46 protein-coding genes and 3 pseudogenes (2 of these 49 running past the window's edge) are annotated in these 57,671 nt (G+C 42.9%); 31 read left to right on the top strand and 18 right to left on the bottom strand.

What is annotated here, in order from left to right:
* A protein-coding gene (locus tag DP114_RS05245) for a transposase (protein ID WP_256379389.1) crosses the window boundary here: on the top strand, positions 1-646 show its 3' portion. 29 nt of this gene lie to the left of the window's left edge; 646 of the gene's 675 nt are visible here — the last part of the coding sequence; its start codon lies beyond the left edge, outside the window; it ends in the stop codon at positions 644-646.
* A 27-nt stretch (positions 647-673) separates the two neighbouring features.
* On the opposite strand, the gene DP114_RS05240 is transcribed toward DP114_RS05245, so the two are convergent.
* The 4 genes and pseudogenes from DP114_RS05240 to DP114_RS05225 all read right to left on the bottom strand — a co-directional run bounded on the left by DP114_RS05240 (position 674) and on the right by DP114_RS05225 (position 4,275).
* Positions 674-892: an MAPEG family protein gene (locus DP114_RS05240; protein ID WP_211178286.1), complete on the bottom strand. Its 219-nt coding sequence runs from the start codon at positions 890-892 to the stop codon at positions 674-676.
* A 737-nt stretch (positions 893-1,629) separates the two neighbouring features.
* Positions 1,630-2,046, bottom strand: coding sequence for a hypothetical protein (locus DP114_RS05235; RefSeq protein WP_171975627.1), 417 nt, complete (start codon positions 2,044-2,046; stop codon positions 1,630-1,632).
* 261 nt (positions 2,047-2,307) lie between these two features.
* Positions 2,308-2,905 (bottom strand): annotated as a pseudogene (locus DP114_RS05230) (IS630 family transposase); the annotation flags it as partial.
* Between the two features lie 225 nt (positions 2,906-3,130).
* Positions 3,131-4,275: pseudogene (locus tag DP114_RS05225) on the bottom strand (ISAzo13 family transposase).
* Between the two features lie 180 nt (positions 4,276-4,455).
* On the opposite strand from DP114_RS05225, the gene DP114_RS05220 reads away from it, so the two are divergent.
* The 4 genes from DP114_RS05220 (at position 4,456) to DP114_RS05205 (ending at position 14,077) form a co-directional block, all read left to right on the top strand.
* Positions 4,456-4,911, top strand: a complete 456-nt coding sequence (locus DP114_RS05220) for a CHAT domain-containing protein (RefSeq protein WP_246163063.1) — start codon at positions 4,456-4,458, stop codon at positions 4,909-4,911.
* Positions 4,912-5,132: 221 nt separating this feature from the next.
* Entirely contained in the window at positions 5,133-8,480 is a 3,348-nt protein-coding gene (locus DP114_RS05215; protein ID WP_171975626.1) for a two-partner secretion domain-containing protein, read from the top strand.
* A 56-nt stretch (positions 8,481-8,536) separates the two neighbouring features.
* Complete coding sequence (locus DP114_RS05210) at positions 8,537-11,155, top strand: CHAT domain-containing protein (RefSeq protein WP_171975625.1); 2,619 nt, start codon at positions 8,537-8,539, stop codon at positions 11,153-11,155.
* Between the two features lie 237 nt (positions 11,156-11,392).
* Complete coding sequence (locus DP114_RS05205) at positions 11,393-14,077, top strand: two-partner secretion domain-containing protein (RefSeq protein ID WP_171975624.1); 2,685 nt, start codon at positions 11,393-11,395, stop codon at positions 14,075-14,077.
* 3 nt (positions 14,078-14,080) lie between these two features.
* Here DP114_RS05205 and DP114_RS05200 read toward each other — a convergent pair whose 3' ends face one another.
* The 4 genes from DP114_RS05200 to DP114_RS05185 form a co-directional block, all read right to left on the bottom strand.
* Positions 14,081-14,878, bottom strand: a complete 798-nt coding sequence (locus DP114_RS05200) for a DUF928 domain-containing protein (protein ID WP_171975623.1) — start codon at positions 14,876-14,878, stop codon at positions 14,081-14,083.
* A 69-nt stretch (positions 14,879-14,947) separates the two neighbouring features.
* The gene (locus tag DP114_RS05195; protein ID WP_171975622.1) at positions 14,948-17,428 is read right to left on the bottom strand and encodes a CHASE2 domain-containing protein; all 2,481 of its coding nucleotides are present in this window, start codon (positions 17,426-17,428) and stop codon (positions 14,948-14,950) included.
* A gap of 20 nt (positions 17,429-17,448) precedes the next feature.
* Complete coding sequence (locus DP114_RS05190) at positions 17,449-18,678, bottom strand: DUF1822 family protein (protein WP_171975621.1); 1,230 nt, start codon at positions 18,676-18,678, stop codon at positions 17,449-17,451.
* A 19-nt stretch (positions 18,679-18,697) separates the two neighbouring features.
* Complete coding sequence (locus DP114_RS05185; protein WP_171975620.1) at positions 18,698-20,359, bottom strand: sigma-70 family RNA polymerase sigma factor; 1,662 nt, start codon at positions 20,357-20,359, stop codon at positions 18,698-18,700.
* A gap of 2,000 nt (positions 20,360-22,359) precedes the next feature.
* Between DP114_RS05185 and DP114_RS35685 the strand changes: the two genes are divergently transcribed.
* The 24 genes and pseudogenes from DP114_RS35685 to DP114_RS05065 all read left to right on the top strand — a co-directional run bounded on the left by DP114_RS35685 (position 22,360) and on the right by DP114_RS05065 (position 48,351).
* Positions 22,360-22,548: a coproporphyrinogen III oxidase gene (locus DP114_RS35685; protein WP_171975619.1), complete on the top strand. Its 189-nt coding sequence runs from the start codon at positions 22,360-22,362 to the stop codon at positions 22,546-22,548.
* Between the two features lie 418 nt (positions 22,549-22,966).
* Positions 22,967-23,740 (top strand): L-2-amino-thiazoline-4-carboxylic acid hydrolase, encoded by a 774-nt coding sequence (locus DP114_RS05175; protein ID WP_246163061.1) that lies wholly within the window; start codon positions 22,967-22,969, stop codon positions 23,738-23,740.
* Positions 23,741-23,816: 76 nt separating this feature from the next.
* Entirely contained in the window at positions 23,817-25,262 is a 1,446-nt protein-coding gene (locus tag DP114_RS05170) for an FAD-binding protein (RefSeq protein ID WP_171975618.1), read from the top strand.
* A gap of 108 nt (positions 25,263-25,370) precedes the next feature.
* A complete protein-coding gene (locus tag DP114_RS05165; protein WP_171975617.1) occupies positions 25,371-26,657 on the top strand; it encodes a glutamyl-tRNA reductase in 1,287 nt (428 codons plus the stop codon).
* A 616-nt stretch (positions 26,658-27,273) separates the two neighbouring features.
* Positions 27,274-28,536 (top strand): glycosyltransferase, encoded by a 1,263-nt coding sequence (locus DP114_RS05160; RefSeq protein WP_169267260.1) that lies wholly within the window; start codon positions 27,274-27,276, stop codon positions 28,534-28,536.
* Positions 28,533-29,921, top strand: coding sequence for a cytochrome P450 (locus DP114_RS05155; protein WP_169267259.1), 1,389 nt, complete (start codon positions 28,533-28,535; stop codon positions 29,919-29,921). The genes DP114_RS05160 and DP114_RS05155 overlap by 4 nt, the downstream gene beginning before the upstream one ends.
* Before the next feature lie 225 nt (positions 29,922-30,146).
* Entirely contained in the window at positions 30,147-31,148 is a 1,002-nt protein-coding gene (gene hemF, locus DP114_RS05150) for an oxygen-dependent coproporphyrinogen oxidase (protein ID WP_169267258.1), read from the top strand.
* Positions 31,149-31,330: 182 nt separating this feature from the next.
* A complete protein-coding gene (locus tag DP114_RS05145) occupies positions 31,331-32,215 on the top strand; it encodes an FkbM family methyltransferase (protein WP_169267257.1) in 885 nt (294 codons plus the stop codon).
* A gap of 56 nt (positions 32,216-32,271) precedes the next feature.
* Positions 32,272-32,448 carry a hypothetical protein gene (locus DP114_RS05140; protein WP_171975616.1) on the top strand — a complete coding sequence of 59 codons (177 nt, stop codon included), beginning with the start codon at positions 32,272-32,274 and terminating at the stop codon, positions 32,446-32,448.
* A 34-nt stretch (positions 32,449-32,482) separates the two neighbouring features.
* A complete protein-coding gene (locus DP114_RS05135; RefSeq protein ID WP_246163255.1) occupies positions 32,483-33,028 on the top strand; it encodes a sugar 3,4-ketoisomerase in 546 nt (181 codons plus the stop codon).
* Between the two features lie 2 nt (positions 33,029-33,030).
* On the top strand, positions 33,031-34,182 hold the full coding sequence (locus tag DP114_RS05130; protein ID WP_171975615.1) for a DegT/DnrJ/EryC1/StrS family aminotransferase: 1,152 nt from the start codon (positions 33,031-33,033) through the stop codon (positions 34,180-34,182).
* A 64-nt stretch (positions 34,183-34,246) separates the two neighbouring features.
* A complete protein-coding gene (gene rfbB / locus DP114_RS05125; RefSeq protein WP_169267263.1) occupies positions 34,247-35,338 on the top strand; it encodes a dTDP-glucose 4,6-dehydratase in 1,092 nt (363 codons plus the stop codon).
* A gap of 2 nt (positions 35,339-35,340) precedes the next feature.
* Entirely contained in the window at positions 35,341-36,285 is a 945-nt protein-coding gene (rfbA, locus tag DP114_RS05120; protein ID WP_169267254.1) for a glucose-1-phosphate thymidylyltransferase RfbA, read from the top strand.
* A 17-nt stretch (positions 36,286-36,302) separates the two neighbouring features.
* Positions 36,303-37,355, top strand: coding sequence for a uroporphyrinogen decarboxylase (gene hemE, locus DP114_RS05115; protein WP_246163060.1), 1,053 nt, complete (start codon positions 36,303-36,305; stop codon positions 37,353-37,355).
* 1 nt (position 37,356) lies between these two features.
* Positions 37,357-38,343, top strand: coding sequence for a hydroxymethylbilane synthase (gene hemC / locus DP114_RS05110; RefSeq protein ID WP_171975613.1), 987 nt, complete (start codon positions 37,357-37,359; stop codon positions 38,341-38,343).
* 98 nt (positions 38,344-38,441) lie between these two features.
* A complete protein-coding gene (gene hemB, locus DP114_RS05105) occupies positions 38,442-39,434 on the top strand; it encodes a porphobilinogen synthase (RefSeq protein ID WP_171975612.1) in 993 nt (330 codons plus the stop codon).
* Between the two features lie 87 nt (positions 39,435-39,521).
* Positions 39,522-40,559: an oxygen-dependent coproporphyrinogen oxidase gene (hemF, locus tag DP114_RS05100; RefSeq protein ID WP_171975611.1), complete on the top strand. Its 1,038-nt coding sequence runs from the start codon at positions 39,522-39,524 to the stop codon at positions 40,557-40,559.
* 33 nt (positions 40,560-40,592) lie between these two features.
* A complete protein-coding gene (locus tag DP114_RS05095) occupies positions 40,593-41,792 on the top strand; it encodes an HlyD family efflux transporter periplasmic adaptor subunit (RefSeq protein ID WP_171975610.1) in 1,200 nt (399 codons plus the stop codon).
* 22 nt (positions 41,793-41,814) lie between these two features.
* Complete coding sequence (devC, locus tag DP114_RS05090; RefSeq protein WP_171975609.1) at positions 41,815-42,984, top strand: ABC transporter permease DevC; 1,170 nt, start codon at positions 41,815-41,817, stop codon at positions 42,982-42,984.
* Positions 42,985-43,040: 56 nt separating this feature from the next.
* A complete protein-coding gene (locus tag DP114_RS05085) occupies positions 43,041-43,745 on the top strand; it encodes a DevA family ABC transporter ATP-binding protein (protein ID WP_171975608.1) in 705 nt (234 codons plus the stop codon).
* A 715-nt stretch (positions 43,746-44,460) separates the two neighbouring features.
* Positions 44,461-45,335, top strand: a pseudogene (locus tag DP114_RS05080) (IS630 family transposase).
* 274 nt (positions 45,336-45,609) lie between these two features.
* A complete protein-coding gene (gene modB, locus DP114_RS05075) occupies positions 45,610-47,415 on the top strand; it encodes a molybdate ABC transporter permease subunit (RefSeq protein WP_169267247.1) in 1,806 nt (601 codons plus the stop codon).
* Positions 47,416-47,598: 183 nt separating this feature from the next.
* Entirely contained in the window at positions 47,599-47,808 is a 210-nt protein-coding gene (locus DP114_RS05070) for a TOBE domain-containing protein (protein WP_169267246.1), read from the top strand.
* Positions 47,809-47,979: 171 nt separating this feature from the next.
* Entirely contained in the window at positions 47,980-48,351 is a 372-nt protein-coding gene (locus DP114_RS05065) for a hypothetical protein (protein ID WP_171975607.1), read from the top strand.
* A gap of 298 nt (positions 48,352-48,649) precedes the next feature.
* Here DP114_RS05065 and hemB (DP114_RS05060) read toward each other — a convergent pair whose 3' ends face one another.
* From hemB (DP114_RS05060) to DP114_RS34710, 6 genes are all read right to left on the bottom strand, one after another.
* Entirely contained in the window at positions 48,650-49,693 is a 1,044-nt protein-coding gene (hemB, locus tag DP114_RS05060) for a porphobilinogen synthase (protein ID WP_171975606.1), read from the bottom strand.
* A 166-nt stretch (positions 49,694-49,859) separates the two neighbouring features.
* On the bottom strand, positions 49,860-50,618 hold the full coding sequence (locus tag DP114_RS05055; RefSeq protein WP_169267243.1) for a metallophosphatase: 759 nt from the start codon (positions 50,616-50,618) through the stop codon (positions 49,860-49,862).
* A 97-nt stretch (positions 50,619-50,715) separates the two neighbouring features.
* Entirely contained in the window at positions 50,716-51,528 is an 813-nt protein-coding gene (locus DP114_RS05050; RefSeq protein ID WP_171975605.1) for a metallophosphoesterase family protein, read from the bottom strand.
* Positions 51,525-52,304, bottom strand: a complete 780-nt coding sequence (locus tag DP114_RS05045; protein ID WP_171975604.1) for a CobW C-terminal domain-containing protein — start codon at positions 52,302-52,304, stop codon at positions 51,525-51,527. Before DP114_RS05045 ends, DP114_RS05050 begins: the two co-directional genes overlap by 4 nt.
* Positions 52,305-52,496: 192 nt before the next feature.
* Positions 52,497-52,832, bottom strand: coding sequence for an effector-associated domain EAD1-containing protein (locus DP114_RS34715; RefSeq protein WP_171975603.1), 336 nt, complete (start codon positions 52,830-52,832; stop codon positions 52,497-52,499).
* Positions 52,833-52,862: 30 nt separating this feature from the next.
* Positions 52,863-53,243 carry a toll/interleukin-1 receptor domain-containing protein gene (locus DP114_RS34710; RefSeq protein ID WP_246163059.1) on the bottom strand — a complete coding sequence of 127 codons (381 nt, stop codon included), beginning with the start codon at positions 53,241-53,243 and terminating at the stop codon, positions 52,863-52,865.
* A gap of 129 nt (positions 53,244-53,372) precedes the next feature.
* Between DP114_RS34710 and DP114_RS05030 the strand changes: the two genes are divergently transcribed.
* Both DP114_RS05030 and DP114_RS05025 read left to right on the top strand, forming a co-directional pair.
* A complete protein-coding gene (locus DP114_RS05030; protein ID WP_169267240.1) occupies positions 53,373-53,594 on the top strand; it encodes a hypothetical protein in 222 nt (73 codons plus the stop codon).
* A complete protein-coding gene (locus DP114_RS05025; protein ID WP_169156749.1) occupies positions 53,591-53,875 on the top strand; it encodes a type II toxin-antitoxin system RelE/ParE family toxin in 285 nt (94 codons plus the stop codon). Before DP114_RS05030 ends, DP114_RS05025 begins: the two co-directional genes overlap by 4 nt.
* Before the next feature lie 305 nt (positions 53,876-54,180).
* Here the strand turns inward: DP114_RS05025 and DP114_RS05020 are convergent, their stop codons facing one another.
* The 4 genes from DP114_RS05020 to DP114_RS05005 form a co-directional block, all read right to left on the bottom strand.
* A complete protein-coding gene (locus DP114_RS05020; protein ID WP_246163058.1) occupies positions 54,181-55,359 on the bottom strand; it encodes a GUN4 domain-containing protein in 1,179 nt (392 codons plus the stop codon).
* Between the two features lie 88 nt (positions 55,360-55,447).
* Entirely contained in the window at positions 55,448-55,645 is a 198-nt protein-coding gene (locus tag DP114_RS05015) for a hypothetical protein (RefSeq protein ID WP_171975602.1), read from the bottom strand.
* 2 nt (positions 55,646-55,647) lie between these two features.
* Positions 55,648-57,531 carry a hypothetical protein gene (locus DP114_RS34275; protein WP_216669968.1) on the bottom strand — a complete coding sequence of 628 codons (1,884 nt, stop codon included), beginning with the start codon at positions 57,529-57,531 and terminating at the stop codon, positions 55,648-55,650.
* Positions 57,528-57,671: the 3' end of an AAA family ATPase gene (locus DP114_RS05005; protein WP_171975601.1), read on the bottom strand. It continues 858 nt past the right edge of the window; the window shows 144 of its 1,002 coding nt (coding positions 859-1,002); its start codon lies beyond the right edge, outside the window; it ends in the stop codon at positions 57,528-57,530. Before DP114_RS05005 ends, DP114_RS34275 begins: the two co-directional genes overlap by 4 nt.

Genomic DNA, 57,671 nt, shown 5'->3' with positions numbered 1-57,671 from the left:
ACGTTATCAAAACGCAGAGCGTACAATATCAATTGATGAAATGACGGGTATTCAAGCTACAGAGCGTCTAGAAAAAGATTTACCGATGCGACCTGGTAAAGTTGAAAGAAGGGAGTTTGAGTATATTCGTCACGGTACACAGAGTTTAATTGCTAATTTTGATGTCGCTACTGGTAAGATTATCGAGCCTACTTGTGGAGATTCTCGAACAGAAGTTGATTTTGTTCTCAATATTCGTCGAATCATTGAAAGTGAACCCAATGCTAAAAAATGGCATCTAATCATGGATTGTCTGAATACGCATCAGTCTGAATCGCTGGTTCGTTTGGTTGCAGAAAAAGAAGGTTTGAATATCGATCTGGGTATTAAAGGAAAAAGGGGAATACTCAAATCCATGAAATCCCGTGCTGCTTTTTTAAGTGACAAAACACATCGAATTGTTTTCCATTACACCCCTAAACACTCTTCTTGGCTCAACCAGATTGAAATTTGGTTCAGTATTTTGGTTCGTAAGTTACTTCAGCGTGCTAGCTTCAAGAGTCAGGATGACCTAAAAACCCGAATTCTTGAATTTATCGACTACTTTAATAAAACAATGGCTAAACCTTTTCAGTGGACATATAAGGGTAAAGTGTTAGCTGTCTAATACTTGGTTTATTTACGCCGTGCTGTACTAGTCTTCAACTTTATCAGGAATAATTTTTGTCGGTAACTTTTCGACTGTAGCTGCAACAACATTTGGATTTATCAGCGGATCGCGTTGTTTCGCCACATCTTCCTTTGACTCACCATGCCACAGCCTTGTTCTTGTTCGTTCCATCATCACAATGTAGGTGAGCAAAAGAGCAATCAAACCATTAAGCCCGATAAAAAGAGTTGAAATTGGAATCATATTTTCGTTATTTTTAAGTATTTAAAGTCACTTTTTCGTCTAAAGAAAGATACTATAGTATAATTTTCTCATCAAAATGTGACTCAAGTCATACTAAAATCATGACTTTTCTCTCTAGCTTCAATAAATTTGATTAGCTACTTTACAAATAGCTGTTTGTTATTTGTGTTGGTCTGATATCCGTATTTTAAAAATTTTTCAGAAATCATCCAATACGGTCATTTCATAGGATGATGTATGTTTAGCACGATCCATCTTAGGCGATGTTTCAGCTAATGTTACATTAGCTGAAACATCATTTTCCCGATATACACTCTTCTCTTCAAAGGGCATTCTTGATGTTTTCCAAAGCTTTGAACAAAAAATTTGTATATCTGACTACTATATCCATAACTATCGGCACAATTGTTGTTCTTTGTTATACTACAATTTTTTATGCAAGTTCAATGTGTGTCATTTCTAACACTGCATCTATGGATAAAGGAGTAGATACTTCTTTACGGGAAAATACAGGTAACTTTCTAGATGTGGCGATTGAGCAGAGTTTCCATTAAAGATGGGGTTGGTGAGGTTTACAAGTTGAGAGAAATTAAAATACCGACCAAGAATGATCAAGCTTTTGCACCCAATTCAAGATGATTCATTGCTTCAAATAATACTCAGTTGCGTTCTGTTGAACTCAACTCACCCATGCTCCAGAACTTGTAAAAAATCGCTACAAATTCTGTCCTGCAAGTCTAATCAAACACATACTTTTGGGCAACTTTCCAGTAGCGGGAGAAGCGCTTGAGGTCAATATAGCCGTCGTAATCAAAAAACGGTTCTACTTCAAAGACTTCTAGTTCCACAGAACGCTCAATTTCATCACAGATAGCATCAAACCGGGGACTAGGACTGTCTGCTGTCACGACTTTGTTGGCATTATGCTCTTTGGCAAAGGCTAAAACTTCTTTGGCGACATTGCCACGGCGAATAACAACGGGTAATTCTAGCAAGCATTCGTAGATAAAGGTGAGACGTTTCAAACTCAGTTGCCATTCTTCTATCAAAGCATCGTCCCAAACCCAGATGGCGGGTGCTTCGGGATATTCTTCGAGTGCGGGGTTTCGCGGACTTAGACAGTCTCCGTGTATCCAAATAATGGGTTGAGTCATTGGATTTAAAATTTATACGCGGGTTGCATTCATACGTGTTTACCTCACCCTGCCCTATCGGGCATCCCTCTCCTTATTGAAAGACCTCACCCTGCCCTATCGGGCATCCCTCTCCTTATTAAGGAGAGGGAAAGAAAGGAAAGAGAAAGATTTTAGCGTAGCAAAAAGCGAAGGTGAGGTTTTCAGGGAGATGTGTGTGCACGGTAGGGGCAAAGGTGAGGTGTTGAACGCAATTTGGTATTATAGCAAGCGCCAGGTTGGTTAGGACGCTAAGCTCAGAATATGCTCCATCGCTGCCCGCAAGGTAGGGAAGTCCTCTAGTTGCTTGCGGATGGGACTTTTGAGCCAAGACCAGCACGGTTCAATCTTGTTCAAGTCAGGAGAGTAAGGTGGCAAGTACGCGACTACGAACCAGCAGCCTGCACTAATTGCTCAATACGTCCACCCTTGTGAAAAGTGGGGTTGTCGATCACCAGCTTCTGCCCTGGTTTTAATGTTGGAATCAGGCATGTTTCTAACCAGGTTTCAAAAACCTGGCGGTTGCAAGCCCCCTCAATTGTGAATGGGGCAAGCAACTGCTTAGCACACAACGCCGCAATCATATTAACTCGCCCCGTTCTCCGACCCGATTTGAGATCATAGAACCGTTTTCCTTGGGGACTGTAGCCGTAACCATAGTCCTCCGGCTGATTCATGCCAGCTTCGTCGGCATACACAATTAACTCACGCTCAACTGCGGCTAGCTGTTTGAGGAACTTCCGCCGTTTGTCCTCATCCCGTTCACGGTAGCCATAAGTCTTTTTTTTCGCGTGAATCCGATTTTTTTCAACCCTCGTCAGATGGTGCGTTCGCTAATGTCTGGACTTTAGGGACTTCCAAAGAATAAAATATTCCAAAAAAAACAAAAGACAGCATTTTTATCATAATGATAATCATTATGAGGGAGGAGAAAGGGTTGCCGACGGCAACCCTTTCTCCCCCCTCAATTAGTCATGAAGAGTTAACACAAGAGTCCTTTGTGGAAAAGTGAAATAGTGATGATTGAATATGATTTAGAACTTGATAAATGCTTTTGCCAAACTAATTAAATTTTCCCAAAACAGATATCAATAAACCAATTCCCCAAATTAGGATAAAGTTCATGAGTAGAATTGGTTAAGCGTTCGATTTGTTTTTCAATTTGAGACATAGCTTTTTTTGTCAGCTTTACCCCAGTCTCATAGGTTTTATGAATTAGCTTAACCACTGGATTTTTACCTTTCCATTTCATAGTCTTAGCAAAGTTTAAAGCCGTCTCTACTTCATCTAAAATGCTGCCATTCCAATGATTTTCCAATACTGCCCATGTTCTCTCGATGGGGTTATATTTACTATGATATGGAGGATAATACGCTAAACGTATGTTTAGTGAGTACTTGTGGGCAAACTCTACTATAGGTTTCATAAACTGGGTGCGGCGAGAACTATTCTCGCCGCCATTATCTTGATTGAGAACTAGTGTTTCAACCTGAGAAAAACGATGTCTCTCTCCCAACCAAAAGTCCTCTCAAACATCAACTATAAAATCACTTGTGACTTTTGACTCTGTAAAGTATAAGAACAATTCGTCAAACTTTGGCATGAATATACCATAAGGAGTTACGGTAGTTTTCGGTTGAAAATCATGGTCAAAAGTTTCGGTTTTTACTCTGTTTCTACCGCCTAGGTCAAATGTACCAATGTTGACACGAGCCTTGGCATCTAGACTTAAGCGTAAAATACTTGGATCTGAGTCCGCATTTTGATTAACGATTGCTAATTCCTCAAAGATTGCTGAGGTTTGAGGAATTTTTTTTGAGGTAAAACTTTCTTCACTCGTCTGAGGTTGTAACCTAAATCATTTAATTTGACTCGAATCGTTTCTGATGTGGGTAAAAGTTCGTCACTATAACCGTACTTTTCTATTAGCTGCTTTCTCACTTGTGCAGCAGTCAATCGAGTATACAATCTTCTAGTTTTAAAACTCGGGTCAATTTGGCTTTCTTGATCCACTATATTTTTTATATCTTCTAAAAGAGTAATCAGATGTTCCTCTGCTTTCTTGCGTCCTTTACCGGAGTAATTATCAACACAAGTAATGCCAGTTGTTAGTTCTTTAATTCCTTTACGAATTGTGTCTCGATTCCATGCCAACTCTCGTTGTGCTAACCTTTGTCCCCCAAAACCTAATTTCACGACTGTTTGTGCCATAAATTTACGTTTAGCCGCACCATGAAGCTGAAATGCAGTTTCAATCAACAACTTTTTTAGAGAATCAGTTAAGACTATAGACACCGTTTGTCACACTCAAAAACCTAAGTCATTATTCAAATTACTACAAAAGGGGGTGAAGGGGCTGCCGACGGCAGCCACTTCACCTCCCCATAGGTAATGATTATCATTATTGATAATGGCATAATTTATTTTTTGGAAGTCCCTTACCTGAAAATTGCTGTAAAACAATTACGGGAAAATTTATCAAAGCCCCACACACTGCGACAGGTTCAGTCCTTGTCCCAAAAAGTCTACAGCTGGCTGATTAAACCTGCTGAAGCTGCCTTGGCTGACAGTAAAACCTCTACTTTGGTGTTTGTGCCGGATGGTTCCTTGCGGAATATCCCAATGGCGGCTCTCTACGATGGCAAACAGTATCTGATTGAGAAGTATAGCATTGCACTGACCCCTGGTTTGCAACTAATTGATCCCAAACCATTGCGCAAAGGATTAAAGACAATAGCCGCAGGATTGTCTGAACCACGTTCCGGATTTTCTGCACTACATAACGTGAAGCGTGAATTAAACGAAATCTGCTCTCAAGTACCTAGTAGTAATATTCTGTGTAGTTAAATAACCGTGATTGAAGCTGTGTGAGCACTAGTGCTAAATTTCGTGTCTGTTTAGCAAAAGATTGATGAATTTTTGTAAAGAAATAGCGGATTTTGTGTAAAATTTGTACGCTTGAACAGAAAATTAGGCAGAGGTGACTTTCACGACCAGTAGATGTGACTGATTTGATACTGGTGCAGCGTAACCGTTGAAGAGCAACTGCTGTTTTCTTGGGGGGTGCAATGTTGGAGATAAGTACTCGTTGGGGCGCTTTGTTAGGGATTGCGATAGGTGGTGTGTTTTCTTTGTTTGGAGATTGTGCAGTAGCTCAAGTTATTCCTGATGGCACTTTGCCTAATAACTCCAGTGTCCAAACAGAGAGAAGCAGCTTCAATATCACTGGAGGAACGCAAGCGGGAAGCAACTTGTTTCACAGCTTTAGGGAGTTTTCTGTCCCTACTAACAGCACGGCTTTGTTTAACAATACCGCAGATATTCAAAATATTATTAGTCGGGTAACGGGTAATTCTATTTCTAATATTGATGGGTTAATTCGTAGCTTAGGTACGGCAAATCTGTTTTTGATTAATCCTAACGGCATTATATTTGGTCAGAATGCTCGGTTAGATATTGGCGGTTCTTTTTTTGCCACATCTGCCAATAGTATGAAATTTGCGGATGGGTTTGAATTTAGTGCTACAGATCCCAAAGCTACACCACTGCTGACTATCAGTGTGCCGACTGGATTGCAATACGCAAATAATGCTAGCAGTGTCGAAGTACGAGAGTCTAGTTTACAGGTAACTCCTGGTAAGACTCTAGCACTTGTTGGTGGTAATGTGAGTATTGATGCTGGGCAGTTGCTAGTTCCGGGAGGACGTGTCGAGTTGGGAGGTGTAGCGGGAAATGGTAACATCGGACTAGCTGCTAATGATGGTCAACTACGCTTAACGTTTCCCCAAGAAGTATCGTTAACTGATGTATTGCTGACAAATGGTGCCCAAGTTAACGTCAGTGCTAGAGGTGACGGTAGCATTGCTGTCAATGCACAGAGATTAAATATTTCAGGATCTGGTACAAGAGTGCAGGCGGGGATAGATTCAGAACTGCTATCCACAGGAAGGCGTGGAAATATTGAATTTAATGCTAAAGAAGTCACAAATATTGATGGCGGCGTGATTTCCAATGTGGTATTGGAGAATGGCGTGGGTAACGCTGGAGACATTAACATTACAACTGGCTCACTGATTGTCTCGAATGGCGGAAAAATTGAAACCAGTACTTTTGGTCAGGGAAATGCTGGAAATTTGAGAATTAACGCCCGTGACACGATTGAATTCACAAATGGAGCTTTTGCTTTTAGCCAAGTTGAACGGGAAGGTGTGGGTGATGGTGGTGAGATCAGCATGGACACAGGTTCCCTTTCTGTTAGTAATGGCTCGCAACTGAGAACCTGGACTACTGGCAAGGGAAATGCTGGTAGTGTGAATATAATAGCCCGCGATGCTGTTTCTTTTCAAAATGGCGGTGCGGTCTTTAGTACTGTAGAACCAAACGCAATCGGGAATGGTAACAATATTCGGATTCAGGCAAAATCACTTTCTGTGGTGAATGGGTCTTTTCTGACAGCAAACACCTTGGGTCAGGGGAATGCAGGTAACGTAACTATTGATGCCAGGGATTCAGTGGTGTTCGAGCGAGGAACCGCTACTAGCAGCGTAGGCGTACCTGAATTTGGTGCAGGTTTTGGAAATGGGGGTGATGTTCGTATTAAGACAGGTTCGCTCCGCTTAAGCAATAATGCTCGATTGCTTGCTAGCAGCAGCAAAGGACGTGGAAATGCAGGCAATGTGAATGTAGAAGCTCGTGATACTGTCTCTTTGTCTGATGAAAGTTTTATATTCAGCCAATTAGAAGGGGGAAGCACGGGTAATGGGGGTAACATCAATATCTCCACAGGCTCCCTGTCGGTTGTGAGTGGCTCGATTCTCAGTAGCGACATCTTTGGAGTTGGGAATGGAGGCAATATCAGCATCAACGCACGGGATAATGTTTCCTTTTTAACAGAAGGAGGAGCCTACAGCCTGGTGAATAGTCAAGCTGTAGGTGATGGGGGCAATATTGACATCAACACTGGCTCTTTAGTTGTTGGTAATGGATCTTTCATGGCAGCAAGTATTCTGGGAAAGGGAAATGCGGGCACTATTACGATTAACGCTACAGATTCTATTTCCTTAGATGGACTGAATCGAAAAGGATTTCCGGGTGGAATTTACAGCGAAGTGGCTAGGGGGGGTGTGGGCAAAGGGGGCAACATTAATATTAATACGCGATCGCTTTCCGTTACTAATGGCGCTCAAATAGTTACCGATATTGATGGCAGAGGTAGTGCAGGTACTGTGAATATTAATGCCACTGATTTTATTTCTTTTGATGGTGTGGGCAAAAATGTTATCCAGGGATCGGGACAATCGAGTGGTGCATACAGTTCAGTGGGATTGCAGGAAGGGGTAGGCAATGGGGGTAATATCAATATCTTTACGCGATCGCTTTCTTTAACAAACGGTGCTGCGGTGATCACCAATACCCTTGGACAGGGAAATGCCGGAAACGTGAAGATTATTGCTACTGATAACATCTTAATTGATGGAGCGAGCAGTAATAGTTTGCCTAGTGCAGTCAAGAGCGTTGTGGAAACTGGATCTGTGGGTGATGGGGGCGAAATAGATATCACATCTAAGTTGCTCCAAGTCACTAACTTTGGTGAAATATCCAGCAGCAGTGAAGGAAATGGAACCGCAGGCAATATGACATTAAACGCTCGCTCCATCCGTTTAAATAATGATGCCTTACTCACCGCCAACACACGCAGCGCTAAAGTTGTCCCGAATAGGGAACAGGCGACAATTAACATTAACTCACAAGATTTGATAATGAGTCGCAATAGCAACATCTTCACTAATGCAACAGGTGAAAACGTCAACGGCGGCAACATCAATATTGACACTGATTTCCTTATTGGTTTTAAAAATAGTGACATCAGCGCCAATTCTGCTAACTTCCGTGGCGGAAATGTGCGAATCAATGCGACTGGTATTTTTGGTACACAATTCCGGAATGCATCTACCCCCAATAGTGATATCACTGCCACAGGGGGAAGTCCTGAGCTAAGTGGTACCGTGCAAATCAACACACCTGAGATTGACCTCAACAGTGGCTTAGTCAACTTACCATCAGTACCAGTTGACACCAAGATAGCCCAAACCTGCACTGAGGGCAACCCTATAGTTAAAAGCCAATTTATCATCACAGGACGTGGCGGCTTGCCCCCTAACCCAGGCGAAGTCCTCAACACTGATGCAGTGCAGGTAGATTTGGTCACTCTCAACCCAGAAGTTGATAAACGCTCTACTACAGTTTCGACAAATCCCACTAGCCGAACACCAGATCGCATAGTAGAAGCTACTGGTTGGCTGATTGATGCTGATGGCAACGTCGTACTGACAGCAAATCCAACCGCCATCACGCCCCACAGTTCCTGGCAGAAGATAGCTGATTGCCGTGCGTTTAATCAACAGCATAAGCATTGATGTAGCAACTTACACTGTATATTTTTAAAGGACGCGGTGCAAATGAGGGCTAGAACATGGTCACAAAAAAATCCAAATTTCGCAGAATTAAACACTTTTTAAGTGTACTGCTGCTATTGGCTATGTTTTTGGGCGCGGGATTATTGTCACCTACTTTCGCCCATATGACGGAGAAAAACTCCATCGTTCAAACCTTACCCAATGCCCAAAATTTGCTTGAACAAGGCAGAAAACTTTATGAAGCTGAACGGTTTGCTGAGGCTTCTGCAATATGGCAACAGGCTATCTCTGCATTCAAAGCTAATGGCGATGAACTCAGACTTGCCATGACACTAGGCAATCTATCATTAGCTTATCAGCAACTTGGACAATGGACTGATGCAGAAAGTGCAATTCGCCTTGCGATAGCTTCGCTTCACGCCCAAAGTCGAAATCTCTTAAAAACCTCATCAAATAGAAATACTTTAGAGCACTCCCAAATCCTAGCCCAAGTTCTAGATATCCAAGGTCGTCTGCAGTTGGCTCTTTCTAAAGCTGAAGATGCCCTAAATACTTGGCGACAATCAGTTGAGATTTATAAAAAAATAGGATATAATAGTGCAATTATTGGTAACCACATTAACCAAGCGCAAGCTTTGCAAGCTTTAGGGTTGTATCGTCAAGCAGAGAAGACGTTAAAAGAAAGTATTAAGACTCTGCAAAGCCAACCCAACTCGCCTCTTAAAGTCATAGGACTGCGTAGTCTCGGTAATGTCCTGCAAGTCACGGGAGATTTAGAAACATCCCGACAGATGTTGCAGCAAAGTTTAGAAGTGGCTGACTCGTTGCTAGATAAGCAAGCAGTAGGTGATATTCTACTGAGTCTAGGCAACACAGCTCGTGCCTTACAGCGTACCCAAGAAGCGATAGATTTTTATCAAAAAGCTGTAAAAACTGCCACCTCACCTACCACGCGCATCCAAGCTCAAGTCAATCAACTAAGACTACTGCTGGAAATCAAGCAATTCAAAACTTTCCCAGCGTTGTCATCCCAAATCCAAACTCAACTTGGCGACTTACCTCCCAGTCGCACAGCAATTTGTGCTCGCATCAATTTTGCTGAGAGTTTAACACGATTCAGACAAGATACCACCGCAGACACTCCCGAATGGTTGGATATTGCTCAACTCCTGTCAACCGCAATTGAGCAAGCGAGAAGCTTGCAAGACAAACGGACAGAATCTTATGCTCTTGGTGTTCTAGCAGGGGTGTACGAACAAACCCAACAGAAGTCTGATGCCCAAAATCTCACCCAGCAAGCCTTGCTGATTGCTCAAGCTATTGATGCTAAAGATATTGTCTATCAATGGCAATGGCAACTGGGACGTTTGCTGAAAGCCAAGGGAGATATGAAAGGGGCTACCGCCGCTTACACAGAAGCAGTTAACAACCTGCAAGACTTACGTAACGATTTAGTTGCTGTCAATCCTGAAGTGAAATTTTCCTTTCGGTATGAAGTTGAACCTGTATATCGAGAGTTAGTAGAATTACTTTTGCAACCTGAGGGAAATTCCCAACCAAGTCAAGAAAATATCAAAAAAGCCAGCGAAACAATAGAACAGGTGCAAGTTGCAGAACTTGACAACTTTTTTCGCAACACCTGTTTAAATGCTCGGATTCAAAGTAAAAAAGAAGACCAAACAACAACAGCAGCAGTTATCTATCCTTTCATTTTGCCAGACCGATTAGAGGTCATCCTCCAGTTACCGCAAAAATCCTTGCAGCACTACACCACTGCTGTAGATGAAAAGGAAGTACAAAGTACTTTAAAACAATTAGGGGAAAATTTATCAAAGCCCCACACACTGCGACAGGTTCAGTCCTTGTCCCAAAAAGTCTACACCTGGCTGATTAAACCTGCTGAAGCTGCCTTGGCTGAGAGTAAAACCTCTACTTTGGTGTTTGTGCCGGATGGTTCCTTGCGGAATATCCCAATGGCGGCTCTCTACGATGGCAAACAGTATCTGATTGAGAAGTATAGCATTGCACTGACCCCTGGTTTGCAACTAATTGATCCCAAACCATTGCGCAAAGGATTAAAGACAATAGCCGCAGGATTGTCTGAACCACGTTCCGGATTTTCTGCACTACATAACGTGAAGCGTGAATTAAACGAAATTCGCTCTCAAGTACCCAGCAGCATACTTCTTGATCAAGAATTTACCAGCAAAGCTTTGCAAAACAAACTTAATTCTCTACCTTTCCCAGTCGTTCATCTTGCAACTCATGGTCAATTTAGCTCACTAGCTGAGGAGACATTTATTGTCGCTTGGGATGAACGCATTTATGTTAAGGACTTGAATAAGTTAGTGCAAACTGTAGAGTTAAACAAACCAGAAGCTATTGAATTACTTATTCTGAGTGCTTGTCAAACAGCTACTGGGGATGAGCGGGCTGGATTAGGAATTGCTGGTGTCGCTTTTCAGGCAGGAGCACGTAGTACCATCGCTTCTCTGTGGAACTTGGATGATGAGTCTACTGCTGTGTTGATGAGTAAATTTTACCAAGAGTTAGCAAACAAGAAACTAACTAAAGCCGAGGTGCTTCGTCGCGCTCAGTTAGCTCTTTTACAGAATCCTAAGTATAGACGTCCTATGTATTGGGCACCTTACGTTCTGTTAGGTAATTGGATGTAATATTCTGTGTAGTTAAATAACCGTGATTGAAGCTGCGTGAGTACTAGTGCTAAATTTCGTGTTTGCATAGCAAAAGATTGATGAATTTTTGTAAAGAAATAGCCGATTTTGTGTAAAATTTGTACGCTTGAACAGAAAATTAGGCAGAGGTGACTTTCACGACCAGTAAATGTGACTGATTTGATACTGGTGCAGCGTAACCGTTGAAGAGCAACTGCTGTTTTCTTGGGGGGTGCAATGTTGGAGATAAGTACTCGTTGGGGCGCTTTGTTAGGGATTGCGATCGCCCAAGGGACACTGGCTTTGCCAATCGCTGGTGTGTTTTCTTTGTTTGGAGATTGTGCAGTAGCTCAAGTTATTCCTGATGGCACTTTACCTAATAACTCCAGTGTCCAAACAGAGGGAAGCAGATTCAATATCACTGGAGGAACGCAAGCGGGAAGCAACTTGTTTCACAGCTTTAGGGAGTTTTCTGTTCCTACTGGCGGTACTGCTTTTTTTAAGAATAGTACGGATATTCAGAATATCATTAGTCGGGTAACGGGTGGGGCGGTATCTAATATTGATGGGTTGATTCGTGCGTTGGGTACAGCTAATCTATTTCTGATTAATCAGTCGGGGATTATTTTTGGTCAGAATGCGCGGTTGGATATTGGCGGTTCGTTTGTGGCGACTACAGCTAGTGCAATTCAATTTGGCAATCAAGGTTTTTTCAGCGCAACGAATCCGAATACTCCTGAGCTGTTGACGATTAATCCTTCTGCGTTTCTATTTAACCAAATTCGTGCCGCATCTATCCAAAATAACTCAATAGCTGACTCCGGCTTCAATCCATCTTCTGAGTTTACAGCAACGGGTTTGCGCGTACCAGATGGCAAGAGTTTGCTGTTGGTAGGTGGTGATATCAATATGGATGGTGGAGGATTATTTGCTTTTGGTGGGCGAGTGGAGTTAGGTGGATTAGCAAATGCGGGAACAATTGGGTTGAATGGAAATGGTAATAATCTGAGTTTGAGTTTTCCCGATAATGTAGAAAGAAGCGATGTTTTTCTGAGCAATGGCGCTCTTGTAAATGTTCGTGCTGGCAATGGTGGAAGTATCGCAGTTAATGCCCGGAATTTAAAGATGACAGCCAAGAGTTCCCTCTTAGCAGGCATAGAGAGTAGACTGGGTTCTAATAATAGTAAGGCGGGAAATATTGAAGTTAATGCTACTGCAGCAATAAACCTTAACAATAAGAGTGAAATTTCTAATCAGGTGCTAGCACAAGCAAATGGACAGGGAGGCAATGTCAATATCAATGCTAGCACATTACAAGTTTCGGGTGGAGCACAAGTGGGTGTTGCGACATTTGGTGTGGGCAAAGGAGGAAATTTGAGGGTTGATGCCCAAGACGTGCAACTGATTGGTACAAGCTCTGATGGTTTTCTCAGTGGCTTGTTTGCTTCAGCAGAGCCAAACTCAACAGGGGATGCGGGAGACTTGACGATGAAAACTAATACCTTGCTAGTGCGAGATGGGGCAGTGGTTAATGGTGGTACATTTGGTTCAGGCAAGGGGGGAAATTTGACGGTCGATGCCTCTGATGTGCAACTGATTGGTGAAAGCGCTGATCGTCAGTTTTCCAGTGGCTTGTTTGCTTCAGCAAACCTAAACTCAACAGGGGATGCGGGAGACTTAACGATGAAAACTAATACCTTGCTAGTGCGAGATGGAGCACAGATGGGTGCTGGTACATTTGGTTCAGGCAAGGGGGGAAATTTGACGGTCGATGCCTCTAATGTGCAATTGATTGGTGAAAGCGCTGATAATCGGGTTTCCAGTAGCTTGTTTGCTTCAGCTGGACCAGACTCAACAGGGAATGCGGGAGATTTGACAATCAAAACTAATACCTTGCTAGTGCGAGATGAAGCACAAGTGACTGCGGGTACATTTGGTTCTGGAAAGGGGGGAAATTTGACGGTCGATGCTTTTGATGTGCAACTGATTGGTAGAAGCGCCGATGGTCAGTTTCGCAGTGGCTTGTTTGCTTCTGCACAGCCAAATTCAACAGGGGATGCGGGAGATTTGACAATCAAAACTAATACCTTGCTAGTGCTAGATGGAGCAGGAGTAAACGTGCAGAGTCTCGGGACAGGAACCGCAGGCAACATGACATTAAATGCTCGCTCTATCCGTTTAGACAAGAACGCCTTACTCACCGCCAACACACGCAGCGCTAAAATTGACCTCAATAGGGAACAGGCGACAATTAACATTAACTCACAATATTTAATAATGAGCCGCAATAGCAACATCAGAACCAACGCAACAGGTGAAAACGTCATCGGCGGCAACATTAATATTGACACTGATTTCCTCATTGGTTTTAAAAATAGTGACATCAGCGCCAACTCTGCTAACTTTCTTGGCGGAAATGTGCGAATCAATGCGACTGGTATCTTTGGTACACAATTTCGGGATGCACCTACTTCCAATAGTGACATCACCGCCACTGGGGGAAGTCCTGAGCTAAGTGGCACCGTGCAAATTAACACACCTAATATTGACCCCAACAGTGGCTTAGTCAACTTGCCATCAGTACCAGTTGACACCAAGGTAGCCCAAACCTGCACTGAGGGCAACCCTATAGTTAAGAGCCAATTTACTATCACCGGACGCGGTGGCTTGCCCCCCAACCCCGGCGAAGTCCTCAACACTGATGCAGTTCAAGTAGACTTAATTACTCTCAATACCAGTAGTGATAACCGCAAGAGTCCAACTGTTCCCAACAAAACAACAACCACCGTACCAAAACCCATTATAGAAGCTACTGGTTGGATAATAAACGAAAAAGGAGAAGTCGTCCTCATAGCAAATTCTCCCACCACTCCCCGTAGTCCTTGGTATAACCAGCCAGATTGCACAGCAAATCAGCACTGAACTTCACTGCTGATTTTCCAACTTACAGCAGTCCACTTTTGGTTCAGTTGTCATATCATTCAAACCAACAGCTTGCAACAACCTCGCCCAAGAACTCTCTTGCGGATTACTGCGACGCAGTTCACTAGCAGCACTCAGCGCCTCATACCAAATACCATTAGCAGCATAAAGGTTTACCCGTTGGCTTGGTGTTGCTTTTTCCAATTGAGTTTTTAAAGCAGCGTTCAGTTGCTCTCGTTTTACATATCCCTCAACATTCGCAATAATTTGATTATCCTTATTACAGTAAATGTTGAAATACCACCGATATCGTTTACCAATCTGCAGAGGTGCTGCTTTTGATGGCAAACTCAGGTTAATTACTCCTGGTGTCCCCATCAAAGAAGTCTTGTAAATAGTCTGATTTTGTGCTTCATCTTCTAGCACAAATTCTCCATAAGCAAAGGACGACGAATAAGGAACATAAAACCAGAAACTAGGATGCTCAGCAACTGTTGCTGCATAAACCAACTCTGATTTTGAATAAACGGGTACTAAAGCTGTGAGACGCTTTTGAGAAACAGAAGCCAGGGGCTTATTCATGTTCTCTCCACAGCCACGGCTACCAGCTTCTGTTCGCTTACCTGGTTCCCCGATATCTGGTGGTGGAGGCGGCGCAGCGAAAATCAATGATTGGTTGAATTGTCCTTTGGGTTTTAATGTTGGGCTTTGTCCAAGAAGGGAGTTAACAGGCTGTGCCCGCACTTGTATACAGCTAAGGAGTGTTAAACTGATGGCGAGGGAAAGTTGGATCTTTTGCATAAACAATTTTCTTATACTTATCAACTTGTAGAAAATTTTTCTACTTCAACTTGTAGAAATCGATTGTTGCTAACTTTGTGGTGAATTGAGGTAAATTACCACAATGCTGCTAGTCACTATTAAAACTAAGGCTGACGGGACCAGGGGAACCCAAACACTAGAGCAAAACAAAATTAAACAAAGAAAGTATAAGACGCCTATTGCGCCTCCACCCGCCAGAATGAGATGTCGTCCGGAGCGATCGCGCGAAGCGATCGCACCTCCAACAACCGACCAACCCCAAACCCATAACATTTCGCCCCAAAAAGGTAAAATGAATAACAAAGGTCGTCCATCTTTTACTGCGCTCACAATTTGACTCACCATCTGTGCTTGCAGAATGACCCCTGGTATTTCCTGATAAAAACCCTGCCCAGTCATGTAAGGGGTAGAAACATAATCACGGAAACTTTGGGCAGTGGTACCAATGAGGACAATTCGGTCTTTGACTTGTTCAGGGTTGACTTTACTCCTAAGAACATCTGTAAGCGTTACTGTGGGAGCAATTTCCAAAGGAGAACCTTGGTAAGAGCGGTAATTGAGCAATATTTGATAGCCCCCTGTATCCACTTGTTGATAGCCGCCCTTGTGTGCGTGCAACTGCTTGAAAACAACGTTACCTAATTGCAATTCCCCTGCTTTAGTATAGTTGGGATAAATACCCTGCTTCTCCAAGTAGTGGAATGCCAGTTGGGCATTAAGGGCGTAGCGTGCAGTACAAGGGGATGTTGGATCTGCTGGTTGCATTGCTAATAAATGGCGACGCACAATCTTGTCTGCGTCTTGCACAACATCACTAAATCCTTGGCGTTCTGGGGGAACCCCCTTTGGAGGTGAATTTCCCGAACGGTTTTTTGTCTTGTCGCTCACTTTGCAAATCGCAAAGAAGTTGTCATCTGTTTTTAATCGAGTCGCAAGAGTTGCTTGGTTGAGTTGTGATGGCTCATCACGATAGATATCCAAGCCAATGGCTTTTGGTTGGAGAGGTGCAAGTTTTTCCAAAAGTCGGGCTAGTGCGAGATCCGATAGAGATCCTCTTCTGTCCTTTTGCTCTGGTAGTTTCAAATCATCTTCAGTGACAGTGACTATCAACAGGCGCGAATCTTGTTTTTCCTGTCGACGCGATCGCATAAAATGGTCAAAAGCCTGTAACTCCCATGCTTGTAGTATCCCCAGCCAGCGCACTCCCATCAAGAAGCTTGTGACTATAAAACTCATTATCAAAACTGTTTTGAAATTGAGTTTGGATTGGCGATGCTGCTTTGGAGACGCACTCTCCGGGCGATAGCGTATCTCCTGCAAAGATGCTTTGCGTTGGCGCAGCCTGTGCTTTGCACTGAGCGTGCTTCTTTGGGGCGGCTCTTTTGTAGCATTGTCCTTAGTTTTTTGTCGCAACTCTTTCCAAGTTGGGGATGCAAGAGCAGGATTTTGAAAAATCACAGGTAACCAGCTAGCACCAGGAAATTCAGTTTCCAAACCCTGCAACTGTTCCCGTGCTTCCCGCACTGCTAAATAAAACGACTTACCATCAGCAAACCCCTTAAGAAAGCGCTTCAAAAACTCTTGCGCCACTTTATCTGGAACTGGTTCCCGCATGACAATCATTTGGGGAATATGCAAATCATCCAACTGCTGTGCTAACCCCAAGCCATCACAAGAGTTAAAAATTGCCAACTGCAATCCGCGTTCTATCGCTTTTTTCAGGGCATTTTTTAACTGCCCAATCGCTAAGCTTTCGGTAGGATTTATATGTATAAAACCTGTTTCACCATCAGTCTTACTAGAACTATGCCCAGCAAAAAATAAAATATCCCATCCTTGATTATCCCAAAGCTGTTCATCAATTTCTGAGCGTTTTGGCTCTACCAAAAATACCGTTGATGCATCTGATGACAACTTCTCCAAAAACTTTTTATCAGCATCAGTGTCAATTCCCGTGCTATTCCCCAGAATTGCCAAAATTCTCACTTTCAGTTCTGAACTGACTACCTGATTTTCTGACTCAAACTCAATAGGACTTAAAGCGACTTCTGCCAAACGATAATCTTCAAAAAAGCGCCAAATATGCCAGGGCAGTTTTCTTAAATAGGTGTCTTCGGTTTGAATAATAAATCGAATTTCGTCTGACTTGGATAATTTCGTTCTCAGTTGTAATTCTATCTGTCGAAAATCCGAAGAATCTAACCAATTATTAAGGCTTTTTTGTAAATTTTTACAGATTTCATCAAATTCAGCATCAGAAACGTGAGTGATGTCAGATTCATCAATTTTGATGTCTGAATCAATGAATTCTTCATGACGTAAACCTATATTTATAGAGCGAGCCGAATAGATTAAATCATAGAGCAATTGCCAACGACGATAGAGATCAATAAGATTTGGAGCCGCAGGTAAACTACCTTGAAATTGACTTGTTTTGGAATTGAACTCTGACTGTAACTGAACAGTCACAAAGTGAAAGCCCTCTTGTAGAGTACCCCTTCCCAAGTTTAAGATAACTAACTTACTCATTTTTATAATCGCGCAAGTTGTTAAACCACAAAATCTTCCGTAATGTTAAAATTATCGATAGCTACTTGGATTTTGAATGTTTTTCCTTTCGGGCATGTAAATCGTTTCAGTTGAATTAAGTTATCTTGAGTTCGTGATTGAAATTCCTGGAGAGTTGCTCCAGAGGAAGAAAGTAAAGCAAGTTTGATATTAGGTGGCAGGTAAGTCTGTCCATGAGATGGATGTAACTGAACGCGGATACCCACTTTTTGCTCATCCTCTTGTGTCAAACCAACCAACAGTGCAACAGAATGATTGCCTAATTGTATTCCCAAATCAATCAACTTGACTCCCTCAACAGACACACCTCCAACAGTAAGTTCACGTTGTCTAAAAGCAAAAGCTAAATTTTCTGATTCTGTATTTAGGATTGTATTAAGAGACTGCCAACCGGTTTCAAAAATATTTTGAAACCAATTGCTCAAATTGTTAACTGATGCCGTGTTTTTAGCAATAGCCAAGCCACCTATTCGCCGATGATACAACTGAGTACGCCATTCGTCATTATCCAGCAGTGCTGCCCATTGCTCAAACGGTACATCAACTCGTAAACGGGGAAAATAAATAGATGAATTACCTAACAGTTGCAACAATTTGTGTGCCTCAGCTTCAGATACAGTAAACAATTCTGGGATTTCCTCTTGTACAGGTAGTCCCAATGTCATCAGCATCACGGAGAGATTTTCTGTTAAATTTTTTGCGGCTAACACGTAGGTGCGCTCATTCGCGTTATATCTGCCAAAATTCTTAAGTAAGCGATGAGTGGTAAAACCGAGGACTCCCAAAAAACACTCATCCTCATTTGCCTCTAGATTAACTTGCACCGCTAAGTAATAATCACCTGCAAAAGAAGGAATGTCTACCCACTCTTGGGGTACGCACAACTCTTCTAAATCTATTGTTTCACTGGGAATTAGCACTATTCGCTTCTCACCCAGTGTAATTGCTGCAGCATTTACCACTTCCCAAATACTGGGTAAGCTATCCTCACTTGGGAAAATTGAGGGTTTAGCTACAGACTCTTCTGCCAACCACTCTGTAAGCCAGTTAAAGAAAATATACAATGAAAGATGATTAAGATAAGCGTTGTAGCGTGCAAGCGTATTAGAATGGCTCTGAGCTTGCTCCCAAGCTTTCTTTTTGTCTGTCGATGAAATATTTAACCATAATTGATTACTAGAAGCTATTTTTAACTCATTAAAAGAAAACATCACTACAACCTCATTACTCTCACGAATCCCAATTTTTTAATACTTCTTCTAATACCGTATTAATTGTTGGGATCTCTGTTATTTTATCTCGTATCATACCCAATTTTTCACAAGCTGATTGAAAAACGCTTTTAGTTCTCTTTGTCAACCAAACTTGCAAATATTTATTAATCATGGTATCAATACTATTGATTAAAGCCGCCTCTAATTTAGCTTTTGTTTTCCGCAGTATGTTCATAATTTCTGGTAGGGCTATGCCAAGCTGCGTAGCAATTTCTTGTTCATTCAGTTTTTGTCCATAGGTAAGTCGCAATAGCTCTTGCTCTTGTGGTTCAAGTTTCTTTATCGCCTCAACCAAAGCAACATGAATCAAATCTGAATAGATAGGGGCTTGGTAATTACGATTTAACCATACTGCAACATATTGAGAAACCCACTCAGGAGGTTTACTTAATCCATATAAAGTTTTCAGTAATTTGATTTCAATCGTCTTCAGGCGATGAGCAATTGCTCCCTGAGTGACTTTAAATCTATTTGCTATCTGTTTTTGATTTAGCCCAAAACCATAGTAAAGGAGTATGATTTCCTTTTGTTCTATTTTCAAATAAAGCAACTGCTCTTGTAAAGCTGGCTCAGTTCGCTTTTCTATTATTCCTTGATTTTCTCGTGAATCTTCGACTTCTTCTGAAGTCAGGAAATCTTGTTCGAAAATTTCTAGAGATTGATTAGATTCAACTTGACGACCAGTTTCTTTGAGTGCTTCCAAAGAAAAGCGTGGTGTGATTGATTTGGGGTAATTTTGTAATGCAGCAATGCAAATTTCCATACTTGTTTTAAGTTGTTCGCCTGTAATATTTCCACCTACAGCCACTTCATGAGATGCACAAGGGAGTAATATCTGTGCATTGTAGTAATTAGCTGATTCTGCAAAATCTACACTATCGGGTTCTTGCCACTTCTGTCCTGTTATTTTAGCAGGATTTTGAATTTTGTTCATCTGATAAATTTGTTTAAAATATTTCCGAGCTATGAGAAACCTAGAAATTTCCGGTTCATACCTTCCAGATCTAGCAAGTGCTTCTTTCAGTTCTTTATCGCTCTTTTTATGCAACAGCCGCCACTTAGAGAACTTAGCAACTGAATCTTTAATATTTTTTATCAAGACGCCTGTCACATAAGTATCGAGAGAAGAATCGTTTGAGTTATATTTAGCTAATATTTGTCTAAACTTGGTCGTTTCATAAATAAAACATCTAGAAAGAAATATATATTCTTCCCAAGATTTAGATGTGTCATCTTTCCATACCGTTACAGCAGCCCTGTAGCAACTTTCCTCACAGTAAGCTGTCAGGTATTCCCAAGCTTTTTGTACTCGTTTTTCTGGCTCCCAATCTTCCTTTTGTGGTCTGTCATTGAAAGCCATATCTATCCAGAACTGCACTAACCCCCTGCCGTTATCATCCTGGTTAACTAACGATGCAAACTTATAGTGTCTGCTTTTGTATAACTCAATATTGCAATGCATTTGAGGTTCTGTTTTCCATTTAATTGTTGAGTAACCCTTATTATTCTCCACAGTCATATACATAGAAAATTTCTCAATCGAATTTTGACGGCTGGGCAGTTTGGGTATGCTGGTAATAATTTTGGTAAACATTCTGACCTCTTCTTTAACAGCCAAAGGGGAGTATTTCTACAAAAGATATAAGTGTAAAAACTTCGTTTCCGTATAGTAGCGGTCAGGATGGATTTGTTCTAGAGCAAGAAATCGGGATAATTGTGTAATATTTCTGACAAAGTAGTCAAGTTCTTTCAGGGAGATATGTCTGGTCTGGCACTTAAGCGTAAATAAATGCCCAGCCGTCAAACCTAGATCCTGTGTTCCAACCCGTTAACTTAACACACCGCTGGGCATTTATTTTGATAGAGTCGATGCCCTTGTTACCAAGGGACACCTCTCCTTCAGAACCGGACGTACAGCTTTGACCGCATCCGGCTCCTAGCATTGTATGGAAAGGATTTTCACCTGATATCCACTCAAGCGAGTGTAGGGTTTACATCTTTTCAGAACTTGTTCATTACTGAACTTTTCTTACTTAGGTTACTTGTATCTAGGTTTTCTCTATCGTCATCAATAAGCGTGCCTTACTACCCGCCTTGGGCTTTCTTAACCGTTCGACGCTTTCCAATCGCCTTTACCACCGGGGAGTTATCGGAAACGCAGGCTTTCACCTGCTTTGGTCGGTTTTACTTGCCTGTACGCAGTTAATGGTATCTTCGCTACTCAATAAGAGTGCGTCTAAGCATCATCTTGTCGATGTACAATGATTCTGCGATGCTGTGGGCAGTTTCATTCCCACATCCTACCCGTACCTTTGTGTTAAACGGTTAATCATGCCGCTCCACTAGCTCTCTTGGGAACCCTCCCATCTCAATCTTCACTCAGGTGGACTGAGTAGGCTAGAAGTTAGATACGTTTTTCCTCGTTCCGATTGATAGATTGTTGAGCCACTGCGTTGGGCGGGTTTCCAGACTTGTAGCATCTGGCGTTGTGCCGATTTAGGTTTCTCCAATTCGCCCACTAGCTTCTCAGGACAGCATCTTTTTCCATAAGAAAGAATGCGAGAATATTGCTAGTGTACAGGGTAGGCTGTAGCTTGTGCTAACATGGGTTTCCCTGATAGGGAGTAGGACGCTTTTTTCGGAGATTTGCGTAAGCTAACCATGTCGGCTCCCTATTAGCGCAAAGCTCGCCGGGGGGATACTCCCCCCGGCAGACTTTGCGCCAGTGTGACCTCAACCGAGGAAGTCTCTGATTGCGCCCTGTTACCAGCTTCGCTTTGGTGATTAACCTCTACGTGGTCAGATAAGGAGTCACGTTGTCCTTCACGGATGGGATTTTCACCCATATCCATCAATCAGTTATGAGATTTTCAAGGTTCTAACTTGATATTCTCACCTAGAGCTATGTATTTACTCTAGAACGAGTCGCACTATGGATCTCCCTCTGGGGGTATGACTTTGTAAAGACGAACATTAGTGATATTGCTATTGGGTTAGGGATGGCATGTAACTTGTTGGGCATAGTGACCATGAAGTAGTTTGTATCAAGTGTGCTACTTAATTATTGGTATTGCTTGAGGCGTTTTATGAGGGGTTATCTGTAGCGACCCACTTGCCAGAAACGCCCTGAAGAGCGAACAAGCTAATTTTTGACCCCAATTAAGGGTCTTGTCAACTTTTGATCATATCCCTCTTGTGTCACTCTCCGAAAAGTTTTATCATTTCTGAATGATAGAGTTCTTATACAGTAGGCGATAGCAGATTTTTTTAGGAATAGAAATATTTGAAAGCATGGAACTTGCCAAAATTAGATGAGTAAATGCTGTATTGCCTGGTATACCTTGTGTTCATAAAGTATTAATAATAAAAAAAACCGGAAAGTGACAGAAGAGGGATATCATTCAGGCAGGGGTCTTTCTGCCTGTTTCAGCCGAAAGCAAAAAATTTTTCAAAAAAAATACAGACACCCTCATATTTCCTCAAAGCTGTTCCCAATATAATTAACAGCAAAGAAATTTTTTGAATACTATGAGGAAATTCTGCTGACATTATAAGACCATCTGCCCTGATGGTACAGACATTATTAGCAACTCATATGCTCTGCTAATGAGCAATTAGATGGCAAGAAGTTTATCGAACAGACCTAGACTCATGGGCATTCGCTTCGGATTGGCAAGCGGCATCGTGAACACGCAAAGTGTGCTCAATTGTATGCCTGAAGAAGCTTTTTGGAACTATAAAGACCAACCCGCCGCTGATAGCCAAGAGGCATTGCTTCTAGACGTGCTGAGAAATTTTTGGGAGTAAGTGTAAAGATGTTCAAGAGTTTATTTGACAAACAACTGACGGCCAAAATCTCTCAAAACTCAATAGCTAATCAAAAGGGTGAAATACCTGTTGAAAAATTGCTAACAGGTTATCTGCTGAATATTCGCAAAGGATACCGCAGGAATAAACACTCTAAAGTTTCCAAGTTCAGAAAAGAAAGCACAAAATTGTTTAAGTTCACTCGTGTGAATTATTTCTGTATAAGTCTGCAGCAGGAAATTGATACTGTATTAACGTGCTCTTTGGCTAGCAAATATATTGCTCTGGCAATCATTTTGCTATACTTATTTGCTGATTGATAAATTTAAGGGTGACATTTTATAATTTTATGGAGAGCATAACAAATCAACAAAGTTAGTTGCAATTAAACTAGAAGCGGAGAATACACTATAACTTAATGAATGTACTCTCCGCCTTGCAAATAATCAAATTACAATGTTTTTTTAGAAAAACGTTGGGAAAATCAACAGACAGAGCCGTCTCAAGTGCTATAAGCTATCTCGACTTTTCAGGTCATTTTAATTCATTGCAATACAGAGGATTAAACATGGACAATATCGTAGGTATTGGAGACATTCAAATGGCTGACGTGATGAAAATGGATTCATCGAAAGCCTTAAGTATGTTTAGAAATCGATTTGCAGCCTTCAAAAAGCTGGCTGATGAAATTGGAGAGGATGCAGCTTATCAAAAGATGATGGAAGCCTATCCCAAACAGCAGAAGGCGTTTATGGGGGCTTTTATTGATAACACCACCTTAGCTAAAGGCTTCACCGACGCAATTCCTATCTTTCGGTTGATGGGCTTCACGATGGAAGTAGTAGATATTTCCCAAAATGGGAAAGATGCTGTATTGGAAATTCAACGGGTTTGTCCAGTTCTCTCCCTAGCCAAAGAGTATGGTCTTGAGAGCCCTTGCCGTGTAATCTGCGAGATGGAGCAAGATGCCACAGTAAAAGCATTTCCCGGCACTAAAGCTGCAATTATTAGCAGACAATCCCAAGGCGACTGTGTCTGTCTGTTTAAGTATGAAAGACCAGCTAAGATGGCTACGCTTGAAAGGCAAAAAACGCAAAGCCTAATTTCTCGCACGTTCGATCTGATTCGACTGGCTCCAAAAATTATCCTGATTGGTATTAACTTACTTAAAAGCCGCCTTTCCAAACCCTAGTAAAGTTAGATTTCCCAACTTTAATAGCCAAGATAGTGAGTGGCAAGGTTTATAAAACTAGAGGAAAAATTTTTCCATGAATAGCATTATTTCAGATATCAAATGTATAGTCGAAGGTGAAGTTACCAACACGCCAGAAATCTTAGGTGACGTTTCTCAAGATTTTGGTCGCATCATTCAAAAACAGCCTCAGCTTGTTGTCCGCCCTCAAAATTCCGCTGATGTTGTTCAGGTTGTTAAGTATGCTCTAGAACAAGGGTTAACGATTTCTCCAAGAGCTGGGGGCAACTCATTGGGTGGTCAATGTTTGAACCAAGACGGAATTGTTTTGGACATGAGGAACTTCAATCAAATTCATGAAATTCAGAAGGAAATGCTGTGGTTCCAAGCTGATACAGGTGTAACCTGGAGGGAGGTAATTGTTAGCTCATTACCTCATGGTTTAATCCCTCCATCTCTTACCAACTACATTGACGCGACACTAGGAGGAACTCATTCAGCTGGCGGTTTAGGTAATTCATCCTTTCGTTACGGAACTCAAGCTGACAATTGTCTGGGTTTAGAAGTTGTTACAGGAACAGGTGAACTTGTCTGGTGTACACCAGAAGAGAATAGCGAACTCTTTTATCATGTCCTTTGTGGTTATGGTCAGTTCGGAATTATCACTCAGGTGCGTCATCGTCTCAGACGTTACCGTCCTTCCACACGCACTTATTTTCTTCTCTACGATAACTTAGATGCTTTCTTGAATGATAAGCAGGTTCTCACACAACAAGGACGTATTGATTATCTTTTATCTGTTCCCAACTCCTGCTTGGAATTATTCTCTAAAGCCGTGCGGAAACCTCTTATGCAATGGTTCTACCTGTTGCAGGTAACGGTAGAGGCGGATTCTACAAACAGCATCAATGACGAAGAAGTTCTTTCTGGATTGAATTTTTATCGTCATATCCATACACAAGACCTTAATTTCGATGAGTTTGTCATCCCCGCACTAAAAGTAGGTGCTCCTTCAAATACTGTCCACCCCTGGATAGATTTACTCATTCCAGGCTCTAAAGCAAAAACTTACATTCAGACGGTTCTAGAGCGCTTGCCTTCTATTTTGGACTGTGGAAATACGCTTATAGGCTCCTTTTGTCTGTTCCAGCATACGACCAATATGCCCATGTTCCGGGTTCCTGATGAAGACTTCATCGTCGGCCTGGGAATTTATCCAATCATTCCAAAGTCCCAGCTTCAACCTGTCTTGGCAGAGTTAGAGTCGCTTACTGAGTTAGGTTTAAAAATGGGTGCAAAACGATACTTGACTGGTTGGGTGAAATTTGATCTCCAACAATGGCGGGTCCAGTTTGGCGATTACTGGTCTACTGTCAATGAAATTAAAAGGAAATACGACCCTCAAGGGATACTCAACCCTGGCTTTTTCCAGTACGAACGGGTTGCACATCCACATGAAATATATAAACAGCAAACCCATCTCACCGAAGACGCGATCGCTAAATCTCGGAGCGTAGCATAAGTAACTTCTCAATGATGCTCGTTTAAGACAAGTTCTCAACCACCGCAAACATCAACCAAATTAGTATTACGTCTAACTCACAAGAGGACAAACTTCTAGGGAGGATACATGAATATTGCAGTCGTAGGTCTTAGCCACAAGACTGCTCCAGTCGAAATTCGTGAAAAACTGAGCATTCCAGAGGCTCAAATTGAAAAAGCGATCATGCACTTGTGTAGCTATGCCCACATTGAAGAAGCTGTTATTCTTAGCACCTGCAACCGTTTAGAGATTTATGTTGTCGTCAAAGCGGCAGAGCAGGCAACTCAAGAGGTAACTCAGTTTCTCTGTGAACACAGTAATTTGCCTTTCCACGACCTATATCAGCACCTATTTATTCTGCTGCAGCAAGATGCTGTTCGGCATCTGATGCAGGTTGCTTGTGGTCTAAATAGCTTAGTGATAGGGGAAGGACAGATTCTGGCTCAGGTTAAACACGCCCACAAATTAGGTCTACCTCATAATGGTATCAGACGTATCCTTAGTCAGTTGTTCAAGCAAGCCATTACGGCTGCAAAGCGGGTGAGAACCCAGACTGCAATTGGTACAGGTGCTGTCTCGATTAGCTCTGCAGCTGTCGAGCTAGCCCAAGTCAAGGTACAGAATTTATCGAACTGCCGAGTCACAATCGTGGGCGCTGGCAACATGGCCCGACGGTTGGTGCAACATCTATTGGCGAAAAGAGTAACCCGGATTTCAATTGTAAATCGTTCTGTTGAGCGAGCTAAGGAATTGGCAAGTGAGTTCAGTAATACTCAAATAGAATGTTATCCACTTGCTGAAATGATGCCAATAGTTGCAGCTTCGGACTTAATCTTTACTAGTACTGCCTCTACAGTTCCCCTGCTGGATCGAAGCAATTTGGAAGCTGTTTTAGAACAGCATCAACGACTGATTCTGTTTGATATATCAGTTCCTCGTAACGTTGATGCAGATGTCAATGAGCTAGCTCACGTTCAAGTATTCAATGTGGATGATTTAAAGACAGTCGTTGCTCAAAACCAAGAAAGTCGTCGGCAAATATCAATAGAGGCGCAAGCACTGATAGAAGAAGAGTTAAAAACATTTTGTGTCTGGCACCGCTCACAAGAAACCGTTTCCACTATTAGCTGTTTACGGGAAAAAGTGGAAAAAATTCGCGAGCAAGAGTTAGAAAAAACTCTGTCTCGTCTAGGGTCTGACTTTGGCAAAAAACATCAAGAAGCTATCGAAGCCCTAACTCGAGGGATTGTCAACAAAATTCTCCACGAACCAATGGTGCAACTGCGAACGCAGCAAGATATAGAAGCCCAACGTCTTGTTGTCCAGACTCTTCAAATGTTGTTTAATCTCACATCTTGCACCAATAAATATTGATGTTGTTTTGACACACAGTAAAAACCCTAAAATCCTTATTTTACCTATAAAAGTCAAGAAAAAGACTGTAGCTTTATTGCACTGTTTTTGACTAAACCCAGGGTTATACGGAAAGGTGCAAGATCTGAGCCTCTGACTAGCGGCAACGATGCCAGCAAAATATGAAAGAAACACCTTTTTCACGCCCTTCGGGTTCGCCAGTCGCCTACGGAGGGAAACCCTCCTGCAGCGCTGGTCTCACCAGATACCTCTGTCGGGAGACCCTCATCAAGTACTGGCTCCCTTACACCCCTACACCCCTGTGTTTCTTAGGAGTAATTTAGATCTCAAAGAGCAATACAACTGTGTTGTGAAAACAACCTCTCAAACTTGAATCGCTGGGGCAATGGTGTTTCCTGGTGGCACTGAATACTCGTGACTTTCTCACTTACTGGAGTTTAGACTAAATTCTATTTCTTAGGCTACAACCCTTATATAGCAAGCATTTTAGATTTCGGAATCCTAAATCGATTATAAATTGGGAAAGCGAGTCTGGATAAGGCTTTGGCGCTTTGAGAGCCAAAATTAGTCTAAACTCCAATCACTTACAGCAATTAGTTTTTCTATTAGGAGACATATGAAGACCGTGTTGATAACCACGCCACCCGTTGCTGGTACTATCTTACCTATGCTGTCTTTAGCCGAAGCTTTAGTTAAGCGGGGTTACCGTGTTCTAGTACATACTGGACAGCGTGAATATACCAAGGTACAGGCGGCTGGTGCTGAGCTTGTCCCAATGTCCGAACGTTGTAACGTTATATCTCGGTTAAAAAATTCTTCAGTGCGGCTGCCTTCTTGGGTTCCTACATTTGTTCGTCAATTTTGGTGCTTTCGCAACGAAATGCTGGCAACGATCCCAGATATGGTAGCGGAACTGGAGACTATCATTAGACGGGAGCAAGTAGACTGCTTAGTTAGCGAGAGCATTTGTTTCGGTGCATCCTATGCAGCAGAAAGACTTGGCATTCCCTTCGTGACATTTTCTTCATCGTGGTCGTTAGCACTCAATGCTGATGCTCTGCCTGTGGGCTTTCCCATACCGCTACCGCCTCCCATTGTCCATGCGACGATTGATTTCATCTTCCCGCTACGTCGCGTTCGCGAACAGATAGGTCTACCTCAGCGTTCCAAAAACGCACCATCTGAGTTTTTTTCTGTGGTGGTTTCTCAACTGCTGAATTTAGTTGTAATTCATCAGGAGTTTATACCCTCCGAGCGGCTTCAAGAAAACCAAGTGTTCATCGGTCCGACTGTTTTTCAAATACCTCGTACAACTAGTAATCCACCTTTGGGAGCTAGTCTAGAGCCTGGCACCGTGTTGGTTAGCACCACTACCTCAACCAACATGGATAAAGGTCAACTGCGTCGCGTACTGGAATCAGTTGCTCAGATGGGAATTCCCGTACTCGCGACCTCTGGTAGTGCCACTGATGTTCCATCAGGACTTGGGGAAAACGTGCGTATAGAAACTTTTGTGCCTTTCGATGAAGTTTTACCTTATGTCAAAGCTATAGTTACACATGGTGGTTTTGGAACGGTGGGAAGGGCTTTTAGGCAAGGCATTCCTATGCTAATTATTTCTGACTTTGGGGACACAATACAAACAGGTCGCCGAGCAGCAGAACTTGGCTTAGCATATCACCTACCTAAGAACAAAGCCACTCCCAAAGCAATTCAATCCAAACTCAAAGCTTTGCTACAAGACTATGCACTACACGATCGAGTCAAAGATTTGTCTGAAAAGCTACGTTCAATGGACTCTCCAGAATTAGCTGCGAATGCAATTGAGGGAATATTGCAGAGTGAAGAAATTACTGTGGGAGGTTATAGAAGCAAATGAAATTACCTAATTGTCCCCGCACCCCATGGTTTGTACAAGTATACCAATGGGGCACCCATCCAACACATTTTTTAGATAGCTGTACTCAACGCTACGGGGATATCTTCATGGTTCGGTGGCCTGCTTCTGCTCCAATCGTATTTGTCAGTAATCCCAAAGCCATTGAGCAGATTTATACAGCTCCGAAGGAGCTATTTAACATTGCGGAAACTTACGAAATTTTGCGCCCGTTAGTGGGAGATCAGTCTTTAATGGTCTTGGATGGTAAACTCCATGAGCGCCAGCGCTCGTTGGTCATGCCCTCCTTGCATGGCGGAAGCCTACGATCCTACGGCAAACTCATCTGTAAGTTGACGGAGCAGATGATGCAGCAGTGGAAGCTTGGAGAAGTGATTAACCTGAGTTCGTGGGCGGATAATATCTCTATGAACGTGATGTTCCAAGTTGTTTTTGGCTTGGACGAAGGAGAGCATTTAGTAAAACTGCGGCAAAAAATCTCGTCCATTCTTGATTATTTCAGCTCTCCAATTATTGTATTGCACCTTCTTACGCGGTCTTTGCAAAAAGATTTGGGAGCTTGGAGTCCTTGGGGGCGCTTCGTTCGCTTACTCAACGAAGTAGACCAGCTTCTTTATGCCGAAATTGCACAACGACGCCAACAACCTCAACCAGACCGCACAGATGTTCTTTCGTTGTTGATGTCAGCTCGTGATGAACAAGGCGAGGCAATGAGCGATCGGGAACTGCGTGATGAAGTGATGACAGTGCTGAGCGGTAAAGGGGTAGCCGCCACAGCCATAATATTCGGCTTATACTGTCTTCAAAAACACCCAGAAGTATACCAACGACTACAGTCCGAGTTGGATAGCATTAGCAACCCTTTAGATACCAACGCTATAGCTAAACTTCCCTATCTAACGGCAATTTCTCAAGAGACACTGCGCTTATACTCTCTGTCTGTGGTTGCTATGCGGGTAGCTACAACCTCATTCGAGCTAATGGGTTATAAGTTTTCAGCAGGTACACACGTATATGCTAATATCCATTCGCTTCATCACCGTCAGGATTTATTTCCAAATCCCGAACAGTTCAAGCCAGAACGTTTTTTGGAAAGACAGTTTACTTCTCATGAGTATTCACCCTTTGGAGGTGGTCATCGACGCTGTATTGGTTATGCCTTTGCCCCGTTTCAGATGAAGTTAGTATTAGCAACAATTGTGTCACGTTATCAATTGAAACTGGTTGATGACCGTCCATTTAATCTTGTGCGTCATGCTGCAGGAGTAGCACCAAATAAAGATATCAAGATGATAGTGACTGGTTTCCATGATCAAAAGCCAAAGCCAAAATCCACAAGTCTATTAACACCAATCAATGCTGTTTAGTATTGAAGACCCACGTAGTTAATTTTTTCTACTGAATTTTTGATAGCGATTAATCTAAGCTATCACCCTCCATATTTACTCCATCAATCATTCTAAACATGAGGAATAGTGAGGTCGCTCACAAATTTTTCTAACAAAAACTAGAGAAGGTTTGTTGGCATACTAACCAAATTTTCTCCAGGAAAACTGTCAATTATCTCAACAATTACTCTTTTCGAGGTCATTATGGTTCAACTTCTTGAAAATACCACAGCAAAACAACCGAGCATTAGTGCGAGAACTGAAAAAGCCTTGCTAGATATGTTCAATAACGTTTGCCAAGCAGTCGAAGAGATAGACGGCAATAAGTTACACGAACAACATTGGACAAAAGACGAAAAAGGTCAATGGATAAAAGGTGAAGATGATAACGGGATCGTGTACATCGATAAAGCATTACGAAACAGTAATGTTTTTGAGAAAGTTGGTATCAATTACGTATCAATGCGGGGTGAGTTGCCCCCTGGTATGACCTTCCAAGGGGCAGATATAGTGGCTGACTCAGGAAACGAAAACCCTAGTGGAAAAAGCACTCCTTTTTTTGCAACGAGTACCAGCGTTATCATCAATGCTTTGAATCCGATGATACCGACAGCACACGTCAACTACCGTTATTTCCAATTAGGAGATGGTACACAACCTGGTTCCTGGTGGTTTGGTGGCGGAGGAGATTTAACACCCATTTATCTGTTTGAAGAAGATGCGGTTCATTTCCACCAAGTGCATAAAGACGCTTGTGACAAGCACAACCCAGAATTCTACCCGCGCTTTAAGAAGTGGTGCGATCAGTACTTCTATCTCCCCCATCGCGGTGAATGTCGCGGTGTCGGTGGAATTTTCTTTGACAATTTACAAGATTACGATGCCGAAACCTTATTTTCCTTTGTCAAAACTTGTTCTGAAGCTTTCATCCCTGCTTACATTCCAATTGTTGAAAAACGCAAGGATATGGAATTTACACAACAGAACAAATATTGGCAACACCTCAGACGGGGACGTTATGCTGAATTCATCCTCTTGCATGATAGAGGCGTTCGCTTCGGCTTGGCAAGCGGCATCGTGAGTACGCAAAGTGTTCTCAATTGTATGCCAGCAGAAGCTTTCTGGAACTATAACGATGAGCCCACCACTGATAGCCAAGAAGCAACGCTTCTAGAGGTACTGAGAAATCCTCACAAGTGGGTGTAAGGATGTTCAAACGTTTATTTGATAGACAGCCCTCCGCAGAAAACTAACATTGTATCCTTTTGTTTTTTCGCTAACAGTTACATTGCGTTGGTAGTCGTTTTCCTGTAGTTACAAAGTTCGTTTCAGCTTGAGCAGCTTCTAATTACTGGTTGCAATCCATAACAATTTAAGGAACTAATCATATGTCGTCAACTTCAACTCCCGAAACTGTCGTTTTCAATGAGATGCAAATATTTTGCATGCAAAAGTTTGAAGTGGATATTCTTGAGAAAGAAATCCCAGAATATATCAAAAATGGAATCGAGTTGTACGAAAACGACACCGTTTTTGATGTAGGAGCCAATATTGGTTTATTCACACTTTGGGTATATCAGCAGTGTAATAAAAACGTGAAAGTTTTTGCCTTCGAGCCTGCCCCGGCGACTTTTGAAGTGCTACAGCGCAATGCCCAACGCTTCGATCCAAAAAAACTCAAAGTCTTTCCTTGTGGACTTTCACGCGAGTCTAAAACCGTAAAGTTTGCTTACCATCCCCGCTTTACAGCGATGTCTCATGCCTACCCAAACAATGTAAAAGAGTTACAAAATGAAGTCAAGGAAACTTTTATTTCCTCCGGCCTCAAAATAGGACCTTGGTTCCTGCGTTGGATTAGTTGGCTTCCTCGAGTTATTCAGTCGTTTATTGTTGATAAGCTACTAGAAAAATCGTTTCAGATGGAGCAAATTACTTGTCAGATGAGAACAGTATCAGATATCATAAAAGATCATGATATTCAACAAATTGACTTGCTCAAATTGGATGTTGAGAAAAGTGAGTTAGATGTCCTTTTGGGTATCGAAGATTCCGATTGGGGAAAGATAAAGCAAGTAGTTGCTGAAGTTCATGATTTCGATGGTCGAGTTGAAAAGATTGTAGCTTTACTAAAAACTCAAGGTTTGAGCGAGATTGTGGTGGAACAGCAACTCCTTTTTAAGGGTACCAAGCTTTTCCTTGTGTATGCACGGCGACAGAATTCTCAGCAGAAATCCTTTGGAGTTATACCTGATGGTGTGACACAGATGTGCTGAATTTAGTTACGATGCATCGTCTGTTTATACCTGCTTTTCGGCTTCCAAAAAGTTAAATGTTCATCGGTTCAAGTGCTTTTGTGACACCAGGCACAACCGATGACAAACCCTTTGAAGCAAGCCTAGCGCCTAGTACAGTATTTGTTAGCAGCACTACCTCACCCAAGTCGGAGGATGGTCTATTCCGTCGTTTAACAGATGACGAGGAAAGAAGCGATCAAAGCAACGGATAAAGTTGCCTTCAACTAAAGGAGAATTATTGTGACAATGTATGTAGCAAAAAAACTAACTAAACAATACCAAATTATTGAACAACTTCCCAAGATTACCGACCAAAGTGGTAAGATGCGTGTTGAAAAATCTCAAATAATTGAACTTCCTAAGATTGTTGATCGTTGTGGTAAGATGAGCGTTGAACAATGTCAAATAATTGAACTTCCTAAGATTAATGACCACCGAGGAAATTTAACATTTATTGAGAACAACAAACACATCCCTTTTGAACTCAAACGAGTTTACTATCTTTATGATGTACCAGGCGGTGCAGAACGAGCGGGTCATGCTCATAAAGCACTACACCAAGTTCTAGTTGCTATGTCTGGTAGTTTTGATGTGGTGATAGACAATGGTTATGAAAGGACAAAATATCATTTAAATCGTGCTTATTATGGTCTTTACATATCCCCTATGGTATGGCGTGAAATTGAGAATTTTTCCTCGGGTTCGGTGTGCATGGCTCTGGCATCACATTTTTACGATGAGTCTGACTATTATCGCAACTATGAAGATTTCATCAAAGCCATTGGAGAGTAAAGATGCAAGTGCCGTTTTTGAATTTAAAAGCACCTTACCTTGAACTTCAGCAGGAGCTAGATGCAGCTTACAGACGAGTTATGGAGTCTGGTTGGTATATTCTTGGGCAAGAAGTGGAGGCGTTTGAAACAGAATTTGCTACATACTGTGGAACTCAGTATTGTGTCGGAGTTGGTAACGGGCTAGAAGCCCTGCATCTAATTCTGCGCGCTATGGAGATTGGTTCGGGGGATGAAGTTATTGTGCCAGCTAATACTTATATTGCTACTTGGCTAGCAGTTACTTATGCGGGAGCTATACCCGTTCCGGTTGAGCCAGATGAGAAAACGTATAACATAAATCCGGAGCAAATCGAAGCAGCAATTACACCAAATACAAAGGCGATTCTAGCAGTTCATCTCTACGGTCAGCCAGCTAACATAGATCTGATTAACAAGATTGCAAAACATCATAAGCTAAAGGTGATTGAAGATGCTGCTCAGGCTCACGGAGCACGCTATAAAGGGCGACGTGTGGGTGGTTTAGGAGATGCAGCTGGGTTCAGCTTTTACCCAGGTAAGAATTTGGGAGCATTAGGTGACGCTGGGGCAGTCACGACTAATGATTGTGACTTGGCAAATAAAATTCGTTTGCTCAGAAACTATGGTTCTCGTGTTAAATACTTCAATGAAATTAAAGGCTTTAATAGCCGACTGGATGAACTACAGGCAGCCTTCTTAAGGGTGAAGCTAACTAAGCTTGATGAGTGGAATGCTCGCCGCGATCGCGTAGCTAAGCAGTATCTTGAAAAACTCTCCTGCTTAACAGATTTAACCCTACCTTTTGTTCCTACCTGGGTAGAGCCAGTATGGCACTTGTTTGTAGTGCGTCATCCAAAACGTTATGCTTTAGAAAAGCACTTGAAAGATTTGGGAATTGGCACTTCAATTCATTATCCTGTGCCACCCCACTTATCTGATGCATACGTAGATCAACCACATTTAGGTAGTTTTTCTATTACAGAGCAAATAGCTAAAGATGTTCTGAGCCTACCAATAAGCCCCCATATGACCGATGAAGATGTCATGAGAGCGATCAAAGTTTTACAGGAAGAAGTAACTATTCATCACAACAAAGTCGATTTCTTGACGGAAGAAAAAATGGTCGCATCATAAATATAAGCTTTTGAATACAATTTGTAATTTGCAGAAATTTCCTAGTCAATTAGAATGGAGCACGATGCAGACATTTTTAGTAACTGGTGGAGTTGGTTTTATCGGTTCTAACTTCATTTTGAAGGCGACAAAAGAAGGGTGGGCTAACATTATTAATCTGGACAAGCTAACTTATGCCAGCAATCCTCAAACTTTAGCTCAATTGCAGGATGATCCACGATATCATTTTGTCTGTGGAGACATTGGTAATGTCGAGCTATTGCGTAATTTGCTAGAGCAGTACCAACCAAAGGCAATTATTAACTTTACAGCCCACACCCATGTTGATCGCTCAATCCTTAGTCCTGAAGATTTTATTCAAACAAACATAGTAGGAACATTCCAACTTTTAGAAGCAAGCAAAATCTACTGGGAAAAATTATCTCCGCAAAAGCGAGAGCAATTCCGTTTCTTACACGTATCTACTGATGAAGTGTATGGTTCACTAAGTCCTACAGATCCAGCCTTTCGCGAAGATACTCCCTATGCTCCTAACAGTCCCTATGCTGCATCAAAAGCAGGGTCTGACCATCTTGTACGAGCTTACTTTCACACCTACGGTCTTCCCACTTTAATAACCAACTGCTCAAATAACTACGGTCCACGCCAGTTCCCCGAAAAACTGATTCCCCTGATGATTCTCAATGCTCTGCATGGTAAACCTCTACCAATCTACGGTGATGGAAAGAATATTCGAGACTGGTTATATGTAGCGGATCACTGCGAAGCTCTTTATCTAATTTTACAATCCAGTCGGATTGGAGAAACTTATAATATTGGTGGCAACAACGAGCAGACAAACCTGACAGTTGTTGAGAAAATTTGTGCAATTCTCGATGAGTTAGCGCCCAAACCCAACTTCCGCCACTCCTCTCTAATGACTTTTGTCAAAGACCGCCCAGGTCATGACCGACGCTATGCAATTGATTGCAGCAAAATCAGTAGAGATTTCGGCTGGCAGCCAAAAGAGGACTTTGATAGTGGTTTATTGAAAACAATTCAGTGGTATCTAAGTAATCCAACTTGGGTAGAACAAGTTCAATCAGACGCATACGCACGCTGGATTCAGCAGAATTATGGAGATAGAATAACAGCGCGATCGCCAAGGAAGAATTAACTATGAAGGGCATAATTCTAGCTGGTGGTTCCGGTACACGATTGTACCCTCTCACGCAAGTAGTCAGCAAACAGATGATGCCTGTCTACGATAAACCAATGATCTACTATCCCCTATCCACTCTCATGCTGGCTGGAATTCGTGATATCCTAATTATCTCTACGCCTGCACATTTACCACTGTTCCGGCAACTTCTACACGATGGTAGCCAGTGGGGTCTTAAGTTTAGCTATCTAGAACAACCGAGACCTGAAGGCGTAGCACAGGTATTCATTTTAGGTCAAGATTTTATCGGTAGCGATCCAGTATGCCTAATTTTGGGCGATAACCTTTTCTACGGTAATGGTCTAATTGAGGTACTGACTCGTGCGGCTCAGTTGCGTGAGGGTGCATTAATTTTCGGTTATCGGGTAGCTGAACCTCAAAACTACGGAATCGTTGAATTTGACGTCACAGGGGAGGTGGTGTGTTTAGAGGAAAAGCCGAGCATTCCTAAGTCTAACTATGCTGTGCCTGGTATTTATTTCTACGATTCTCAAGTTTGTGAAATTGCCATTGGACTAAGACCTTCAAATCGTAATGAACTAGAAATTACCGATTTAAACCAAATTTATCTCCGTAGAGGACAATTAAAAGCTGAGCTTTTGGGTCGAGGCTACGCTTGGTTAGATACAGGTACTCATGAATCTCTTCATCAAGCTTCTAGCTTTATTCAAACCTTAGAACAACGACAGGGCTTCAAAATTGCTTGTATCGAAGAAATTGCTTACCGCCAGGGATATATTGATGCAGAACAACTCTATCGACTTGCTAAACCATTGTCTAAAAGCAGTTATGGGCGTTATTTAATCGACCTTATCCACAGTGAAATCTCTACTGCTCAACTTCAGCAGAGTAATCGGGTTATACCATTTCACGAAATATCTGATACAAGTAAAGCCTCTTAAATATCATGGAGAAATGTATGAAGAATTACAGGTTACTACAAGCAGCTCGAGGTGAAGTACTGGAGCGCCCTCCAGTATGGATGATGCGCCAAGCTGGTCGCTACATGAAAGTCTATCGAGATTTGCGCCAGAAGTATCCCTCTTTTCGGGAGCGCTCTGAGAACCCTGACTTAGCCGTGGAAATTTCTTTGCAACCTTTCCACGCCTTCAAACCCGACGGTGTGATTATGTTCTCAGATATTCTCACCCCGTTACCTGGTATTGGTATTCCGTTTGATATTATCGAAAGTAAAGGTCCGATATTTGAGAACCCAATCCGAACTCAGGCGCAAATTGATGCTCTCACTCCCCTCGATCCTGAAGCCTCTTTGTCATTTGTTCGTCAAATCCTGACGACGCTACGTAAAGAAGTTGACGATCAAGCTACTGTTTTGGGTTTTGTCGGCGCTCCTTGGACACTAGCTGCCTATGCCATCGAAGGTAAAAGCTCGAAAGACTATGCCATCATTAAAAGTATGGCTTTCTCACAGCCAGCGATGCTACATCAATTTTTAGGGAAACTAGCAGATGCGATCGCCATCTACGTCCGCTACCAAATTGATTCCGGCGCGCAAATTGTACAACTATTTGATTCTTGGGCAGGGCAACTTACTCCCGAAGATTTCAAAATTTTTGCTTTGCCCTACCAGCAAAGGGTCGTAGAACAGGTCAAAGCAACGCATCCAAACACGCCTTTAATCCTGTACATTAACGGCAGTGCAGGGATACTAGAGCTAATGGCACAATCTGGCGTAGATATCGTTAGCGTGGACTGGACTGTTGATATGGCAGTGGCACGGCAGCGACTCGGAGCCAGTATAGGAGTACAAGGAAATTTAGACCCGTGTGCGTTATTTGGTTCCCAAGAGTTTATCCGCTCGCGGATCCTTGACACTGTTCGCAAAGCCGGAAACCAAGGACATATCTTCAATCTAGGTCACGGAGTTTTACAGAACACTCCAGAAGAAAATGTTGCTTTCTTTTTTGAAACTGTAAAACAGTCTAACTACTTGTTAAATAACTGTAAATAAAATGACCCAATCTCACCTTGCTTCACCCACAATTAAGAGTCCGAACCGCACTATTCGCATTGGTTCTCGTAAAAGTCAACTCGCTCTAATTCAGACTTACTGGGTACAAGAACAACTCCAGAAACGCTTTCCCAATCTCACTTTTGAAGTCCACACCATGTCCACCCAAGGCGACAAAATTCTGGATGTGGCATTAGCCAAAATTGGTGATAAGGGACTATTCACCAAAGAACTCGAATTGGGAATGCTATCCCAAGAAATTGACTTTGCCGTTCACTCCCTCAAGGATCTACCAACTCGCTTGCCAGAGGGCTTAGTGTTGGCAGCAGTCACAGAACGGGAGAACCCAGCAGATGCTCTGGTGGTACATAAAAAACACCTCGATAAGCAAATTGATACGCTGCCAGAAGGTGCAGTCATCGGGACATCTTCCCTGCGACGACTTGCCCAGTTGCGGCATCACTTCCCCCACTTCACTTTTAAAGATGTGCGCGGAAACTTGAACACCCGCATGGCAAGGCTAGATGATGGAGAGTACGATGCTTTAATTCTAGCAGTAGCAGGGTTAGAGCGATTGGGAATGGGGGCGCGCATTCATCAAGTCCTGCCTACTGAACTTTCCCTTTATGCTGTAGGACAAGGAGCCTTGGGGATAGAATGTCGTGCTGATGACTTAGAAGTACTGTCACTACTCAAAGCGATCGAACACGTACCAACTCGCGATCGCGCTCTTGCCGAGCGTGCCTTCTTACGAGAACTAGAAGGCGGTTGCCAAGTACCAATTGGTGTCACCACTCACTTGGACGGAAATACGCTCATGTTGACGGGAATAGTAGCCAGTGTTGATGGTCAACGTATGGTGAAAGATACTGTCAAGGGTGCTACAGTAAGAGCAGAACAACTAGGTATCCAACTGGCTCAGAAATTACGGCAACAGGGAGCCCAAGAAATTTTGTCAGAAATTTTTCAGACAGTCCAACGAAACTAAAACATTTCATTCCGGTTTTTCAACGAAAATTCAAATAAATTCTGTGCTTAATAGCACAGGCATCCCTCTTTAATGGTTTTTTCCCTTTAATCAATACTATGTTTCCACTTCATCGCCCTCGTCGTCTTAGAAGCCATCCGCAACTGCGTCGAATGGTAAGTGAAACTGTTTTATCAACCAGTGATTTAATTTACCCCCTCTTTGCTGTACCTGGTAAGGCAATTGCCAACGAAGTGAAATCTATGCCTGGAGTCTACCAGTTGTCGGTAGACAAAATCGTGGAAGAAGCTAAGGAAGTCTACGACCTCGGTATTCCTGCTATTATCCTGTTTGGCATTCCTGAAGATAAAGATTTAGAAGCAACCAGTGCATGGCACGACTGCGGTATTGTGCAGAAAGCTGCTACTGCAGTGAAGCAGGCAGTACCAGATTTAATTGTCATAGCTGATACATGTCTGTGTGAATACACCAGTCACGGACACTGCGGCTATTTGGAATTGGGTGACTTGACCGGGCGCGTCTTGAATGACCCAACGTTGGAGTTACTCAAGAAAACAGCGGTTTCTCAAGCCAAAGCCGGTGCAGATATCATTGCTCCTTCAGGAATGATGGATGGGTTTGTCCAGGCGATTCGGATGGGGTTGGATGAAGCTGGCTACCAAGATATACCAATTCTGTCGTATGCTGCTAAGTATGCTTCGTCTTACTATGGTCCTTTTCGTGATGCTGCTGAATCGACACCGCAGTTTGGCGATCGCCGCACTTACCAAATGGACCCAGGTAATGCCCGTGAAGCCATTAAAGAAATTCAACTTGATGCTGCTGAAGGAGCAGATATGTTAATGGTCAAGCCAGCCCTGGCTTATATGGATGTTATCTTGCGTGTCAAACAAGCAACCAACCTACCAGTTGCTGCCTACAACGTCTCTGGCGAATATTCCATGATTAAAGCTGCGGCACTTAATGGTTGGATTGACGAACAGCAAGTGGTGATGGAAACATTGACTGGTTTGAAACGGGCTGGCGCTGACTTGATTCTCACGTATCATGCCAAAGATGCTGCCCGTTGGATAGCTAAGCTTGGCGGTTGAGCTTTGCAATGCCTGAAATTTTTGTGGCATAAGCGTCTCGCCCGTCCTATTTCTCAGATATTCACCTTTTTTGGAGATTAAGTTGAGATGATAACGACTGCTTCGACTCCTCAAGCAACTCAATCCAAATTACCCCCAATTGATGCAAAGGTTAGAGTTAGCCAGTTCATGCGACAGTTACAAGACGAAATCTGTGAAGGATTGCAACAAATAGATGCAGTAGGCACATTTGTGGAAGATGCATGGGAACGTGCTGAAGGGGGTGGAGGGCGATCGCGCGTCATGCGTGACGGTGCCATATTTGAACAAGCTGGGGTCAACTTTTCCGAAGTTTGGGGTTCTCATCTGCCCCCCTCAATTCTGGCACAACGCCCAGAAGCATCTGGACATAAATTTTACGCCACAGGCACTTCAATGGTGTTGCATCCTCGCAATCCTTACGTGCCAACTGTCCATCTCAATTACCGCTACTTTGAAGCGGGACCGGTTTGGTGGTTTGGCGGCGGTATAGATTTAACACCTTACTATCCTTTTGCCTGTGATGTCGTTCATTTCCATTCCACACTTAAGCGAGCTTGTGACGCTCACTCTACAGAGTATTACTCTGTGTTTAAGCCTTGGTGCGACGAGTATTTTTATCTCAAACACCGCCAGGAAATGCGTGGAGTAGGTGGTATTTTTTTTGACTATCAAGGTGGTCAAGGTCAGCTGTATCGGGGTCCGCATCCAGAAGGTGCAGCTGCTGTCTATAGTAACCTGGTGGGTACTCTAGCGCCGCGTAGTTGGTCTGAAGTATTCGCTTTTGTGAGCGATTGTGGACGAGCATTTTTGCCGGCATACGTGCCGATTGTAGAGCAACGAAAGTTGATGGAGTATGGCGATCGCGAACGGAACTTTCAGTTGTATCGCCGAGGGCGTTACGTTGAATTCAACCTGGTTTATGACCGTGGCACAATCTTCGGTCTTCAAACCAATGGACGCACAGAGTCAATTTTAATGTCGCTACCACCTCTAGTGCGTTGGGAATACGGCTATAAACCTGAACCTAACACGCCGGAAGCTGATTTGTATGAAACTTTCTTAAAGCCTCAAGATTGGGCTAGCTGGATATCTGCGGTCATGTAGAATAGCTATCAATCGTTGCACACAGGACTCAAGATGAAGCTTCAAGCATTATCAAAGCGTTCAGGTCAATGGACGCTTGCCCTGATTATAGCTGCCACTGCCATCACAGGCACAATTGTTTTCTACGGTATTTCCCAATCAAGACAAACTAGCACACCAGAACCAGTCGCAAAAGCTACTCCGCCAGAGAGGAAAATTACTGCTCTAGGACGACTCGAACCAGAAAAGGAAGTTATTAAAGTATCTGTACCTGCTACTTTAAGCAATGACAGCGTTACCAAACTACTGGTGCAACGAGGCGATCGCGTTAAAGCAGGTCAGGTGATTGCGATTATGGATGCACAAAATCGTTTGCAAAATGCCTTGCTTCAAGCGCAAGCACAGGTTAAAATATCACAAATAGATCTGGCTAAGGTGAAAGCTGGTGCAAAATCTGGAGAGATTGCAGCTCAGAAAGCTGAAATTGTTCGCCTTCAGGAGCAGTTAAAAGGCGAAATTGCAACTCAACAATCCACCATTGCTCGTTGGCAAGCTGAGGTTAGAAATGCAAATTCTAACTACAATCGCTATTTGTCGCTTTACAAACAAGGAGCCACCGCTGCTTTAGATCGAGATCAAAAACAGCTTGCAAGAGAAACAGCGCTCTCACAGCTTAACGAAGCTAAAGCTAAGCAAAACCAGAGTGTAGAAACAATAAAGCAGCAGATTAGACAAGCTAAAGACACTTTAAACAAGATTGCTGAGGTGCGTCCGGTTGATGTACTTTCAGCCCAAGCAGAGGTAGATAAGGACAAAGCATCTGTCAACAAGGCTAAAGCTGACTTGGCCCAGGCGTACATTCGCGCACCGATGGCAGGTCGCATTCTCGACATTTACGCCAAACCAGGAGAAGTCGTTGGCGTAAAAGGCATTGCTGATTTGGGACAAACTGACGATATGCAGGTAGTGACAGAAGTCTATCAGACTGACATTAGTAAAATTCGTTTAGGTCAACAAGCCGTTATCACGAGCGAATCATTTCCCGGTCAGGTACATGGAACTGTTCGCTTAATTGGGCTACAAGTGATTCAACAGGAAGTCACTAGCGGTAAAGCTGGAGAAAATCTTGATCGCAGGGTGATTCAAGTGAGGATTCAACTCAATCGAGAAAATAGCCAACGGGTTGCTCATTTAACTAACTTGCAAGTGCAGGTCGCCATTCAACCGACTGCGCCATCGACCAATAGTCAATAGAGACTCCAAAATCGAGGAATTCATGTTTCGTAAATTATTCCGCAAAACGCCGTTAGCCTGGTTGCAAATCAGTCGCCAAAAGGCGCGTCTGCTAGTCGCCATAGCAGGAATTAGCTTTGCTGATTTTCTGATGTTTTTCCAACTTGGAGTGAGGGATGCACTGTTTGATTCACAAGTTAGTCCTTATAGCACACTTCAAGGGGATTTGTTTTTAGTCAATAAACTGTCTGACAACCTGCAATCGGTCAAAAGTTTCTCAAGAGACAATCTTTATCAGGCAGCAGGCATCGACGGTGTAGCGTCCGTTAGCTCGCTGTATATTGGTCAGGCAACATGGCGAAATCCTGAAAACCAAACCAGTCGCCAAATCTTCGTCTACGGGATTAATCCAAATCGCCCAGCATTCGACTTGCCGGAAGTGAATCAACACTTGGATCAACTTAAGTTACTAAATCGAGCTTTGTTTGACCGAGCCTCCGCACTTCCTCTAATTGGGGATGTTCCTACCTTGCTGAAAAAACAGAATCCGCTTTCGGTTCAGGCAAATGATTATGAAATTAAAATTGTTGGATTATTTACGCTCGGTATCTCTTTTTCTGCTGAGGCCAATCTCATCACCAGTGATTCTACCTTTTTGCGGCTCTTTAGCCAGCGTCAAGCTCATGAAATTGATGTAGGTATCGTTAAAGTAGAATCAAAAGCATCGGTTGAGCGAGTACAAGCTTCTTTGCAAGCAATCCTGCCGGATAATTTGCTGGTGCTAACCCTTGATGAATTCACCGCTCGTGAGCTTGCATATTGGAATACAGGTTCTGCCATCGGTCCTACCTTTAACCTTGGCGTAGCAATTGGGTTCTTGGTCGGAGCGGTAGTTGTCTATCAAATTCTCTACACCGATGTTTCCGATCATTTGTCAGAATATGCAACGTTGAAGGCAATGGGCTATAGTGATGCGTATTTCATCGGAGTTATCATTCAAGAGGCTCTTGTGTTAGCAGCTTTGGGCTTTGTGCCAGGGTTTTTGCTCTCTAATGGACTTTACGCCCTTTTTAAGTCCGCAACGCTTTTACCGATCGCGATGAAACTAAGTCGCGCAACAACGGTGTTGATGTTAACCATCGTCATGTGTATTGGAGCAGGAGCGATCGCCATGCGGAAGTTACAGCAAGCCGATCCAGCGGACATTTTCTGACATATTTGACCTCACAAACTGCAATGTCTCAATCGACTTTCAATCAAGCTCCAACCATGAAACCTGTAATTTCAGTTTGCCATCTCAATCACTACTTTGGTCGAGAAGAACTCCGTAAGCAGGTATTATTCGATATCAATCTCGACATTTATTCTGGGGAGATTGTGATTATGACTGGACCATCTGGTTCTGGTAAAACCACCTTACTGGCACTAGTAGGTGGATTGAGGTCTGCTCAGTTCGGCAGTATAACAATTCTGGGAAACCAGATGTGTGGTGCTAGTAAGCAGCATGTAATGCAAGTGCGGCGGCAGATTGGCTACATTTTCCAGGCGCACAACTTGCTGACCTTCCTAACAGCGAAACAAAATGTACGAATGTCTTTGGAACTGCATGATAAGTACCTAGAGCAGGATATGGATGAGCTGGCAGCCGACATTCTCAACGCCGTTGGTTTGGGCGATCGCATCCATTATTATGCAGACAATCTCTCTGGAGGACAAAAACAACGGGTTGCGATCGCTCGTGCCTTAGCTAGTCATCCCAAAATCGTCCTCGCAGATGAACCGACTGCGTCCCTTGATAAAAAATCTGGTCAGGATGTCGTAAAAATAATGCAGCGTTTAGCTAAGGAGCAGGGATGTACCATTTTGCTTGTCACCCACGATAACCGGATTCTTAATATTGCTGACCGCATCATCCACATGGAAGATGGCCGATTGATAAAAGAAGCGGATGAGCACAAGGTATTGTCAGGTTAGAAGTAGGCAAACAGAATGTGCAGAAAATAGTGTGACTTGAACCATATTTTGTCCAAACGGTCACTCTAGTGCTTCAAAATCACTTAAGACAACATATAGTTCAAAATTATAAGTTGAGTTAAAAAACATCAAAAATCAAGTACGGCAAGCAACAAGGCTTTTATAGTTCATTTGTATGCAGGCGGCGAACAGAGCTTTTAAAACTGAGTAGAGATGCGATTGCCTGCGGCAGAGCTACGCTTAAGGCTTGATCACTCAATTTTTGGCGAAACATATTTTTGAACCATATTGTGGACGTTTTGAATCATATTTTGACTGAAAGTTGAAAATTTTCGATTGATTTTAGTGTGTCTTGCTCTGCATTTTTTACCAAATCCAAAAATAAAACTTTTAGTCGCATTATGGTTCACATTTAAAACACGCGGACATAATTTGATTCATAATCTTAGGTTGTTGATTGGCTCAAAAGCTTGAAATTACGTTAACTTTTAGTCACGCTATGGTTCAAAATTTGGTCATGCGGGGGGTAAAATCACAAATAGAAAACAAACACTTAACCAAATTTTCCCAAATTTGGATCATAGATAGCTCAACATTAGAGGCATTGTTTTGTAAGCTCAAAAGTTTAGAAGATGTTCCTACTGGACAATTATAGCAGTCGCCACCTCAGTCAGGACGTAGGATAGATAAAGAAGTGATTAGTTTGGGCATTCCTATGGCAAACCCTTACAGTTATGACCTGCGACGAAAAGTGATCGAGGCGATTGAACTAAATGGAATGAAGCGCTCTTGAGCGAGTGAATTCTTCAACATCAGTGGCAATACCATCAATACATGGTTCCAACGTCGTCAGGAAACGGGTGAGTTTAATGCCAAAGTCAGAGTGCATAAGGGTAGTGGTCACAAAATCACCGACTCGGAGAAGTTTGGAGTCTTCGTGGAAACCCACGCAGACAAAACTCAGGCGCAAATGGCTCAACTGTGGGAGAAGGACATTAGCGAACGCACCATCTGACGAGGGTTGAAAAAAATCGGATTCACGCGAAAAAAAAGACTTATGGCTACCGTGAACGGGATGAGGACAAACGGCGGAAGTTCCTCAAACAGCTAGCCGCAGTTGAGCCTGAGTTAATTGTGTATGCCGACGAAGCTGGCATGGATCAGCCGGAGGACTATGGTTACGGCTACAGTCCCCAAGGAAAACGGTTCTATGATCTCAAATCGGGTCGGAGAACGGGGCGAGTTAATATGATTGCGGCGTTGTGTGCTAAGCAGTTGCTTGCCCCATTCACAATTGAGGGGGCTTGCAACCGCCAGGTTTTTGAAACCTGGTTAGAAACATGCCTGATTCCAACATTCAAACCAGGGCAGAAGCTGGTGATCGACAACGCCACTTTTCACAAGGGTGGACGTATTGAGCAATTAGTGCAGACTGCTGGTTCTGAGGTTTGGTACTTGCCACCTTACTCTCCTGACTTGAACAAGATTGAACGGTGCTGGTCTTGGCTCAAAAGTCCCATCCGCAAGCAACTAGAGGACTTCCTTACCTTGGGGGCAGCGATGGAGCATATTCTGAGCTTAGCGTCCTAACCAACCTGGCGCTTGCTATAATATCAGTTTCAGAAAGCTTTTTAACAATCAATAGTTGACGTGTTTGCTTTTAGGGTGTCCCTTAAAACTATTTTGTTGTACATATTGTTCAATACCAACTTTTTCTATTAAGTTGGTATTAGAGAATGACAAAAAATAAAGGATAAAAAAATTTATACTTCTAACTTCGCCAAAAATAAGCAAGCAGATGTGTCCGAGAGAACCAGATTTTATCCTTTAAATTTCTTTCACACTTGTTGACTCCAGGTGACTTATGCCCTTTGACCTTTCTCCGTTGTGGATATCCCTAAAAACTTCTTTACTTGCGACATTTATTACCTTCTTTCTTGGGATTGCTGCTGCTTACTGGATGCTGGGATATCGAGGGAAAGGCAAAGCTTTGATTGAGGGTATCTTTGTTGCTCCTTTGATTTTACCTCCTACGGTTGTTGGCTTTTTGTTACTGCTGCTATTTGGTAAAAATGGTCCAGTGGGCAAACTTATGGAGCCTTTGGGCTTTAGTATTGTTTTTACTTGGTATGGTGCGGCGATCGCCGCCACCATAGTCGCCTTCCCATTAATGTATAAAACCGCCTTGGGAGCTTTTGAGCAAATCGACAGCAATCTTCTGCGAGTTGCAAGAACCCTGGGCGCAAAGGAATCTACAATATTTTGGCGAATAAGTTTACCTCTAGCAGTACCAGGGATTTTAGCCGCGACAACCTTGGCTTTTGCTCGGGCTTTGGGTGAATTTGGTGCAACTTTGATGTTAGCAGGGAATATCCCAGGGCAAACTCAGACAATCCCAATGGCAATTTATTTTGCTGTGGAAGGGGGCGCAATAAACGAAGCTTGGTTTTGGGCTTTAGCTATCATGGGTATTTCTCTGTCTGGGATTATAGCTGTTAACTATTGGCAGGAAACTCGGGGAAAGAGGAGAGGACAAATCAATTCAAAATCACTATCTCCCTCACTCCCTCACTCCCTCACTCTCTCATCCCCCTCCTTTTCTTCTGGGCTATTTGTTGATATCGAAAAACAGCTTTCTGGTTTCAGCTTGAAAGTCTGTTTCAGTGGAGATAAGCAACCCTTGGGATTATTGGGAGGATCTGGGGCTGGTAAGAGCATGATTTTGCGTTGCATCGCTGGGATAGAAACACCAAGTTCTGGTCGAATTGTGCTTAATGGGCGGGTGTTGTTTGACTCGCAACGGGGAATAAATTTGCCACCGCGTGATCGCCGTATTGGTTTTTTAGTCCAAAATTACGCTCTCTTCCCACACATGACTGTAGGACAGAATATTGTCTTTGGCTTACCCAAAGGACTTTCTGCCACAGCTATTCGACAACTTGTTGAAACTCAACTCATCGCAGTGCAGTTGGAAGGATATTCACAGCGTTACCCGCATCAACTTTCGGGAGGACAGCAGCAAAGAGTCGCATTAGCAAGAGCTTTAGCAAGTCAACCAGAAGCACTATTATTAGATGAGCCATTTTCTGCATTAGATACGCACCTGCGTAGCCAACTGGAACAGCAAATGGTAGGAACATTAGCGAATTATGAGGGCGTGAGTTTATTTGTCACCCACAACATGGAAGAAGCATATCGGATTTGTCCTCATTTGCTAGTTCTAGAGAAAGGAAAAGCAGTTCATTACGGGACTAAACACGATATTTTTGAACACCCCGCTACTGTTGGTGTTGCCCAATTAACAGGATGTAAAAACTTTTCAAGTGCTGTTCCCATCACATCAGGACAAGTGCAAGCAAATGATTGGGGTTGTACCCTGAATGTCATTGAACCTATCCCAGATGCTTTGTCCAATGTTGGAATTCGTGCTCATCAAATCATGTTTACAGACGAACCGAATCAGGAAAATACCTTTCCTTGCTGGCTGGTAAGAACGAGTGAAACTCCACACCGAATGACGCTGTTTCTCAAACTCCATCACCCATCTACCAACAACAATGATTACCACGTGCAAGCGGAGGTGTTTAAGGAGAAATGGGCAACTCTCAAAGACCAACCAATGCCTTGGTATGTTCGTTTAGACCCTTTAAGGCTGATTTTGATGCAATGAACCACAACAAAAGTTTTTCGGACATAACCCAGTAAGCCGTGAGAAAAAAACCGAAAATATACTGTGTTTTATAGTTCTTTTTAAGTAAATAATAGTCATTTAAGCACTTAATATTTTCATTCTAGATGATAGTGCTATAGTGCTATGATGAGTCAATCAAAACGATACAGGGGATATTGAAAGATGCAAGTCAGTGCTCGTAACGCGCTCAAAGGGACTGTCAAAGAAGTTGTGGAAGGTTCTGTTAACACTGAGGTAACGCTAGAGGTAGCGCCAGGAGTTGAAGTAGTAGCAATTATTACCAAGGGTTCAGCCCAGAAGCTTCAACTGGAAGAAGGAAAAGAAGCATACGCGATCATCAAATCATCAGACGTTATGGTTGCTGTTGACTAGCAAGTTTTCTTTGAGAGAGTTCTCAACTATCTAAAGCCTATACAGAAAGCCCAGTCATTGTGATTGGGCTTTTAACATTTTTATTGTCTTGAGAGCATCTTTTTTTCGGAATTGGCTCAATCAACGTGTATCTATCAAACAACTACTAAATTTATTTACGGAAAACCTAAAATGTTAAACTTCAAAAAATATGCTGCATTACTTGCTTTGTTACCAGTTGCTACTTTGTGGACTCAAGCAGCGCATGCTGAAACTTTAAAAACGAAAAATTTCAAAGTCACAATTACTAGAAACTGTCCAGAAGGAAATGTAACTTGCAACAATGTTACATACTTTGGAAAGGATTTAAAAACAGGTAAATCGATTAGTCTGACTGGCAAAACAATCCACACAACTGGTGCAGATGGTATCACACCAGCTCGATTCCTCGGTTATCAGTTCCGCAATAACGAATATGTTTATCGGGTGACAACAGACGGCATTTTGGAAGTTTATCAAGGGAAAAAGCTAATACTTCAAGAGAAAGGATCTTTGACTTTTTAAAAATTATCTTCTTTATAACTCAGGACTTACGCAAAAATAACGTAGTTGTGTCGTTGCGACGTAAGGAAGCAATCTCACACTCTTGTTTTTTCGTAACTTGTGCGTAATATCAAATCCTGTTGATTGCACGCAGTTCCCACAAACCTTCACCCTTAATTTATAATGTTTATGCGTTTTTTATACCATGTGCATTTACCCGGATTTGATATAAGTCCTATAACTAACAATCAAAAAAATATTCTCCCCAAACTCGCGGGGAGGATACAACAGCCGCTGAGTGTGGTATGGCTGGTTGCTACTAAAACAAAAACGCTCTCCTGTTAACCAATATCAACGCAACTTCTTTGGCAAAGTAAGTCAAAATCAAATCAGCACCCGCCCGTTTCATACTAGTCAAAGTCTCTAAAATGACTCTTTTCTCATCAATCCAGCCCATTTGAGCAGCAGCTTTAATCATGGCATACTCACCACTAACGTTATAAGCGGCTACAGGTAATTGCGTGTAATCTTTGACTTGGCGGATAATATCTAAATATGCTAAAGCAGGCTTGACCATCACGATGTCTGCACCTTCGGCAATATCTAGCGCTACTTCTTTGATAGCTTCTCTAGCATTTGCACCGTCCATCTGATAAGTCTTCTTATCCCCAAATTTTGGTGCAGAATCCAACGCATCCCGAAATGGACCATAATATGCAGAGGCGTATTTTGCAGAGTATGCCAAAATCCGCACATCTATGTATCCTTCCGAATCCAGCGCTTTACGAATAGCCCCTACCCTACCATCCATCATGTCAGAAGGTGCGACCATATCTGAACCTGCAGCTGCTTGTGAAAGTGCCATTTTCACCAAGACTTCGACTGTGGGGTCATTGAGAATAACCCCGTTTTCATCTACGATACCATCGTGACCATGAGTCGTAAAAGGGTCAAGAGCAATATCGGTAATTACTAGGATACCTGGCACAGCTTCTTTAATTGCCTTGACAGTTCGCTGTACCAATCCTTCAGGGTTGTAGCTTTCACTACCCACGTCATCTTTTTTTACTTCTGGTATGACAGGGAAGAGTGCAACACCTCCTACCCCTAGTCGCCACACCTCTGCTATTTCTTCTAATAGTAAATCTAAAGTATATCGATAACACCCAGGCATGGAGCTAATTTCCATTTTCTGTTCCTCACCTTCCATGACAAACATGGGATAAATGAGGTCATCGACAGTCAGCGTTGTTTCTTGCACCATGCGACGTAAAGTTGCAGTGCGACGTAGGCGACGGGGGCGATGAATCAGGGTTGTAGCTGTAGGTGCTGTGTGATTAGAAGAAGGATTTTCTGATGACATGGGAGTGAATAATAATTGTTCTGCTAAATAATGATAATCGTTTTCAAACAGCTTTTTTTGCTTTCTGGTAGAACCACCGAAGAGTAAGCATATCTGTAAGGCTGTTCTAAAATCATCTTGGTGTCAAGCGCCCCCATGTCCCCTACACCCTTACACCCCTACACCCTTATACCCCTACACCCTTATACCCCTTCTTATTGACTCCAAAACCCTTTTTTTCCCCGTAGCGGACAGTCCGGAATTCGACTTGGTTTGTGTTTGGGCTATAGAGGGTATAGGTTGCTTCCCCAGGAGTGCGTCCCACATTCCCCACCCCAACCACTTGACGCGACGAAACGTTGATAGTTGTGGGAGAAGTTTGACTATCGAGGGTTGTAACTTGTGTGGTGATAGAACCTGCTTCTAGTTGATATTGAAAAGTCAAACCAGAACGACCACAAAATAGGTTATTCGCTTGCATCCGCGACAACCTATCCAACATTTGAATGGGTGGAGTTAAAAGTGTCAGTTCTTCACTAACAGATACTGTCGTACCATGAATTAACAAACAATCCAACTCAAAAAAACCAAAATCAAGGTTTCGTAACCATTGTACTGTCTGACGGGACACACTATCCCACAGTAATTTAACCGTTTCTCCCCCATACCTCGCCATTAACTCCGTCGGTTCCCCAGTCGCACCAACACCATGCAAAATCAAACACTGTTCTTCCCACCATCCCTTACACACAAGCGGTTCCAATTCACCAACTCGGGGATTACGCACTCTTTCCACCAGTTCTTCAGATTCTTTCGTTGATCCCACCAAATCACCGAGAATATATAATGCCTGCACAAAACGACTCTGACGCTTAATATCTGCCATCACCGCTTCATAAGCCGCCAAATTTCCTTCAATTCCACTTAAAATTGCCCATTTAGTCATTGGTTATTCATTATTAGTTATTGGTCATTTGTCAACGGTTATTCAGTTATCAGTTATCAGTTATCAGTCATCAGCAGCCTGTTCACTGTTCACTGTTTTACCTCGTACACACATGGCTTGGATCATCCGCACGTTCTGCAAACTCCATTCCCTGCGCTAAACGCCAAGCAAAAATAGCAGGTAAACCCTTTTCAATAATCCCCCTTACAGTTTTCTGATAATCGTAGGGTACTTCCCGTAGCGTGACTTCTTGAGTGTCAGTGTCGTAAATAACATAAGTTGCATGAGGTCTTCCATGTCGAGGTTCTCCCACCGAACCCACATTGACAATCTTTTTCAGCGGTGCTGTAAAGTGCCTTTCCTCTTCTTGTCCATTCTCACCTTTAGTACGTACCTGTAAACTTCCTGCATCCAGAGTACGGACATAAGGCACATGAGTATGACCACAAAATAACACATCACTATCTGTCGAAAGTACGCGCTCTAGTGCCACAAAAGCGTCGAGTTCTGGTAACAAATACTCGTGGTTGCTGTGGGGACTACCGTGAACAAACGCTATGTTTCCTTCACGGAAAGTATCGGGTAATTGGGCGAGAAATTGGCGGTTCTCTGGAAGAATTTCCTTGTTTGTCCACTCGTGAGCGATTTTTCCCCGCTTTTCAGCCAAAAGGGAAGGAAAACTGCACTCGCAAGAATTCAATGCTTCGACAATATCCTCATCCCAACAACCAGCGACGGTAGGAATATCTAAAGAACGAATTTGCGCTACCACTTCATTAGGATAAGGACCATATCCTACCAAATCACCAAGACAATAAATTTTTTCGCATGAGTGCTTGTCAATATCCAGCAAGACAGCGTCCAAGGCTTCATAATTGCTATGAATACATGACATGACCGCTATTTTCACGCTTCTATCTCCTCAAGTAGAACTTGTTTTACCTGTTGTTGGTATTGCCAAATTGCAGCGTCTGACAAACAGCAGTCTTCTAAAGTTTGCCCGATCGCTGTTTCGTCTAAGTTTTCTCCTGACACTTCTATCCCACTGAAACGTTGGGGTCTATTTTCCAAGTGGCGGGGTAAGTCTAATTCTAGAAAATCGGTTGATGGAACGCCTGCAGCGAAATCAGCATAAAGCGATCGCCCATCCCCAACATCAAAAATTCCCTTAGCACGGCTCACCTGTCCGTAAGCAGCGTGAGTGATTTCATACCAAAAGTCCTCCAAACTATCTTCATCGATAACCTCACCAGTTGTAGGAACACGCCATAACTGGGTAGTGGTCATACTACTATTTGTCGTTGCTCCTAGTATAATTTTATCTGCCCAAGCATGATACTCAGAGTCTTGGAGATGTGGTGGCAAGATGGCGATTGCACGGTACGATAAATTATCCAATATTGGTGCTACGGCATTCAGTTCTAAATAAAATCCCAGTTCGATATAAACAGCGTCTGCTGAGGGTAAGTGTCTGAGAAACTCAACTTCTTCTCCATCTTTAAAGACTTTAACAGTAGGATATTCGCTTTTCAGGCGGGTTTGATCGATGGGAACATTCCCAACTCCAGGACTGAAATACAATACATGACTCGTAGTGACATCACTACAAGCTATTTGTTGAGTAATCCAAGTGGTTTTTCCTGCGCCTGCTGAACCTGCGACAACAGTAATTTTGGGTATAGTCATATAATAATGATAATCGTTATTAGGCAGGAAAGAGGCGGAAATAATATTAAGTCTGGTTGATTACTCCTAAACCGCCCGTTCGCCGCTAGGCGTTCCCATAAGGTAGAATACCGAATTAAATAAACCGCCAAGACGCCAAGGACGCCAAGAAAAAGAGGTAGTGGCGCATAGTACTGAAAAATTAGGCGATCGCTAACCACCACGCATTTGTTCATCAAATCTCTTCAAAGCTGGGTTACCAGGATTGTCTTTACGAGCAGCAGTTAATAGCTCTTCCAGTCGCCCTTCAGCATCAGCCCATTCTATCAGGTTGGATACAACTTCTGAGTGGTTTGCACCTCCTGCGATCGCCTCCAAGTTCTCATCTAATTTGAAGCGAACCATCTGCTTGAGTTTTGCAGTCGTAGGAAATGCACTCAGGAGTGCTTTGTGGAACTGCTGCAAGCGATCACCATTGAACCACAGTTCAGTTGGCTTTTGTTGTGCTGATGATTGACTTCCAGTAATTCCCCACACCAAATTCTTCAACGCTTGAGCATCATCAGTACTTTTAGAAAATTATACCCGTATATACTCTTTTAAAAAGACTAATTTTTCTGGAAATTGACTCACGCCAGGAAGGAGAACAGGAATCAAAGGAATATGTTTCTCAACACACATTCTTGTTAGCGATCGCACTTCCATTGTCTGCCATTTTCCTAATCCTTTCAAACCTATAAAGATGGCGGCGGATTGAACAAGTGGAATTGCTTTTTGGATTTCGTCTTGAAATGATCTTCCTGGTGGAATTTGTTCTTCATCGAGCCATACTTTAATCTCTCGCGCCTTGAGTTGATTAGCAATGGCTCTCACTTCGGGTTTGTCTGCACTGTTGTGTGCGAGGAAGACATCGAATTTTTCGCTTTCAGGTTGTGACTCGGTGTCTGACATTTCTGGCATAGTAACTAATTATTCAAAACTTTACTTTGTTTTGCTACAATTTGCCTACAAACAATCTATATTACACCCAGTTGAGAACTGCTATAAAATAAAGGAAGATAAAATTATCAAAACCTATAAACATTGCTGATGAGCAAGCCTGCATCCTTACAGACAGTCATTGAATATGTAGAGGCTCTTTCAACCGAAGAGCAAGATTTACTACTGGAACTCATTTATAAACGGCGAGTTGAAAAACGGCGTCAAGAAATCGCCAGCAATGCAGCACAAACACTGGAAGCAATGAGAACAGGTATAGCAAAACGTGGTACTCTTGCTAACCTACGAGCTGATTTGCTGAGTGAGGAATGAGAGTACTAATTTGGGATAATAGCTTCAAGCGTGCTTTTAAGCGAGTTGTTCGTAAAAATCCTCGTTTGGAAGAAACAATTTTCGAGGTTTTGGAATTACTTACGACTGACCCATTCGCACCTGCTTTAAAATCACATAAATTGAAAGGTGATTTAGATGGTTTGTGGGCGTGTTGGGTTGAGTATGATTGCCGCATTATCTATACATTTGAGCCAAATCCTGATGCGGATGAAGAGATGATTGTTTTAATCGATATTGGCTCTCATGATGAGGTGTATTGATGCTTCGTTCTCAGCGAAACTTTTAAGCTGGATTCTACTATCACATCACCACCTATTGCAATAATCGTGAATTTAGGTTTCATTTTGGGATGACTGGGAAGCAACGAACCAAGAAATAGAAGAAGTAGCGTACAAGTTTATTTTCGCGAATTGTTATAACCCACAATTTGCCAGCATGGTACTACAAGTACAAGAAGAAGACTCTATTCGGATGCAGTGCCAGGTAACGCAAACGTAGAAACCGCAATACTTCGTGGGAAATCACTTGTTTGCGAATCTTTACAATTTTGTGTAAGCCTTATATGTTACAGTTTACAAGTCTGGACGCGAGAGAAGAGGCGTATGCAGGTGGCGTAGCGTCCTCGCGCCGAGAGATACTCCCCACCATACTGAATATACTTTCTTTCAAATCCCATAAAAGACTGCACTCCGATTGCAAATGTCAATGGGAGATGTCCCCGGGGGGCATTTGTGGAGAAGGTTAATTCCGAGTATGACAGCCATTCTTGGTTCCATAGCAAAGTTACACTACTGCGCATATTAGACATGGAGTAGCGCAGCCGAAATTTGTTCCAAAACATTCCTTTGCGCCAACCCACGCGATTGCTAAACTTCTCCCAGATTTTTATATTAGCGTCTGGTTTGCCACCGACGCTTTCCCAAATACGCTTTTGCACACTAAAGCCGAAGCGCCCATTGCTGTATTTTACCCAAAGTTGGTCAATTGTGCGTAAGTCAGTGCAGGGAAAATTTTTGATGGATTCGACATCCAGCTGCCCGTCTTCTTTTTTTCTGCCAGCTGCCTTGAGCATGACAGCGAAAGTTTCGTTATCAGCTTCTTCCCACTTTCCTGTTTTCAGTAAATCTCGCAGCCGTGTGTAGTCTACACCTTTTTCTGAAGGAAGATCATTTTGCTCACTTTGTTTCTCTGTCGATAGGGTAGAGATGTCAGGAAGTTCCTCAATTTCCTGTCGCATCGCTATAAACCATTCCCGCTCCGCTCTCCCTAAACTAGGATTAGCTTCTGCTTCATCCAACCACTCTTTTGCCTTTGCCGGATCTAGAAAATTGAGTGCAGTCAGTTGTTGCGCCCGTTCTAATTCAACTCGATCTGCCCAAGGTGAATGATATTCCACATACTGCCAAAGCAGCGTAGCGACATCTTGAATTCGTTGTTTTGCATCTTCCCTTTTCATCAACTCCTGCAACAACTCATTGCGAATTTCTGGCTCGATTTCATACAGTTCTGCGTCAATTTCACGACACAGCCCAGAAGTGAGAAACTCAAACTCGACTGTATAAGGAAGTTGCTCAGGTGGATCGAGAAAGAAGTTAATTCGCAGAAAGTGCAGCAATTCAGGATTTAAGGCAACGGGTATTGCAGCGTGATACGCTAGTTGCAAGGCTGCATCCCCATCCTTACCACATCTACGCTTAAAGTCATTCAAACGCCGCTCTACAAGTTTAGACACGTTGGTAGTCATCTTGAGTTTATTTAATTGCCCATTGTCTTAAAAACACCCCATCGCATGACTCGAAACTTCGCGCTCAAAACCTCACCCTGCCCTATGCCTAACGGCACGCTACGCTATCGGGCATCCCTCTCCTTAGTAAGGAGAGGGAAAGATTTACCCGCAGGGTAAAGCGAGGGTGAGGTGAGAAGTGAGATGTGTGTACACCGTAGCCTTGATAAGGGGAGGGACGACTTTGACGTAAGTCAAAGGCAGGGTGGGGTTCTTCGGGAATTAAGGGTAATTCAGCCGAGTTCATATTTAAAAAGGTTTTTCTAAATTATATTGCTGTCCGCGTAGCACATTCACCGCCTGGTAAATGCCCTCCCGATTCAAAGGAAACATCGGCACATGGCGTGCAATCTGGGCTGCGGTGTTATCCTTCCAATATGACTTAGGCAGGGGATTGAGCCAAACATAGTTTAAAGTGTAAGCGCGGAGTGCTTTGATAAAAGAGATGGTATCTAACAGACGCACAACATTGTAACATTTACGCACAGCACCAGCATCACTTATCATCACCACGAATGCATCGGCTGCATATTTTTGAAGAACTTCCTCCAACGCAATAGGAGACAGCAAATCAGAATCTTCGTAGAGATAACCTGTTTTGAGGGGAGTTATCTGAGGCAAAATGGAATCGAGAACTGGAAAGAGTTCTTTTCCCAGAGGTTCTAGCACTTGCTCATCCGCACCTTCAGCAGGAACGTTGTGAAAGTAATAAATTGCTGTTTCTTCCAATCTCCCTGCTTGTTGAATTGCTCTGCAAACTTCTTCACAAAAGCGATGGAAAGGAGTCATGGAACCCTGACGATCCACAAGCATGAGTAACCGCGCAACGTTGCGGCGTCTCGGTCTTAACACAACAGAAGCTGCAAATACCTGTTGACAACGACGCATAATTGTGGACTCAACATCCAGTTCTGTTGCTGGTCCTACCCGCACGGGACGGCGTAAGCGCCGCCAAGTTTGAGCGACTTCTCGATAAGTTAATGGGAACTGCGGTACAAAGATAAACCGACGTTCCAAAAGTTGCACATCCTTTAAGAAGATCGGAGGTAAGCCGCTACGAGATTCGGTTACAATCTCGTCATGCTTCTGAGGCTTCGGAACGTCTTGACGCTGCTCTTTGTTTGATAAGTCTATGGCATCAAAATCTTTCTCCGCTTGCACAGAAGACAGGGGTACGAAGATAAACCGACGTTCAGAAAGTTGCACATCCTTTAAGAAGATCGGAGGTAAGCCGCTACGAGATTCGGTTACAATCTCGTCATGCTTCTGAGGCTTCGGAACGTCTTGACGCTGCTCTTTGTTTGATAAGTCTATGGCATCAAAATCTTTCTCCGCTTGCACAGAAGACAGGGGTACGAAGATAAACCGACGTTCAGAAAGTTGCACATCCTTTAAGAAGATCGGAGGTAAGCCGCTACGAGATTCGGTTACAATCTCGTCATGCTTCTGAGGCTTCGGAACGTCTTGACGCTGCTCTTTGTTTGATAAGTCTATGGCATCAAAATCTTTCTCCGCTTGCACAGAAGACAGGGGTACGAAGATAAACCGACGTTCAGAAAGTTGCACATCCTTTAAGAAGATCGGAGGTAAGCCGCTACGAGATTCGGTTACAATCTCGTCATGCTTCTGAGGCTTCGGAACGTCTTGACGCTGCTCTTTGTTTGATAAGTCTATGGCATCAAAATCTTTCTCCGCTTGCACAGAAGACAGGGGTACGAAGATAAACCGACGTTCAGAAAGTTGCACATCCTTTAAGAAGATCGGAGGTAAGCCGCTACGAGATTCGGTTACAATCTCGTCATGCTTCTGAGCCTCCGGAACATCTTGATGCTGCTCTTTTTTTGACGAATCTGTCCCATCAGAATTGTTTTGCGCTTGCACAGAAGACAATTGCCAATCTTCGTTTTTTGGTGCAAGTTGGTTAAACAACGCAGTGAGAATTTCCTGTTCTTGGCGCGACTTTGCCCAGAGGGAATTGCATAGATCTCGCAGCGCTTCTTGTGATGACCAACCAAAGCCAGCTTGCAAAGACTGTCGCAGCGTTTCATAGTCATCTGGTGTGAGTGGAAACCCACGACGGCGTAGCTTTTGAAATAACTCCCAGAGAAACGCGGGTAACTTGGGTTGCTTCACTGCTTGGGATACTCCCTGATTGCGCGTTGGCGATCGCTCTCTTGTTTGACCAACGCCTCCATTGCGCGTTGGTGATCGCTCTCTTGTTTGAGCAATGCTCCCAAATATGGCAATTTGTCAAGTTCCTCTACCGGAGTTTT

The sequence above is a fragment of the Brasilonema sennae CENA114 genome, assembly GCF_006968745.1.
Taxonomy (GTDB): Bacteria; Cyanobacteriota; Cyanobacteriia; order Cyanobacteriales; family Nostocaceae; genus Brasilonema; species Brasilonema sennae.
This window is presented reverse-complemented; position numbering and strand designations above follow the sequence as displayed.

What these genes read in the sequence shown, in the direction of transcription:
- DP114_RS05240 (WP_211178286.1), bottom strand. Translation starts at nt 892, where the DNA reads ATGATTCCAATTTCAACTCTTTTTATCGGGCTTAATGGTTTGATTGCT.
- DP114_RS05235 (WP_171975627.1), bottom strand. Translation starts at nt 2,046, where the DNA reads ATGACTCAACCCATTATTTGGATACACGGAGACTGTCTAAGTCCGCGA.
- DP114_RS05220 (WP_246163063.1), top strand. Translation starts at nt 4,456, where the DNA reads ATGATTATCATTATTGATAATGGCATAATTTATTTTTTGGAAGTCCCT.
- DP114_RS05215 (WP_171975626.1), top strand. Translation starts at nt 5,133, where the DNA reads ATGTTGGAGATAAGTACTCGTTGGGGCGCTTTGTTAGGGATTGCGATA.
- DP114_RS05210 (WP_171975625.1), top strand. Translation starts at nt 8,537, where the DNA reads ATGGTCACAAAAAAATCCAAATTTCGCAGAATTAAACACTTTTTAAGT.
- DP114_RS05205 (WP_171975624.1), top strand. Translation starts at nt 11,393, where the DNA reads ATGTTGGAGATAAGTACTCGTTGGGGCGCTTTGTTAGGGATTGCGATC.
- DP114_RS05200 (WP_171975623.1), bottom strand. Translation starts at nt 14,878, where the DNA reads ATGCAAAAGATCCAACTTTCCCTCGCCATCAGTTTAACACTCCTTAGC.
- DP114_RS05195 (WP_171975622.1), bottom strand. Translation starts at nt 17,428, where the DNA reads ATGAGTAAGTTAGTTATCTTAAACTTGGGAAGGGGTACTCTACAAGAG.
- DP114_RS05190 (WP_171975621.1), bottom strand. Translation starts at nt 18,678, where the DNA reads ATGTTTTCTTTTAATGAGTTAAAAATAGCTTCTAGTAATCAATTATGG.
- DP114_RS35685 (WP_171975619.1), top strand. Translation starts at nt 22,360, where the DNA reads ATGGCAAGAAGTTTATCGAACAGACCTAGACTCATGGGCATTCGCTTC.
- DP114_RS05175 (WP_246163061.1), top strand. Translation starts at nt 22,967, where the DNA reads ATGAATGTACTCTCCGCCTTGCAAATAATCAAATTACAATGTTTTTTT.
- DP114_RS05170 (WP_171975618.1), top strand. Translation starts at nt 23,817, where the DNA reads ATGAATAGCATTATTTCAGATATCAAATGTATAGTCGAAGGTGAAGTT.
- DP114_RS05165 (WP_171975617.1), top strand. Translation starts at nt 25,371, where the DNA reads ATGAATATTGCAGTCGTAGGTCTTAGCCACAAGACTGCTCCAGTCGAA.
- DP114_RS05160 (WP_169267260.1), top strand. Translation starts at nt 27,274, where the DNA reads ATGAAGACCGTGTTGATAACCACGCCACCCGTTGCTGGTACTATCTTA.
- DP114_RS05155 (WP_169267259.1), top strand. Translation starts at nt 28,533, where the DNA reads ATGAAATTACCTAATTGTCCCCGCACCCCATGGTTTGTACAAGTATAC.
- hemF (WP_169267258.1), top strand. Translation starts at nt 30,147, where the DNA reads ATGGTTCAACTTCTTGAAAATACCACAGCAAAACAACCGAGCATTAGT.
- DP114_RS05145 (WP_169267257.1), top strand. Translation starts at nt 31,331, where the DNA reads ATGTCGTCAACTTCAACTCCCGAAACTGTCGTTTTCAATGAGATGCAA.
- DP114_RS05140 (WP_171975616.1), top strand. Translation starts at nt 32,272, where the DNA reads ATGTTCATCGGTTCAAGTGCTTTTGTGACACCAGGCACAACCGATGAC.
- DP114_RS05135 (WP_246163255.1), top strand. Translation starts at nt 32,483, where the DNA reads ATGTATGTAGCAAAAAAACTAACTAAACAATACCAAATTATTGAACAA.
- DP114_RS05130 (WP_171975615.1), top strand. Translation starts at nt 33,031, where the DNA reads ATGCAAGTGCCGTTTTTGAATTTAAAAGCACCTTACCTTGAACTTCAG.
- rfbB (WP_169267263.1), top strand. Translation starts at nt 34,247, where the DNA reads ATGCAGACATTTTTAGTAACTGGTGGAGTTGGTTTTATCGGTTCTAAC.
- rfbA (WP_169267254.1), top strand. Translation starts at nt 35,341, where the DNA reads ATGAAGGGCATAATTCTAGCTGGTGGTTCCGGTACACGATTGTACCCT.
- hemE (WP_246163060.1), top strand. Translation starts at nt 36,303, where the DNA reads ATGAAGAATTACAGGTTACTACAAGCAGCTCGAGGTGAAGTACTGGAG.
- hemC (WP_171975613.1), top strand. Translation starts at nt 37,357, where the DNA reads ATGACCCAATCTCACCTTGCTTCACCCACAATTAAGAGTCCGAACCGC.
- hemB (WP_171975612.1), top strand. Translation starts at nt 38,442, where the DNA reads ATGTTTCCACTTCATCGCCCTCGTCGTCTTAGAAGCCATCCGCAACTG.
- hemF (WP_171975611.1), top strand. Translation starts at nt 39,522, where the DNA reads ATGATAACGACTGCTTCGACTCCTCAAGCAACTCAATCCAAATTACCC.
- DP114_RS05095 (WP_171975610.1), top strand. Translation starts at nt 40,593, where the DNA reads ATGAAGCTTCAAGCATTATCAAAGCGTTCAGGTCAATGGACGCTTGCC.
- devC (WP_171975609.1), top strand. Translation starts at nt 41,815, where the DNA reads ATGTTTCGTAAATTATTCCGCAAAACGCCGTTAGCCTGGTTGCAAATC.
- DP114_RS05085 (WP_171975608.1), top strand. Translation starts at nt 43,041, where the DNA reads ATGAAACCTGTAATTTCAGTTTGCCATCTCAATCACTACTTTGGTCGA.
- modB (WP_169267247.1), top strand. Translation starts at nt 45,610, where the DNA reads ATGCCCTTTGACCTTTCTCCGTTGTGGATATCCCTAAAAACTTCTTTA.
- DP114_RS05070 (WP_169267246.1), top strand. Translation starts at nt 47,599, where the DNA reads ATGCAAGTCAGTGCTCGTAACGCGCTCAAAGGGACTGTCAAAGAAGTT.
- DP114_RS05065 (WP_171975607.1), top strand. Translation starts at nt 47,980, where the DNA reads ATGTTAAACTTCAAAAAATATGCTGCATTACTTGCTTTGTTACCAGTT.
- hemB (WP_171975606.1), bottom strand. Translation starts at nt 49,693, where the DNA reads ATGTCATCAGAAAATCCTTCTTCTAATCACACAGCACCTACAGCTACA.
- DP114_RS05055 (WP_169267243.1), bottom strand. Translation starts at nt 50,618, where the DNA reads ATGACTAAATGGGCAATTTTAAGTGGAATTGAAGGAAATTTGGCGGCT.
- DP114_RS05045 (WP_171975604.1), bottom strand. Translation starts at nt 52,304, where the DNA reads ATGACTATACCCAAAATTACTGTTGTCGCAGGTTCAGCAGGCGCAGGA.
- DP114_RS34710 (WP_246163059.1), bottom strand. Translation starts at nt 53,243, where the DNA reads ATGCCAGAAATGTCAGACACCGAGTCACAACCTGAAAGCGAAAAATTC.
- DP114_RS05030 (WP_169267240.1), top strand. Translation starts at nt 53,373, where the DNA reads ATGAGCAAGCCTGCATCCTTACAGACAGTCATTGAATATGTAGAGGCT.
- DP114_RS05025 (WP_169156749.1), top strand. Translation starts at nt 53,591, where the DNA reads ATGAGAGTACTAATTTGGGATAATAGCTTCAAGCGTGCTTTTAAGCGA.
- DP114_RS05020 (WP_246163058.1), bottom strand. Translation starts at nt 55,359, where the DNA reads ATGACTACCAACGTGTCTAAACTTGTAGAGCGGCGTTTGAATGACTTT.
- DP114_RS05015 (WP_171975602.1), bottom strand. Translation starts at nt 55,645, where the DNA reads ATGAACTCGGCTGAATTACCCTTAATTCCCGAAGAACCCCACCCTGCC.